At 28.3% G+C, this 57,142-nt stretch carries 60 protein-coding genes and 2 tRNA genes (2 of these 62 cut by a window edge); 35 read left to right on the top strand and 27 right to left on the bottom strand.

Features of this window, described 5'->3' with window-relative positions:
- A protein-coding gene (rdgB, locus tag ACTT9R_RS02745) for an RdgB/HAM1 family non-canonical purine NTP pyrophosphatase (protein ID WP_440926538.1) crosses the window boundary here: on the top strand, positions 1 to 287 show its 3' end. 316 nt of this gene lie to the left of the window's left edge; only the last 287 of its 603 coding nucleotides appear in the window; its start codon lies off the left edge, out of view; the stop codon is at positions 285 to 287.
- Here the strand turns inward: rdgB and ACTT9R_RS02750 are convergent.
- On the bottom strand, positions 271 to 1,425 hold the full coding sequence (locus ACTT9R_RS02750; RefSeq protein WP_440926539.1) for an ABC transporter substrate-binding protein: 1,155 nt from the start codon (positions 1,423 to 1,425) through the stop codon (positions 271 to 273). The two genes, rdgB and ACTT9R_RS02750, sit on opposite strands and share 17 nt — an antisense overlap.
- 34 nt (positions 1,426 to 1,459) lie before the next feature.
- On the opposite strand from ACTT9R_RS02750, the gene rsmI reads away from it, so the two are divergent.
- Both rsmI and ACTT9R_RS02760 read left to right on the top strand, forming a co-directional pair.
- Complete coding sequence (rsmI, locus tag ACTT9R_RS02755) at positions 1,460 to 2,323, top strand: 16S rRNA (cytidine(1402)-2'-O)-methyltransferase (RefSeq protein WP_440926540.1); 864 nt, start codon at positions 1,460 to 1,462, stop codon at positions 2,321 to 2,323.
- Positions 2,313 to 2,906, top strand: coding sequence for a BON domain-containing protein (locus tag ACTT9R_RS02760; protein ID WP_440926541.1), 594 nt, complete (start codon positions 2,313 to 2,315; stop codon positions 2,904 to 2,906). Before rsmI ends, ACTT9R_RS02760 begins: the two co-directional genes overlap by 11 nt.
- Here ACTT9R_RS02760 and ACTT9R_RS02765 read toward each other — a convergent pair whose 3' ends face one another.
- Positions 2,907 to 5,192, bottom strand: coding sequence for an NADP-dependent malic enzyme (locus ACTT9R_RS02765; protein ID WP_440926542.1), 2,286 nt, complete (start codon positions 5,190 to 5,192; stop codon positions 2,907 to 2,909).
- Between the two features lie 52 nt (positions 5,193 to 5,244).
- On the opposite strand from ACTT9R_RS02765, the gene murJ reads away from it, so the two are divergent.
- Genes murJ through ACTT9R_RS02785 form a run of 4 tightly spaced genes read left to right on the top strand, consistent with a single transcriptional unit; the run spans position 5,245 to position 9,446 of the window.
- Positions 5,245 to 6,774: a murein biosynthesis integral membrane protein MurJ gene (murJ, locus tag ACTT9R_RS02770; protein WP_440926543.1), complete on the top strand. Its 1,530-nt coding sequence runs from the start codon at positions 5,245 to 5,247 to the stop codon at positions 6,772 to 6,774.
- Positions 6,775 to 6,778: 4 nt separating this feature from the next.
- Positions 6,779 to 7,780, top strand: a complete 1,002-nt coding sequence (gene trpS, locus ACTT9R_RS02775; protein ID WP_440926544.1) for a tryptophan--tRNA ligase — start codon at positions 6,779 to 6,781, stop codon at positions 7,778 to 7,780.
- Positions 7,781 to 7,832: 52 nt separating this feature from the next.
- Positions 7,833 to 8,375 (top strand): NifU family protein, encoded by a 543-nt coding sequence (locus ACTT9R_RS02780; RefSeq protein WP_440926545.1) that lies wholly within the window; start codon positions 7,833 to 7,835, stop codon positions 8,373 to 8,375.
- Positions 8,376 to 8,381: 6 nt separating this feature from the next.
- Positions 8,382 to 9,446: a glucosaminidase domain-containing protein gene (locus ACTT9R_RS02785; RefSeq protein ID WP_440926546.1), complete on the top strand. Its 1,065-nt coding sequence runs from the start codon at positions 8,382 to 8,384 to the stop codon at positions 9,444 to 9,446.
- On the opposite strand, the gene ACTT9R_RS02790 is transcribed toward ACTT9R_RS02785, so the two are convergent.
- Positions 9,443 to 10,504: a polysaccharide deacetylase family protein gene (locus tag ACTT9R_RS02790; protein WP_440926547.1), complete on the bottom strand. Its 1,062-nt coding sequence runs from the start codon at positions 10,502 to 10,504 to the stop codon at positions 9,443 to 9,445. The two genes, ACTT9R_RS02785 and ACTT9R_RS02790, sit on opposite strands and share 4 nt — an antisense overlap.
- Between ACTT9R_RS02790 and ACTT9R_RS02795 the strand changes: the two genes are divergently transcribed.
- The 12 genes from ACTT9R_RS02795 (at position 10,497) to pnp (ending at position 23,395) form a co-directional block, all read left to right on the top strand.
- Positions 10,497 to 10,838 carry a peptidase M22 gene (locus ACTT9R_RS02795; RefSeq protein ID WP_440926548.1) on the top strand — a complete coding sequence of 114 codons (342 nt, stop codon included), beginning with the start codon at positions 10,497 to 10,499 and terminating at the stop codon, positions 10,836 to 10,838. The genes ACTT9R_RS02790 and ACTT9R_RS02795 overlap by 8 nt on opposite strands.
- A gap of 9 nt (positions 10,839 to 10,847) precedes the next feature.
- A complete protein-coding gene (locus tag ACTT9R_RS02800; RefSeq protein ID WP_440926549.1) occupies positions 10,848 to 11,261 on the top strand; it encodes a Fur family transcriptional regulator in 414 nt (137 codons plus the stop codon).
- A 2-nt stretch (positions 11,262 to 11,263) separates the two neighbouring features.
- Positions 11,264 to 12,592 (top strand): tRNA (N6-isopentenyl adenosine(37)-C2)-methylthiotransferase MiaB, encoded by a 1,329-nt coding sequence (gene miaB, locus ACTT9R_RS02805; protein ID WP_440926550.1) that lies wholly within the window; start codon positions 11,264 to 11,266, stop codon positions 12,590 to 12,592.
- Positions 12,593 to 12,595: 3 nt separating this feature from the next.
- Positions 12,596 to 13,591, top strand: a complete 996-nt coding sequence (locus ACTT9R_RS02810) for a PhoH family protein (protein WP_440926551.1) — start codon at positions 12,596 to 12,598, stop codon at positions 13,589 to 13,591.
- Positions 13,584 to 14,045, top strand: a complete 462-nt coding sequence (ybeY, locus tag ACTT9R_RS02815; protein WP_440926552.1) for an rRNA maturation RNase YbeY — start codon at positions 13,584 to 13,586, stop codon at positions 14,043 to 14,045. Before ACTT9R_RS02810 ends, ybeY begins: the two co-directional genes overlap by 8 nt.
- A 1-nt stretch (position 14,046) precedes the next feature.
- On the top strand, positions 14,047 to 15,591 hold the full coding sequence (gene lnt / locus ACTT9R_RS02820) for an apolipoprotein N-acyltransferase (protein WP_440926553.1): 1,545 nt from the start codon (positions 14,047 to 14,049) through the stop codon (positions 15,589 to 15,591).
- Positions 15,584 to 16,753: a methionine adenosyltransferase gene (metK, locus tag ACTT9R_RS02825; RefSeq protein WP_440926554.1), complete on the top strand. Its 1,170-nt coding sequence runs from the start codon at positions 15,584 to 15,586 to the stop codon at positions 16,751 to 16,753. Before lnt ends, metK begins: the two co-directional genes overlap by 8 nt.
- A 99-nt stretch (positions 16,754 to 16,852) precedes the next feature.
- On the top strand, positions 16,853 to 18,406 hold the full coding sequence (gene nusA / locus ACTT9R_RS02830; protein WP_440926555.1) for a transcription termination factor NusA: 1,554 nt from the start codon (positions 16,853 to 16,855) through the stop codon (positions 18,404 to 18,406).
- A 10-nt stretch (positions 18,407 to 18,416) separates the two neighbouring features.
- Positions 18,417 to 20,636, top strand: coding sequence for a translation initiation factor IF-2 (gene infB, locus ACTT9R_RS02835; RefSeq protein WP_440926556.1), 2,220 nt, complete (start codon positions 18,417 to 18,419; stop codon positions 20,634 to 20,636).
- The gene (gene rbfA / locus ACTT9R_RS02840; RefSeq protein ID WP_440926557.1) at positions 20,636 to 21,004 is read left to right on the top strand and encodes a 30S ribosome-binding factor RbfA; all 369 of its coding nucleotides are present in this window, start codon (positions 20,636 to 20,638) and stop codon (positions 21,002 to 21,004) included. Before infB ends, rbfA begins: the two co-directional genes overlap by 1 nt.
- 12 nt (positions 21,005 to 21,016) lie before the next feature.
- On the top strand, positions 21,017 to 21,265 hold the full coding sequence (gene rpsO / locus ACTT9R_RS02845; protein ID WP_075485648.1) for a 30S ribosomal protein S15: 249 nt from the start codon (positions 21,017 to 21,019) through the stop codon (positions 21,263 to 21,265).
- A gap of 57 nt (positions 21,266 to 21,322) precedes the next feature.
- Positions 21,323 to 23,395: a polyribonucleotide nucleotidyltransferase gene (gene pnp / locus ACTT9R_RS02850; protein WP_440926558.1), complete on the top strand. Its 2,073-nt coding sequence runs from the start codon at positions 21,323 to 21,325 to the stop codon at positions 23,393 to 23,395.
- A 54-nt stretch (positions 23,396 to 23,449) separates the two neighbouring features.
- On the opposite strand, the gene ACTT9R_RS02855 is transcribed toward pnp, so the two are convergent.
- From ACTT9R_RS02855 to fabA, 4 genes are read right to left on the bottom strand one after another with little or no spacing between them, the layout of a single operon-like run.
- Positions 23,450 to 23,656, bottom strand: a complete 207-nt coding sequence (locus tag ACTT9R_RS02855; protein WP_075485652.1) for a DUF1737 domain-containing protein — start codon at positions 23,654 to 23,656, stop codon at positions 23,450 to 23,452.
- Between the two features lie 17 nt (positions 23,657 to 23,673).
- Positions 23,674 to 24,459, bottom strand: coding sequence for an enoyl-ACP reductase FabI (locus ACTT9R_RS02860; RefSeq protein WP_440926559.1), 786 nt, complete (start codon positions 24,457 to 24,459; stop codon positions 23,674 to 23,676).
- 3 nt (positions 24,460 to 24,462) lie between these two features.
- On the bottom strand, positions 24,463 to 25,674 hold the full coding sequence (gene fabB, locus ACTT9R_RS02865; RefSeq protein WP_440926560.1) for a beta-ketoacyl-ACP synthase I: 1,212 nt from the start codon (positions 25,672 to 25,674) through the stop codon (positions 24,463 to 24,465).
- A complete protein-coding gene (gene fabA, locus ACTT9R_RS02870) occupies positions 25,671 to 26,174 on the bottom strand; it encodes a bifunctional 3-hydroxydecanoyl-ACP dehydratase/trans-2-decenoyl-ACP isomerase (RefSeq protein ID WP_440926561.1) in 504 nt (167 codons plus the stop codon). The genes fabB and fabA overlap by 4 nt, the downstream gene beginning before the upstream one ends.
- A 91-nt stretch (positions 26,175 to 26,265) precedes the next feature.
- On the opposite strand from fabA, the gene ACTT9R_RS02875 reads away from it, so the two are divergent.
- From ACTT9R_RS02875 to ACTT9R_RS02890, 4 genes are all read left to right on the top strand, one after another.
- On the top strand, positions 26,266 to 26,694 hold the full coding sequence (locus tag ACTT9R_RS02875) for a Fur family transcriptional regulator (protein WP_440926562.1): 429 nt from the start codon (positions 26,266 to 26,268) through the stop codon (positions 26,692 to 26,694).
- 105 nt (positions 26,695 to 26,799) lie between these two features.
- Entirely contained in the window at positions 26,800 to 27,216 is a 417-nt protein-coding gene (locus ACTT9R_RS02880; RefSeq protein ID WP_075485664.1) for a rubrerythrin family protein, read from the top strand.
- 65 nt (positions 27,217 to 27,281) lie between these two features.
- Positions 27,282 to 28,613 (top strand): (Fe-S)-binding protein, encoded by a 1,332-nt coding sequence (locus tag ACTT9R_RS02885; protein WP_440926563.1) that lies wholly within the window; start codon positions 27,282 to 27,284, stop codon positions 28,611 to 28,613.
- Positions 28,614 to 28,615: 2 nt separating this feature from the next.
- On the top strand, positions 28,616 to 29,209 hold the full coding sequence (locus tag ACTT9R_RS02890; protein WP_440926564.1) for a DUF3501 family protein: 594 nt from the start codon (positions 28,616 to 28,618) through the stop codon (positions 29,207 to 29,209).
- Here the strand turns inward: ACTT9R_RS02890 and ACTT9R_RS02895 are convergent.
- Genes ACTT9R_RS02895 through ubiE form a run of 6 tightly spaced genes read right to left on the bottom strand, consistent with a single transcriptional unit; the run spans position 29,206 to position 34,321 of the window.
- Entirely contained in the window at positions 29,206 to 29,655 is a 450-nt protein-coding gene (locus ACTT9R_RS02895; RefSeq protein WP_440926565.1) for an SH3 domain-containing protein, read from the bottom strand. The genes ACTT9R_RS02890 and ACTT9R_RS02895 overlap by 4 nt on opposite strands.
- Positions 29,646 to 30,401 (bottom strand): HesA/MoeB/ThiF family protein, encoded by a 756-nt coding sequence (locus ACTT9R_RS02900; protein WP_440926566.1) that lies wholly within the window; start codon positions 30,399 to 30,401, stop codon positions 29,646 to 29,648. The genes ACTT9R_RS02895 and ACTT9R_RS02900 overlap by 10 nt, the downstream gene beginning before the upstream one ends.
- Complete coding sequence (gene dut, locus ACTT9R_RS02905) at positions 30,398 to 30,835, bottom strand: dUTP diphosphatase (RefSeq protein WP_440926567.1); 438 nt, start codon at positions 30,833 to 30,835, stop codon at positions 30,398 to 30,400. Before dut ends, ACTT9R_RS02900 begins: the two co-directional genes overlap by 4 nt.
- The gene (gene coaBC / locus ACTT9R_RS02910) at positions 30,835 to 32,040 is read right to left on the bottom strand and encodes a bifunctional phosphopantothenoylcysteine decarboxylase/phosphopantothenate--cysteine ligase CoaBC (RefSeq protein ID WP_440926568.1); all 1,206 of its coding nucleotides are present in this window, start codon (positions 32,038 to 32,040) and stop codon (positions 30,835 to 30,837) included. The genes dut and coaBC overlap by 1 nt, the downstream gene beginning before the upstream one ends.
- Before the next feature lie 8 nt (positions 32,041 to 32,048).
- Positions 32,049 to 33,617, bottom strand: coding sequence for a 2-polyprenylphenol 6-hydroxylase (ubiB, locus tag ACTT9R_RS02915; RefSeq protein ID WP_440926569.1), 1,569 nt, complete (start codon positions 33,615 to 33,617; stop codon positions 32,049 to 32,051).
- Entirely contained in the window at positions 33,614 to 34,321 is a 708-nt protein-coding gene (gene ubiE / locus ACTT9R_RS02920; protein ID WP_440926570.1) for a bifunctional demethylmenaquinone methyltransferase/2-methoxy-6-polyprenyl-1,4-benzoquinol methylase UbiE, read from the bottom strand. The genes ubiB and ubiE overlap by 4 nt, the downstream gene beginning before the upstream one ends.
- A 29-nt stretch (positions 34,322 to 34,350) precedes the next feature.
- Between ubiE and mutM the strand changes: the two genes are divergently transcribed.
- The 4 genes from mutM to dnaN all read left to right on the top strand — a co-directional run bounded on the left by mutM (position 34,351) and on the right by dnaN (position 38,359).
- Positions 34,351 to 35,214: a bifunctional DNA-formamidopyrimidine glycosylase/DNA-(apurinic or apyrimidinic site) lyase gene (gene mutM / locus ACTT9R_RS02925; RefSeq protein WP_440926571.1), complete on the top strand. Its 864-nt coding sequence runs from the start codon at positions 34,351 to 34,353 to the stop codon at positions 35,212 to 35,214.
- 50 nt (positions 35,215 to 35,264) lie between these two features.
- On the top strand, positions 35,265 to 35,525 hold the full coding sequence (rpsT, locus tag ACTT9R_RS02930; protein WP_440926572.1) for a 30S ribosomal protein S20: 261 nt from the start codon (positions 35,265 to 35,267) through the stop codon (positions 35,523 to 35,525).
- Positions 35,526 to 35,838: 313 nt separating this feature from the next.
- A complete protein-coding gene (gene dnaA, locus ACTT9R_RS02935; protein ID WP_440926573.1) occupies positions 35,839 to 37,257 on the top strand; it encodes a chromosomal replication initiator protein DnaA in 1,419 nt (472 codons plus the stop codon).
- A complete protein-coding gene (dnaN, locus tag ACTT9R_RS02940) occupies positions 37,247 to 38,359 on the top strand; it encodes a DNA polymerase III subunit beta (RefSeq protein WP_440926574.1) in 1,113 nt (370 codons plus the stop codon). The genes dnaA and dnaN overlap by 11 nt, the downstream gene beginning before the upstream one ends.
- Here the strand turns inward: dnaN and ACTT9R_RS02945 are convergent.
- From ACTT9R_RS02945 to argH, 4 genes are all read right to left on the bottom strand, one after another.
- Positions 38,356 to 38,976, bottom strand: coding sequence for a lysophospholipid acyltransferase family protein (locus ACTT9R_RS02945; protein ID WP_440926575.1), 621 nt, complete (start codon positions 38,974 to 38,976; stop codon positions 38,356 to 38,358). The genes dnaN and ACTT9R_RS02945 overlap by 4 nt on opposite strands.
- A 93-nt stretch (positions 38,977 to 39,069) precedes the next feature.
- The gene (gene lysA / locus ACTT9R_RS02950; protein WP_440926576.1) at positions 39,070 to 40,284 is read right to left on the bottom strand and encodes a diaminopimelate decarboxylase; all 1,215 of its coding nucleotides are present in this window, start codon (positions 40,282 to 40,284) and stop codon (positions 39,070 to 39,072) included.
- Entirely contained in the window at positions 40,284 to 40,415 is a 132-nt protein-coding gene (locus tag ACTT9R_RS02955; protein ID WP_440908603.1) for a hypothetical protein, read from the bottom strand. The genes lysA and ACTT9R_RS02955 overlap by 1 nt, the downstream gene beginning before the upstream one ends.
- Positions 40,412 to 41,803, bottom strand: coding sequence for an argininosuccinate lyase (argH, locus tag ACTT9R_RS02960; protein WP_440926577.1), 1,392 nt, complete (start codon positions 41,801 to 41,803; stop codon positions 40,412 to 40,414). The genes ACTT9R_RS02955 and argH overlap by 4 nt, the downstream gene beginning before the upstream one ends.
- Before the next feature lie 24 nt (positions 41,804 to 41,827).
- Between argH and ACTT9R_RS02965 the strand changes: the two genes are divergently transcribed.
- Entirely contained in the window at positions 41,828 to 42,337 is a 510-nt protein-coding gene (locus ACTT9R_RS02965; protein ID WP_440926578.1) for a TlpA family protein disulfide reductase, read from the top strand.
- Here ACTT9R_RS02965 and ACTT9R_RS02970 read toward each other — a convergent pair.
- Positions 42,334 to 42,537 carry a twin transmembrane helix small protein gene (locus tag ACTT9R_RS02970; RefSeq protein ID WP_440926579.1) on the bottom strand — a complete coding sequence of 68 codons (204 nt, stop codon included), beginning with the start codon at positions 42,535 to 42,537 and terminating at the stop codon, positions 42,334 to 42,336. The genes ACTT9R_RS02965 and ACTT9R_RS02970 overlap by 4 nt on opposite strands.
- 49 nt (positions 42,538 to 42,586) lie before the next feature.
- Here ACTT9R_RS02970 and ACTT9R_RS02975 point away from each other — a divergent pair, with 49 nt between their 5' ends.
- Positions 42,587 to 43,237 (top strand): alpha/beta hydrolase, encoded by a 651-nt coding sequence (locus ACTT9R_RS02975; RefSeq protein WP_440926580.1) that lies wholly within the window; start codon positions 42,587 to 42,589, stop codon positions 43,235 to 43,237.
- A 47-nt stretch (positions 43,238 to 43,284) separates the two neighbouring features.
- Complete coding sequence (locus ACTT9R_RS02980) at positions 43,285 to 43,854, top strand: HNH endonuclease (protein ID WP_440926581.1); 570 nt, start codon at positions 43,285 to 43,287, stop codon at positions 43,852 to 43,854.
- On the opposite strand, the gene ACTT9R_RS02985 is transcribed toward ACTT9R_RS02980, so the two are convergent.
- The 3 genes from ACTT9R_RS02985 to ACTT9R_RS02995 are packed head-to-tail and all read right to left on the bottom strand — an operon-like array spanning position 43,851 to position 45,451.
- A complete protein-coding gene (locus ACTT9R_RS02985; protein ID WP_440926582.1) occupies positions 43,851 to 44,384 on the bottom strand; it encodes a demethoxyubiquinone hydroxylase family protein in 534 nt (177 codons plus the stop codon). The genes ACTT9R_RS02980 and ACTT9R_RS02985 overlap by 4 nt on opposite strands.
- Positions 44,368 to 44,853 carry a disulfide bond formation protein B gene (locus ACTT9R_RS02990; RefSeq protein ID WP_440926583.1) on the bottom strand — a complete coding sequence of 162 codons (486 nt, stop codon included), beginning with the start codon at positions 44,851 to 44,853 and terminating at the stop codon, positions 44,368 to 44,370. Before ACTT9R_RS02990 ends, ACTT9R_RS02985 begins: the two co-directional genes overlap by 17 nt.
- Complete coding sequence (locus ACTT9R_RS02995; RefSeq protein WP_440926584.1) at positions 44,846 to 45,451, bottom strand: YqaA family protein; 606 nt, start codon at positions 45,449 to 45,451, stop codon at positions 44,846 to 44,848. The genes ACTT9R_RS02990 and ACTT9R_RS02995 overlap by 8 nt, the downstream gene beginning before the upstream one ends.
- A gap of 62 nt (positions 45,452 to 45,513) precedes the next feature.
- Here ACTT9R_RS02995 and ACTT9R_RS03000 point away from each other — a divergent pair.
- Positions 45,514 to 45,598, top strand: a tRNA-Leu gene (locus ACTT9R_RS03000).
- A 7-nt stretch (positions 45,599 to 45,605) separates the two neighbouring features.
- A complete protein-coding gene (locus ACTT9R_RS03005) occupies positions 45,606 to 47,336 on the top strand; it encodes an AMP-dependent synthetase/ligase (protein ID WP_440926585.1) in 1,731 nt (576 codons plus the stop codon).
- Positions 47,337 to 47,691: 355 nt separating this feature from the next.
- Here the strand turns inward: ACTT9R_RS03005 and ACTT9R_RS03010 are convergent, their stop codons facing one another.
- From ACTT9R_RS03010 to ACTT9R_RS03025, 4 genes are read right to left on the bottom strand one after another with little or no spacing between them, the layout of a single operon-like run.
- Positions 47,692 to 48,585 carry a CarD family transcriptional regulator gene (locus ACTT9R_RS03010; RefSeq protein WP_440926586.1) on the bottom strand — a complete coding sequence of 298 codons (894 nt, stop codon included), beginning with the start codon at positions 48,583 to 48,585 and terminating at the stop codon, positions 47,692 to 47,694.
- Entirely contained in the window at positions 48,542 to 48,868 is a 327-nt protein-coding gene (gene fdxA, locus ACTT9R_RS03015; protein ID WP_075484280.1) for a ferredoxin FdxA, read from the bottom strand. Before fdxA ends, ACTT9R_RS03010 begins: the two co-directional genes overlap by 44 nt.
- Positions 48,865 to 49,275, bottom strand: coding sequence for a TerB family tellurite resistance protein (locus ACTT9R_RS03020; RefSeq protein ID WP_440926587.1), 411 nt, complete (start codon positions 49,273 to 49,275; stop codon positions 48,865 to 48,867). The genes fdxA and ACTT9R_RS03020 overlap by 4 nt, the downstream gene beginning before the upstream one ends.
- 1 nt (position 49,276) lies before the next feature.
- A complete protein-coding gene (locus ACTT9R_RS03025) occupies positions 49,277 to 51,757 on the bottom strand; it encodes a helicase-related protein (RefSeq protein ID WP_440926588.1) in 2,481 nt (826 codons plus the stop codon).
- A gap of 173 nt (positions 51,758 to 51,930) precedes the next feature.
- Here ACTT9R_RS03025 and ACTT9R_RS03030 point away from each other — a divergent pair, with 173 nt between their 5' ends.
- Positions 51,931 to 53,892, top strand: coding sequence for an acetoacetate--CoA ligase (locus tag ACTT9R_RS03030; RefSeq protein ID WP_440926589.1), 1,962 nt, complete (start codon positions 51,931 to 51,933; stop codon positions 53,890 to 53,892).
- A 10-nt stretch (positions 53,893 to 53,902) separates the two neighbouring features.
- Here the strand turns inward: ACTT9R_RS03030 and ACTT9R_RS03035 are convergent, their stop codons facing one another.
- Entirely contained in the window at positions 53,903 to 54,328 is a 426-nt protein-coding gene (locus ACTT9R_RS03035) for a PaaI family thioesterase (protein ID WP_440926590.1), read from the bottom strand.
- A gap of 119 nt (positions 54,329 to 54,447) precedes the next feature.
- Positions 54,448 to 54,524: transfer RNA gene (locus ACTT9R_RS03040), tRNA-Arg, on the bottom strand.
- A gap of 73 nt (positions 54,525 to 54,597) precedes the next feature.
- Between ACTT9R_RS03040 and ACTT9R_RS03045 the strand changes: the two genes are divergently transcribed.
- Positions 54,598 to 55,785 carry an acetyl-CoA C-acetyltransferase gene (locus ACTT9R_RS03045; protein ID WP_440926591.1) on the top strand — a complete coding sequence of 396 codons (1,188 nt, stop codon included), beginning with the start codon at positions 54,598 to 54,600 and terminating at the stop codon, positions 55,783 to 55,785.
- Positions 55,786 to 55,913: 128 nt separating this feature from the next.
- Positions 55,914 to 57,142: the beginning of a pyruvate dehydrogenase (acetyl-transferring), homodimeric type gene (aceE, locus tag ACTT9R_RS03050; protein ID WP_440926592.1), read on the top strand. Its footprint extends 1,810 nt past the window's final position; the window shows 1,229 of its 3,039 coding nt (coding positions 1-1,229); the start codon lies at positions 55,914 to 55,916; its stop codon lies beyond the right edge, outside the window.

Consider the following 57,142-nt stretch of genomic DNA (forward strand, 5'->3'; position numbering starts at 1 on the left):
TTTATAGAGAATTAAATAAAAAAGACAAAAATTGGAAAAATAAAAAAATAAAAGCAAGATTTATTTGTGCACTTTCTATTTCATATTTAAACAAAAAAATTGCTTGCGTCATAGGTAAAGTTCAAGGTCATATTTCACATGAAGCAAAAGGAAAAAATGGATTTGGTTATGATCCAATTTTTATTCCTTTAAAAAAAAAGAAAACTTTTGGAGAAATGAAGCCATCTCAAAAATATAAGATGGATCACAGATACCAAGCTTTTAAAAAAATTAAAAAATTTCTATAAGTTTTTGATCTTCAATTTTATAAAAATTAAGTCTATGATTTATTTTATTATTTTTGATATCGAAAATTCCTATTTTTCCTTTGAATGAGTTTTTTCTCTTAAAAATTTTATTTAGGTTTGCTGCTTTTGAATTTATTGACAAATAATATACCAAGCCAACAAGGTCATAACTCAATAGAGATAAGTGTGTAGGGTCTTCATTAAATGCATTAAAGTATTTTATTTTATAATTATCAAAATTTTCTTTATTTATTGAGGGATAATATAAAGGCTGGATATCGGTTTCGTTCAATAAACTTTCGTCAAACCATTGATTTAAAGTTATAAAATATTTATTTTTTGGAAGTACGTCAGTGTATAGAAGTGATGTAGATACGCTTTTTAGGCTTTCATCAAAATCTGAAATTACTACAGCATCAAAATTTAAACCACCTAAAGTGTATCTTTTTTCCAGTCTTTTTATTTTTTTTTCTTTATTTGGGTCATTTGAATTTTTTATCCTTTTTATTTCATCTTCTAAATTTTGTCTCCTTATTCTGTAGTTTGTAATTTCTTCTATTTGTTTTGTTAATTTTGTAGGATCTGTATCATATTCAAAATCCTTATAAATTTTGATTTTTGAATTTTTCATACCTCTTTTAACTTCAAATTCATAATCTTGGATTGGTGTTAAAAAGATAGTTCTTTGTATTTGATTGGTTTCTAAAAATTTTTTTATTGTATTAAATTGTGATGTAGAATTAATTCCAGCGGAGATTACATTTTTTGGAAGATCTAAAGTTTTGTTTGTTAATGATAAAAATGTTAAATTTTTCATTTCATCTAAATAGGTTAAACTTTCGTAGAACACAGGACCAATAACAATTTTTATTCCCATTTGACTTAATTCAAAAGCCGATTTTAAAGTTTGGTTAGCTTTGGTTGCGGTATCTTTAGGAAAAATCTCAATTAAATCATTATCAATTTCTTTGACAGCTAATCCAACTGCTTTAATAATTGACTCTCCAATTTCCTTATTTTCTCCGGTCATGGGTACCAATAATCCTATTTTGATTTTTTCTTGAGCATTAACATTTGAAAAAAAAAGAAAGTGAATACTTAAAAAAATAAAATAAATAATTTTAATTAATTTAATCATTTTGATGTTAGTATAATATTTTTCAAGCTAAATTATGATCATAAAAACACAATTTAAATTAAAAGAATACGAAAATGGTCTATATTTGGTATCAACTCCTTTAGGAAATCTAAAAGATATAACATTAAGAGCAATTGAAGTTTTGCAGCAATCTAACTATATTTTATGTGAAGACACCCGAGTTTCAAAAAATCTTTTAGATAAATTTCAAATAAAATCAAAATTAATTTCAAATCATAAATTTAACGAAAAGAAAAATTTATTGAAAATTATTGAATATTTAAAATCTGGAAAAATAATTTCTTTGATATCTGATGCAGGTACACCAAGCATTTCTGATCCAGGTTCAATACTAGTTAATGAGTGTATTAATAATGATATAAGAATTTTCCCTATTCCTGGCCCTTCGGCTGTTGCTGCAGCTATTTCAATCAGTGGGTTTTCAGATAAATTTTTATTTTGTGGTTTTTTTCCAGACAAAAAACAGGAATTATCTAATGAATTAAAAAAGTTTTCTGAATTTGAAAATTCTTTAGTTTTTTTTATTTCTCCTAAGAAAATAAACAAAATCATACCTGAAATAAAAAAAAACTTTAGTGGAAGAAAGATAGTTTTTTGTAGGGAAATATCAAAATTGTACGAAGAATTTATTAGAAAAAATGTAGATGAATTAGAATTATTTGAAAAAGAACCAAAAGGTGAACTTACTGTTGTTATTTCCGAGAGAAAAATAAATAAAAATATCTCTAAAAAATTAACTGAATCAGATATGAATATAATTAAAAAAATGATTAATAAATTGTCTACTAAAGAAATTACAGATATTTTAAGTCAAATTAGTGATGTGTCTAAAAAAGAAATATACAATTATTGTTTAGAATTAAAAAATGAAAAATAAATTAATAATTTTTATCTTAATTGGTCTTATTTTAACTGGATGTGTTGGTGTTGGTTCGAAAGGTCTTTTTGGTACAGGTGTTTCTGTTGCTTTAGATCCTAGAACAGTAGGCACTCAAATAGATGATTCAATAATGCAGAAAATAATAAGTGCAAAAATTTTAACTAGGGATAAAAAGCATATTATTTCGGTAAAAACAAAAGTTTTAGATGGTAGAATTTTTATAACTGGAAAAGTAGATAATCCAGAAGAAAAATTGATCATTACAAAATTAGCTTGGGAAACAAAAGGCGCTCGTTCAGTTAGGAACGATATAAAAATTAAAGAGGAATTTAAATTTAAACAATCTGCTAAAGATATATTAATAACATCACAGCTCAGAACAGCTTTGATTTTAAATAAAAATATCAAGTCTACTAATTATCAAATCGATACATATAAAAAAAAGATTTATGTTTATGGTATTGCGATTACACTTGAGGAAAAAGATTTAGTAATTAGTGAAGCTAAAGAAATTCTCGATGTAGAGGATGTAATTGCAAGTATAATTCTTGTTGAGGATTTGAGAATTCAACGAGAATAATTATTTTTTGTAATTTATAACCTGAGAAGAATAAGCAGCAATTGATGCTAAGTTAAGTATTTCAGAAGTTGATGATCTTAAAGGTGCAATTTCTATTGGAAGTCCAAGTCCAATTAATAATGGTCCAATAACCTTTGTTTCACCAATTGTCTTTATTAACTTATATGAAATCGCAGCACTATGTTGTCCAGGCATTATTAAAATATTTGCTTTACCAACTATCTTTGAAAAAGGATAAAGTTCCTCATACTCTGGATTAAGAGCAACATCTGGTTGCATATCCCCATCAAATTCAAAATTTACTTTTCTTTCTTTTAATATTTCAACTGCGCTTCGAATATGTTTTGTTCTGCTGGTAATAGGTTGTCCAAATGTAGAGTGGGATACAAAAGCAACTTTAGGATCAAATCCAAAAAGTCTAACAACCCTTGCTGTGGATATTGCTATTTCAGCCATTTGTTCAGATGTAGGATATTCATGAACACTTGTATCACCAACAAAAATAGTTCTTCCTTTATGAACTATCATGTTTAAGCCAAACATAATTTCACCTTCACGAACATCTACAACTTGTTTAATTTTTTCTAAAGAAGCTCCAAAACGTCTAGTATTTCCTGTAACAGCACCATCTGCGTCACCACAAGCAACCATACTTGTAGCCCAGACAACCCTATCATTTCTAATCATTCTGTCACAATCTCGTTCTAATAATCCTTGTTCTCTTTGCAATTTTTCAAATAAATGTTTTACGTATCTTTTTCTTTTTTCCTCATCTTTTGAATTAACAATTTCAATGTCAAAATTTTCACTATAACCGATATTTTTAATCTGTTCTTTAATTTTACTTTCTTTACCAACCAGGATTGGAATTCCTAATTTTGAATTTTTAAATGCTATAGCGGCTTTTAAAGTATTTTCATCCTCACCATCTGCAAAAACAATTCTTTTTTGATTTTTTTTAATAAATGAATTTATACCTTGCATGATGGTTACTGTTGGGTCTAGTCTTTGTTTTAGTTGATCTTTATAGAATTCAAAATCATCTATATTTTTCCTAGCCACTCCACTCTCTATTGCTGCTTTTGCTACAGCAGCTGGTATCACACTAATTAATCTTGGATCAAACGTAGATGGAATAATATAATTTTTACCGTAATGAGGTCTTTCTCCACCCATGGCTGCAACTACTTCATCAGGAACATCTTCTCTTGCAAGCTTAGCTATTGCATTAGCTGCAGCAACTTTCATTTCTTCATTTATCGTTTTGGATCTAACATCTAAAGCTCCCCTAAATATATAAGGAAATCCAATTAAATTATTCACTTGATTGGGGTAATCAGATCTCCCTGTTGCAACAATTGCATCATTTCTAACTTCTTCGATTTCCTCTGGGGTAATTTCTGGATCAGGATTAGCACAAGCAAATATTACTGGATTTTTTGCCATAGATTTAACCATCTCTTTTTTTAGAACACCTTTTGCAGACAATCCTAAAAAAACGTCTGCGCCTTTTATAGCATCCTTTAAAGTTCTATGTTTAGTTTTAACTGCGTATCTGGATTTCCATTGATCAATTCCATCTGTTCTTCCTTCGTAAATAACACCCTTTCTATCTAACATTATTATATTTTCAGATTTTACTCCTGAGTTTTTAAACAATTCAGTACAAGCTTGTGCTGAAGCTCCAGCACCATTAACTACAACTTTAATTTTTTTTATTGATTTACCACAAATATCTAAAGCATTAATTAATGCTGCGGTTGTTATAATTGCTGTTCCATGTTGGTCATCATGAAAAACTGGGATATCCAAAATTTCTTTTAATTTCTGTTCAATTATAAAACAATCTGGGGCCGCTATATCCTCTAAATTTATTCCACCGAAGCTAGGTGCAAAATTTTTAATTGATTTTATTATTTCGTCTGCATCTTTACAATCAATCTCTAAATCAATCGAGTCAATATCTGCAAATCTTTTAAATAATACGGCTTTTCCTTCCATTACAGGCTTTGATGCAAGAGCACCTAAATTTCCCATCCCTAATATTGCCGAACCATTACTTATTACAGCAACAAGGTTTCCTTTGCTTGTGTAATCATAAGCTGCTTCTGGGTTTTCACTAATTTTTTTTACAGGAGCAGCAACACCTGGAGAATATGCTAAAGCCAGATCACGCTTAGTTATCATATTTTTTGAAGAAATAATCTCAATCTTGCCAGGTTTTTTGTCTTTATGAAAATCTAAAGCTTCTTTATCTGTGTAATGATCTATTTTTGTTTTTTTCATTTCTGATAACAATAAGTGTACAATTGGGGTAAAATTAAGACTAATATGATTTATGAACTTACTTAAGTCAACAGGCACATTTGGTTTTTATACTATCATTAGTAGATTGCTGGGTTATTTAAGAGATATTTTAATAGCAATTTTTCTTGGAACAGGGATGTTGGCGGATGCTTTTTTTGTAGCATTTAGAATTCCAAATACCTTTAGAAGATTATTTGCTGAAGGCACCTTTAATGCAGCCTTCGTTCCAAGTTATTCATCAGAAATTTTTAAGGGAAAAAAACAATCAAACAAATTTGCTAATGATATTTTTAATCTACTTTTTTTAGGGTTGTTATTTTTAATAATAATAATTGAAATTTTCATGCCTGCATTTGTTTCAATTATTGCTCCTGGATTTGTGGGTGATTTAGAAAAAATGGAGGTAGCTATAAATTTAACAAGAATTACTTTTCCTTTTCTATTTTTTATTTGCTTAGCTTCTTTTTTTTCTGCGATTCTAAATTCACATAATAAATTTGCAGCTGCAGCAGCAGCCCCAATAATTTTAAATATTGTTTTAATTTTAGTATTGATTTTTTCTAAATCTTTAGGTGATCAATTAGTTTATTATTTGTCTTATGGTGTTTCTTTTGCTGGTTTTTTACAGTTTTTATTTTTATATAAATATGTATCAAAATATTATTCGCTTAAATTTAGTTTTGAATTAAAAGTAAGTAACAAAGTTAAATTCTTTTTTAAAAAACTTTTACCAAGTATTTTTTCTTCAGGTGTCACTCAAATTAATATTTTAGTAGGTACAATAATTGCATCATTTCAAGCAAGTGCAGTTTCCTATCTATATTATGCTGATAGAATTTATCAAATTAACTTAGCTATAGCTGGTATTGCGATTGGCATTGTCATACTTCCACAGCTTTCAAAACATATTCAATCTAGAAAAAATAATAAAATTTTGCTTATACAAAATAAAGCTCTAGAATTGAGTTTGTTTTTAAGTCTACCAGCAACTATTGCTTTAATAATTGGATCAGAACAAATAATTTCAGCTTTATTTGGTTATGGGTCTTTCAATGAAAATTCTGTGAAAAACTCAAGCTTAGCTTTATATTATTTTGCATTAGGTTTACCTGCTTTTGCTATGATAAAAGTTTTTTCAAGTTTTTTCTTTGCAAATCAAGACACTAAAACTCCATTTTACATTTCTTTGATTTCTGTAATTCTTAATATATTCATTAGTGTATATTATTTTAGTGAAATTGGTTTTATAATTATCCCAATAGCTACATCTATTTCATCTTGGTTTAATTCAATATTGTTACTTGTATTCTTAAAAAATCGACAATTATTTTATTTTAACCAAATATTTTTTATTAAATTAATTAAAATAATTTTTGCATCAATTATGATGGGTTTATTTTTTAACTTTATGTTAAATTTTTTTCAAAACGAATTGGCATTTAGTCAATCAATTAAATCTTTTTATTTAGTTTTATCTGTTATATTAGGATTATTGTTTTATTTAATTGTGTGTTATTTCATCAAAGCTTTTCAAATGAATGATATTAAATTAAAGTATTAATTTTATGGGTAAAAAAATATTCTCTGGTGTTCAGCCTACAGGCAATCTTCATCTTGGAAATTATTTAGGTGCCATAAAAAACTTTGTAGATTTAAATAATGATAAAGATAACAAATGTATTTTTTGTGTAGTTGATCTACATGCTATTACAGTAAAGCAAGATCCCAAAGAATTAAAAAATAATATTCGGGAAACTGTTGCAACTTTTATAGCAAGTGGAATAGATCCAAAAAAAAGTATAATTTTTAATCAATCTAGAGTGGCTGCTCATGCAGAAGGAGCATGGATTTTAAGCTGTATTGCTAGAATGGGTTGGTTAAATAGAATGACCCAGTTCAAAGAGAAAGCTGGCAAAGATAAAGAGAAAGCCAGTATTGGTTTATATTCTTATCCAGTTCTTATGGCAGCTGATATTTTATTATACGATGCCACTCATGTTCCCGTAGGTGATGATCAAAAGCAACATTTGGAGTTATGTAGAGATATAGCTCAAAAATTTAATAACGATTTTGAAGTAGAAAATTTTCTTCAAGTTCCTGAACCCTTAATTCAAAAAGAATTTTCAAGAATAATGAGTTTAAAAGATGGATCAAAAAAAATGAGTAAATCAGAATTATCAGATTTAAGTCGAATAAATTTAACAGATGATAAAGATCAAATAATAAACAAAATAAAAAAAGCAAAAACTGATCCTTTGCCTATGCCACAAGATATAAAGGAACTTGATGAAAGATTAGAGGCAAGGAATCTTTTGGGAATTTATTCAAGCCTGACTAATTCAACATTAGAAAATTCAGTGAAAAATTTTGCAGGTAAGAATTTTTCAGAATTTAAAGATAAATTAGCAGATGAGCTTGTGAATAAAATTGAACCTATTTCTAATGAGATAAAAAAGCTTTTAGGAGATAAAAGTTATTTAGATGAAATTCTTCTAGATGGAGTTGAAAAAGCTAATTTAATTGCATCCAAAAAGATTGAAAGAATTAAAGAAATAGTAGGTTTTTAATAAAAATTTATTATCAAGTTTTAATTTTTAAAATATTCACTATATATAATTTATGTTTGTGCAAACAGAATCAACACCGAATCCAAATTCTTTGAAATTTCTTCCTGGGAAGAAAGTTTCAAATAGCGGTCCTTATGAAATTACAAATAAAGAAGATATGCAAAATGAATTAGTGAGAAATATCTTGTCAATAAATGGTGTTGAGGGCATTTTTTTAGGTGAAGATTTTATTTCAGTAAATAAAAAAGAAAACATTAAGTGGGACGAAATAAAACATATCGTAATTTCTCTAATAAATGATTTTTATGCAGATGGTAAAGAGTTTGTAATTGATGAAAATATAAAAGGAGAAGATTTGGATTTAAGTGAAATTGAATCAAAAATTGTAAAAATTTTAGAAGAAAAAATAAGACCTGCTGTTGCTAGAGATGGTGGAGATATAAAATTTAAAGAATTTAAGGACGGAATTGTTAAGGTGCAATTACAAGGGAGTTGTTCAGGCTGTCCTAGTTCAACTATGACCTTAAAACAAGGTGTTCAAAATCTTTTATGTCATTATTTACCAGAAGTAAAAGAGGTTGTTGCAATACAGTAAAAATTTATGAAAAAAGTTATAAAAGCAGGTTTTGTAAAAAATAAAAGTCTAAATATCGTTTCAAGGTTTTTTTTAAGTTCTTTTATTGTAATTTCATTTTTTTATGTAGCTCCAATATTTATTAATTTTACAGATAAAAATTTTAATAACAAAGAATTTACCAATAATTCAAAAAACATTTTAAATAATACTTTAAATAAAGATAAGCTAATTGAGGAAGACTCGACTGCAGATGCTGATGAAAGAGATTTATTATATGATATTCTAGAAGAAAATAATTCTGAAATTAATCTAGTTAGATATACAACATCTGAGATTGACTCATTGTTTAAAGAGGTAAATTATAATTTAAAAGATGTAAGAGATACAAAATTAGTAAAACCAATAGATATTGGTCTTCTTCCAAACGAAATTAAAAACATAGCTAAAACTAAAGAAAGAAAAGATATGTTTATAAAAATTGTTCTCCCTTTAATAGTTAAGGAAAATAATAAAATTAGAGTTGATAGAAAAAGGTTATTCACAATTTTAAATAAAAATAGCAATACTGATATTGAAAAAAAATGGTTAGAAAAAAAATATAAACAATATGGTGTAAGAAAAAATGATTTGTCTACATTAAAAATAAGAATGGACGAAATACCAGTTTCTTTGGCAATAGCCCAAGCCGCTAAAGAGACTGGCTGGGGTACCTCAAGATTTGCTCTAAAAGGAAATGCTTTATTCGGACAATGGACTTGGTCTGGAGAAGGATTAAAACCTAAAAATGCCGATGAGGGAAAAGATCATAAAGTTATGAAGTTTCATAGCTTACAGCTCTCTGTAAGAGCATATCTTAGAAATTTAAATACTCACTCTACATACAAAAATTTGAGAAAAGCAAGAACAGAACTTAGAAATCAAAATAAACCTTTAGACAGTTTAATTTTATCTAAACATCTAGATAAATATGCAGAAACAGGAAACCAATATATAGAGGTTTTACAAAAAATTATTGAACAGAATAATTTAAAAGATTTTGATGAGGCTAGATTGTTACCTTCAAGCAAAGATTTAGAAAGTTTGATTTAATTTTCTTTTATAGGGAATTGAACACCAAACCATCTCCATTTCCCATTATCATTAAGAGAACAATTAATTCTGCCTCTTCTTGGTTTGAATGGTTCTCTAAATTCAATCGTTAAAGAGTTGTTGGCAAATATCGTTTTTGATTTTTCCCAAACGTCTCCCTCATTAGAATAACAGTTAATTTTTGATAAATTTTTTTGCTCTTCGAAAAATTCAACTTTGAAATTTGGAGGGTTTGTGTTTTCGAATAGTTGTTTTTCCTCAGGAAGTATTTTTTTATATTCAAGTGGAAAATAATTTATTATTGATTTAAATCTTTTTAATTCTCCATATTTTTCATTAATTGGAAATCTAGGTAACTCAAATTTATCTTTATTTAAATCAATAACACCAGAATGCTGTCCAAAAGCATATTTGAAATTTTTAGATATATAGCCTTTCATAAATTTTGAGTATTCACCAAAGGGATATGAGAATAGATTAGGAATATAACCAAGTTCTCTTAGAAAAATTTTATTTGCTGTTTCAATATCTAAAATAAACTCCTCATTGCTTACATCGATAAGATATTCATGTGTGTGGGAATGATGTCCAATTTTTGCAAAATTATTACTTTCAACTTCTTTAATTTGTTCCCAAGTCATATAACCTCTCTTACCCACTGGTTCAGTTGAAACAAATAAAATAAATGGAATTCTATTTTCTTTTAGATAAGGCCATGCCTCAGTATAAAAAGATTCAAAAGCATCATCGATAGTTATAAGAATTTCTTTTTTTGACTTTGTTTTATTAAACTGTTCATCAAAATTATTTGGATTTTGAAAATTAAAATTTGAGCTTTTAATAATATCCATATGTTCTTTAAAAATATCCATTTTAATGTTGGTTGAAGGGTACTTATTTTCATTAAAACGATGATACATTATTGATAGAATTCCTTCATCATTGGAATAGTATTTGATATTATTTTCATCTGATTTAGAACTGATATTAAAAAATAAAATAATTATGAATAAGCTGATAATTGATGTAGCTAGTGAAAAAATTTTTTTAATGATCATTACTAATAATGATATTTATAATATTACTAAAGAGAATACTAAATTTAATTATGAAAAATTAACTTTGATTATTAATGATTTTTTGAATTCTCATCAATTAAGCTTAAAAAACATTAATACAATTTATTTAAATAGAGGTCCTGGAAGCTTTGCAGGAATACGAAATTCACTTTCTATAGTTAAAGCATTTAATTTAACTAATAATATTGATTACTATTGTTATAGCATTCAAGATTTTAAAGGTGAAAAAGACATAAAATACGAAAATATCCCTGATTTGTGCGATAAATTTAATATTAAAAAAAATTTGATTAACCCTCTTTATTTAAGTTAAAATTATTTTATGCCAGAAACAATAGAGCAAAAATGTTTAGCAAAAGGGGTTAAATTAACTGATCAAAGAAGAGTTATTGCACAAGTAATGTCCGAGTCTTCTGACCACCCGGATGTAGATGAGCTTTACAATAGAGTATCTAAAATTGATCCAAAAATAAGTATTGCAACTGTTTATAGAACAGTAAAATTATTTGAGGAGACAGGAATTTTAACAAAGCACGAGTTTAAAGGTGGAAAAGCTAGATATGAAGAATTGAATGAAGGTCATCACGATCATTTAATTGATGTTAAAACTGGTGAAATTATCGAATTTGTGGATGAAGAAATTGAAAAGCTTCAAAAAAAAGTTGCAGAGAAATATGGATATACACTAGTTGACCATAAATTAGAATTATATGGGGTTAAGAAAAAATCCCAATAATTATGAATCAAAAAATATTTATCAAAACTTTCGGTTGTCAAATGAATGAGTATGATTCAAATAGAATTTATGATTCGGTTAAAAAAATTGGTTATGAAAAAACAGAAAAATATGAAGAAGCAAATTGTTATCTCTTAAATACATGTCATATTAGAGACAAAGCAAAAGAAAAAGTTTACTCTGAAATAGGTAGAGTAAAAAAAATTTTTAGATCTAAAAAGAAACCATTAGTAATTATTGTTGGCTGTGTCGCTCAAGCGGAAAATCAGGAAATGCTTAAAAGAGAACCTTACATTGATTTAGTAATTGGTCCCCAAGCTTATCATAAAATTAATGATACAATTTTAAATTATATTAAAAAAAATAAAAAGATTGAAGAAACTGAATTTGATGCAGTTTCTAAATTTAAATATTTGAGTAAAATAAAAAATGAAGCTGGAAAAGTATCATCTTTCTTAACCATTCAAGAAGGATGTGATAAATTTTGTCATTTTTGTGTAGTCCCATATACAAGAGGACCAGAATATTCTCGACCATTTAGTCAAATTTTAGATGAAGCAAAATATTTGGCTGATAATGGCGCAAGAGAAATAGTTTTACTTGGTCAAAATGTTAATGCTTATGAGAATGAAGGATACAGACTGTCAGATCTGATTTTAAATATTGAAAAAATATCTGAAATTAAAAGAGTTAGATACACAACATCTCACCCAAAAGATATGACAGAGGATTTGATTGAAATTTATAAAAATTCTAAAAAGTTAATGCCACTTGTACATTTACCTGTCCAAAGCGGATCTAATAAAATTTTAAATTTAATGAATAGAAAACATACTATTGAGGAATATCTAAACATTTTTGATAAATTAAAAGAAATTAATCCAAAGATAGAATTTTCAAGTGATTTTATTATAGGTTATCCAGGTGAAGAAGACCAGGACTTTAAAGATACTTTTAATTTAATTGAAAGGATTAAATTTATTAACTCTTATTCTTTTATTTTTAGCCCTAGACCTGGAACAGTGGCTGAAAATTTAGAATTAATTGAAAAAAAAATTTCTATTGAAAGATTAGAAAAAATTCAGTCTATTTTATTTGAAAATCAAATCCGAATGAACAAATCGTTGGAGGGTAAAGTTATTGATGTTTTGGTTGAAAATTTAACTGAAGATAAAAGCAAAGCTTTTGCCAGATCTGAGTATATGACATCTGTAATTTTTAATGGTAAAAAGAGTGATATTGGAAAAATAGTGCAAGTAAGAATTAAAGATAGTAATAGAAATACTTTATTTGGTGAAATTTTAACCAATTCGGATCAGAAGGTTGCTTAGAACTTGAGTGAAATAAAAAAAAAAAATATCGATCAGTCTTTAAAATTTGTTTATTCAGATAACAATTCTTTAAGTGTTATATTTCATGACAACAACTTGTTAATGGGTGTTGTTGGAGAATTTAATAAAAATTTACAAGAATTAGAAAAAATTACAAATTGCAGGTTATATTCAAGGGGAAATTCAATTTTGATTAAATCAACACCTGAAAAGAATGAAAAAATTAAAAACGCTATTCAATTTTTGGCTAATCAGTTTATTAATAATGGAAGTATAGAGAATAAAGATATACTTTCATCAGTTGATAAATTTATGATTAATGAAAAAGTAAAAAATAATAATGTTACGGATATTATAAAAACTCCAAAAAAATCTATAATTCCTAGATCTGAAAAGCAGAAAAGCTATGTGAGAGCTTTGAGGGAGAGTGATATTGTAATTTCAGCTGGACCAGCAGGAACTGGAAAAACTTTTTTGGCAGTAGCTGTAGGTTTAACTATGCTTTTGGAAAAAAAGATTGAGAGAATTATTCTTTCAAGACCTGCTGTAGAAGCTGGTGAGCGTTTAGGATTTTTACCTGGTGATATGAAAGAAAAAGTAGATCCTTATCTTAGACCTTTATATGACTCTTTATATGATCTCTTCGACTTTGAAAAAATACAGAGAATGATTGAGATTGGAGATATAGAGATTGCCCCTTTAGCTTTTATGAGAGGTAGAACCCTTAAAAATTCTTTTGCTATTTTAGACGAAGCGCAAAATGCTACAGATACCCAGATTAAAATGTTCTTAACACGTATTGGAGAAAATTCAAAAATAGTGGTTAATGGAGATCCTTCTCAAATTGATTTACCAAATAAAAGCATGTCAGGATTAGTTCGATCAAAAGAGTTGCTTGGACATCTAAAGGAAATATCCATAGTTGATTTTGATCATTCAGATGTAGTCAGACATCCACTAGTTTCTAAAATAGTTAAAGCATACACAAATAATGATTAGTATTAATGTCTTCTCTGAGGAGAAGGCTTGGTCAAGACGGCTTAAAAATAAGGATATTTTTTTTAAAAAAATCTGTAAAGCTTTTCCAAAAAAATATAAATTTTTAAATAAAAAAGTAAGTTTCACTCTATTGCTTTCAAACAATAAGAATATTAAAAAATTAAATAAAATTTTCAGAAATAAAAATAAATCTACTGATATTTTATCTTTTCCCTTAGATAAAAAAATAAAAATTTCAAAAAATACTTATCTTGGAGACATTATCATCAGCTATAATTATTTAGACAAGCCAAGATCACAAGATTTAAAATCTTTTAAAGAAAAAGTTACTAAGATATTTATACATGGGTTTCTTCATCTTTTAGGTTTTGATCATAAAAAAAACAAAGATTATTCCAAAATGTTAAAAGAGGAAAATCAATTATTCAAATCTGTACAATCAAAAATAAATTAAATTGAAAAAAAAATTTTATATTGAATTAATTTATTTAATTTTATTAGGAGCATTTACTTCCTTAAGTTTACCTCCAATTAATTATGTTGTAATAAATTTTATTACTTTTAGTTTATTCTATATATTTTTAATAAAAAAAATTGAGTTTTATAAAAATAAAAAAATATTTTTTCTTTATGGTTGGTTATTTGGGTTTGGTTATTTTATAAGTAATTTATATTGGATCTCAATATCATTAACGTTTGATCAAAATTTTAAGTTTTTAATACCTTTTACAATAATATTAATACCTAGCTTCTTAGCCTTGTTTTATGCTTTAGTTGCTTATTTATTTGCAGTTTTAAAATCAAATAAAAATTTGAGTTCATTTTTTCTTTTTTCTTTAATATTTGGAATAGTAGAATTTCTAAGAGGATCAATACTAACCGGTTTTCCTTGGAATTTAATTGCTTATAGTTTCTCTAATCAAATCGAAATTTTAAATATTACGTCAATTATAGGTACTTACAGCTTTAATCTTTTCTGTATTTCATTATTTACAAGTCCATCAATATTTATTTTAAGAGAAAATAAAAAAGATATTAGTGTTTGTATTGCATTTCTCATTATAACAATGTCATTTTATGTACTTGGTTCACAAAATTTAGAAAAATTTAACAAACAAGAAGTAAGTAATCTTAACTATAAAGTAAGGATTTTGGGTTCAAATATAAGCATAGATAGATTTTATAATAATATTGATCCAATAACTGCAATAGAAGAGCTAATTGAAATAAGCGCTCCAAAAAAAAATGAAAAAATAATTTTTATTTGGCCAGAAGGTATTATTCCAGGTATCTCACAAGACCAACTAAAAGAATACAAATGGTTATTTGAAAATAAATTCAACGAAAATCATTTATTGGCAATTGGAATTAATAGCAAAGAAGATAAAAACAAGACTGTAGAATATTTTAATTCATTATCTATTTTTGACTATGACTTTAATGTAATAAATTCATATAAAAAAATTAATCTTGTTCCTTTTGGTGAATTTTTACCTTTTGAAAAATTATTAAAAAGTATTGGTTTAAAAACAATTACTAATGATTATCAATCATATTCAAAAGGTGAAGAAAGAAACATAATTGAACTGAAATATAATAATTTGTCATTTAAAATATTACCTCTTATTTGTTATGAGATAATTTATTCAGGTAAAATTTTTAAAAACAGCAACTTTGATTATATTGTAAATATTTCTGAAGATGGTTGGTTTGGTAAATCAATCGGACCAGAGCAACATTTTACTCATAGCATTTTTAGAGCGATAGAGAGTGGAAAATATGTTTTAAGATCAGCAAATAATGGGACAACAGCAATTATTAATCCATTAGGAGTTATTGAGCAGAAAGTTGGAATAAATAATTCAGGTTATATAGATTTAACTGAGTCAAGAAAAATAGATATAACTCCATTTGCAAAATTTGGAAATAAAATTTTTGGATTAATAATTTTATTGTATATTTTTTTAATATTTTCATTTAATAAGCTTAGAAATGAGTAATTTAAAAAATTTTCTTTTCACCAGTGAGTCTGTTTCAGAAGGCCATCCAGATAAAGTATCTGATAGGATTTCAGATATGGTTGTTGATAGTTTTATTTTGGGAGATCCATATTCTAGAGTTGCATGCGAAACACTAACTACAACAAATAAAGTTGTTTTAGCTGGTGAAGTTAGAGGACCAGAAATTAAAAAAGATGAATTAATTGAAAAAGTAAGAAATTGTATAAAAGATATTGGCTACGACCAAGAAGGTTTTACTTGGAAAGAAGCTACAAAAATTGAAAGTCATTTACATTCTCAATCAGCCGATATTGCTATGGGTGTAGATTCCTCTGGGAACAAAGATGAAGGAGCTGGAGATCAAGGTATTATGTTTGGATATGCGTGTAATGAAACAGATGTTTTAATGCCAGCACCTATACATTATTCACACAAAATTTTAAGATTAATGGCTGAAGATAGAAAATCTGGAAAATTAAAAAATATTGAACCTGATTCAAAAAGTCAGGTAACATTCGAATATGTTAATGGAAAACCTTCAAAAGTAAAATCTGTAGTTATTTCTTCACAGCATTCTCCGGATGTTAATCAATCGCAAGTCAGAGATTTACTTAGACCCTATATGTTAAAATCTATTCCTGAGAATTTTCTTGATGGTTTTAATGAGGATGAGTTTTATGTAAATCCGACAGGAAATTTTGTAATTGGTGGTCCGGATGGCGATTGTGGTTTAACAGGTAGAAAAATTATTGTTGATACTTATGGTGGAGCCGCACCTCATGGTGGTGGTGCTTTTTCAGGAAAAGATCCAACAAAAGTTGATAGATCAGCAGCTTACGCCGCAAGGTATATTGCTAAAAATATTGTTGGTTCTAAAATTGCTGAAAAATGTTTAATTCAGTTAGCTTATGCAATTGGTGTATCAAAACCATTATCTATTTATGTTGATTTATTTGATAATGATCCGGATAAGAATAAATTTGTTGTAGAAAAAATTAACGAAAATTTTGATTTAAGCCCTAGAGGTATCAGAGAAATGTTAAATTTAAATAAACCAATATATGAAAAAACAGCCGCCTATGGTCATTTTGGTAGAGCACCTGAAGAAAATGGTTCATTTTCATGGGAAAAAACAGATAAAACTAACGTTTTTTCTAAATAGTTTCTGTTGAATTAAAAAAAAACTTTACTATATTGCTCATACATCATTGAATTTTACAAAATGGGCTTAAGCCCATTTTTTTTTGGAGCAAACAAAATTATGTTGAATAAAAGAGCAGATAAACTTGAATTACTAAGAATTGCTGAAGCTGTAGCTTTAGAGAAATCAATTGATAAAGAACTAATTATAAGTTCTATGGAAACAGGTATCGCCAAAGCTGCAAAATCAAAATTTGGACAGGAAAATGAAATTAAAGTTTCTATAAATAGAGACAATGGAGACATTGAGCTTTTTAGAAAATTAATAATTGCTGAAAATCCTGAAAATGCAAATACCGAGATAAAATTGGAGGATGCAATTAATTTAAATGAATTAAACAAGGATAAATCTATTGGTGACGAAGTATTACAGCCACTTCCTTCATTTGATTTTGGAAGAATAGCTGCGCAAACTGCAAAGCAGGTGATTAGTTTTAATGTAAGAGAAGCTGAAAGAGAAAGACAATTTAATGATTTTATTGATAAGAAAGACTCAATTTTAAGTGGAATTGTAAAGAGATTAGAATTTGGAAATGTAATTGTTGACTTAGGAAGAACTGAAGCAATAATTCAAAAAAATGAATTAATCCCTCGTGAAAACATTAAAGCAGGTGATCGTATAAAAGCTTATTGCTATGATGTTAGAAGAGAACCTAGAGGGCAACAAATATTTCTATCCAGAGCCCATCCTAAATTTATGGAAAAACTTTTTGTTCAAGAAGTTCCCGAAATCTATGATGGTTTAATTGAAATAAAATCTTCTTCTAGAGATCCTGGCAGTAGAGCCAAAATATGTGTGAAAGCTGTAGATACTTCGTTAGATCCAGTTGGAGCATGTGTGGGAATGAGAGGTTCAAGAGTTCAAGCTGTAGTAAATGAACTTCAAGGAGAAAAAATTGATATAGTTAATTGGTCAGAAGATCCTGCAATTTTGGTTTCAAATGCATTATCACCTGCTGAAGTACAAAGAGTTAACGTAGATAGTGAGAGAAAGAAATTAGATGTAATTCTTACTGAGGAAAATTTAAGTAAAGCAATTGGAAGAAGAGGTCAAAATGTAAGGCTTGCTACCAAATTATTAAATTTTGAAATCAACATAATGACAGATGCAGAGGACTCTGAGAGAAGACAATTAGAATTTAAAGAAAAAACAGAAAACTTTGTAAAAAATTTGGAGTTAGACGAAACACTAGGTCAGTTGCTCGTCGCCGAAGGTTTTTCAACTATTGATGATATCAAAGATAGTTCAGCTGAAAATTTAATGAAGATTGAAGGAATAGAAGAAGATACTGCTAAAGCATTGATAGAAAGAGCTAAAGAGTTTTATGAAAAGGATCAGGAGGACATTTCTCAGAGAATTAAAGAATTGGGTCTCGAAGATGCTTTGATAAATTTAAAGGGATTAACTCCAGGAATGTTAGTTACGCTTGGCGAGCAAAAAATTCTAAGTTTAGAGGATTTTGCAGACTTAGCTTCTGATGAATTAACAGGCGGTTATGATGTAGTCAAAGGTGAGAGAGTTAAAATTCAAGGTTATCTTGAAGATTTTGCTTTATCTAAAGAAGAAGCAGATGAGTTAATTATGTCAGCAAGAAACATTGTTTATAAAGATTGAGTGATGAGGTATGGAGAAAAAAACAAAATTAACAATTTCAGGCTCAGCCAAAAAATCAATCAAGAATATTGAGATTGCTAAAACTAAAGTAAAAAATTCTGTAGTAATTGAAAAACAAACTGGAAAATTCTCTGGTAGAGGTGGATCATTTAGATCTAATGTGAATAAGCCAAGAACAACCTCAACGTTTAACAGAGGAACTCTATTAAAATCTTCATTTAATCCAAAATCAACACCTATAACAAATGATTTTGAAAAGAGAAAATTAGCAGAGCAAAGAGCCACTAAAAGACTTAAAGGAGTTAGTGAAAATAAAGACAAAAAGACTTTAAAGGTAGGTACCAAGAAAAGAGAATTAAAATTAACTGTATCAAGAGCATTAAGTGATGAGATTGATGCAAAACAGAGAAGTTTAGCATCAGTGAAGAGAGCAAGACAAAAAGAAATTAAAAATGCTACAAAAGATGACTCTCAAGAAAATTTAAAACTAATTAAAAGGGATGTTAATATTCCTGAAGCAATTACGGTAAGAGAACTGGCGAATAGGATGGCCGAACAATCTAGCAATGTAATTAAACATTTATTTGGAATGGGTGTTACAGTAACTATCAATCAAACCTTAGCTGCAGATACTGCAGAATATTTAGTAAAAGAATTTGGTCATAATCCAATAAGAGAAGAAAAAGCCGAAGAAATAATAAAAAAAATAAAAGCTTCAAGAACTGAAAACTTAAAAAATCGACCACCAATAGTTACTGTTATGGGTCATGTTGATCATGGCAAAACATCAGTACTAGATGTACTCAGAAGTGCAAATGTGGTTTCAGGGGAATTTGGAGGGATAACTCAACATATCGGAGCCTATCAAATCGAAAGCCATGATAATAAATTAACATTTATTGATACACCAGGCCACGCTGCTTTTACAGAGATGAGAGCAAGAGGATCAAAATTAACCGATGTTGTTGTATTAGTGGTTGCTGCAGATGATGGGGTTAAACCTCAAACCGTTGAATCAATCAAGCATGCTAAAGCTGCAAATGTTCCAATAGTTGTAGCTATAAATAAATGTGATTTACCAGAGGCAGATCCTCAAAAAATAAAAAATCAGTTATTAGAGCATGAATTAATTTCTGAAGATTTATCTGGTGATACTTTAATGGTAGAAATCTCAACTAAAACAAAACAAAATTTGGATAAATTAGTAGAGGCCATAATTCTTCAAGCAGAGATTTTAGATCTTAAAACAGATTATGAATCTAAATCTACAGGTATAGTCTTAGAGTCTAAAATTGATGTTGGTAGAGGTCCTGTTGCAAATATAATTGTAACAACAGGAACACTTAAGAGAGGTGATTTTTTTGTAAGTGGTTTAAAGTGGGGAAAAGTAAGAGCTATTATTAATGACAAAGGTCAAAATATTAACGAAGCGTTACCTTCTACTCCTGTTGAAATTTTAGGAATAAATGGTGCAGCAAAAGCTGGAGATGATTTTATTGTTCTTGATACAGAAAAAGAAGCTAAGACACTGAGTGAAAATAGAGCTCAAGAAAGTAAAGATGGAAAAAATCCACTAACATTTGCAACTCAAGATTCTGCTTTTTCAGACAAATCTACAGAAGAATTAAATTTAATAATTAAATCTGATGTTCATGGATCATCTGAAGCAATTAAAAATGCAATTAGTCAAATTAAGCACGATGAAGTCAAACCTAAAATAATTTTAGCAGATATTGGAATGGTGACTGAGACAGACGTTACATTAGCGAAAGCATCAAATGCAGTATTAATTGCTTTTAATGTTAAACCAAGTAAAGAAGCAAAAAAACTTGCTGAAAATGAGAAGATAAAAATATCTTCATATAATATTATTTACGAAGTTCTAGATTATATAAAGCAGAGAATGTCAGGATTATTGGCGCCAGATGTCCAAGAAAAAATTATTGGTACTGCACAAATTTTAGAAATATTTAAAGTTTCAGGTGCAGGAAAAGTTGCTGGTTCAAAAGTAACGGAGGGGGAAATTAATAGTACTTCAGATGTAAGAATTATTAGAGATGGTGCTATTATATATACTGGAAAAGTTTCAACGATATTTAGAGAAAAAAACCAAGTTAAACAGGTAAGTGATGGTCAAGAATGTGGAATAGCTGTTAAAGATTATATGGATTTTCAAAAAAATGACACAATAGAGGCATTTAGTGTAACATCTACAGAGAGGTCAATTTAATGGCAGATAGAATAGGAAAACCAGTATCTCAAAGACAACTTAGAGTAGGAGAAATGATTAAGCAGTCTTTAAGCATGATTTTTATAAGAAATGAGGCTAAGGTGCCTAACTTAGAAACTAATACTATAACAGTTACTGAGGTTAGAATGAGTCCTGATTTAAAAATTGCTAAAGCATATGTTCTCCCGTTGGGTGGAAAAGATGCGGAGGAAACAATTTATGTTTTAAAGGAATACTCATTTTTAATTAGAAAAATTTTATCACAAAAGGTGGATATGAAATTTTTACCAAAATTACTTTTTAGAAAAGACGAGTCTTTTGAGTATGCGGAAAAAATCGAAAACTTAATAAAACAAACAAATAAATAGGAAGAAAGAGGAATGAACAAAAAGGCACAAGAATTAGCAATGCACGATAAAGACACTGGATCTTCAGAGATACAGATCGCTTTGCTAACAGAGAAAATTGAAACTCTCTCTAAACATATTAAGCAATTCAAAAAAGATAAACATTCATCTGTTGGATTGTTGAGAGCGGTAAATAGAAGAAAGAAATTGTTAGAATATCTAAAGAAAAATAAAATGGATTCTTACAAAAATGTACTGTCGAAATTGAATTTAAGAAAATAGAAGTCAAGATAGATAGAACGGAATGGAACGAAACGAACGAAACGAAATGGAAATGAAATGTTTAAAGTATACAAGAAGGAAATTGAAGTAGCGGGAAAGAAGATAAGTTTAGAAACAGGTAAAGTAGCAAGACAGGCAGACGGTGCAATAATCGCAACATGTGGAGAGACAGTCGTACTAGCAACAGTAGTAGGATCAAAAAAAGTAAATCCTGACATGGATTACTTTCCATTATCTGTAAATTACCAAGAAAAATATTATGCAGCTGGAAAAATTCCAGGTGGATATTTTAAAAGAGAAGCAAGACCAACTGAGAGCGAAACATTAATCTCTAGATTAATTGACAGACCAATCAGACCTTTGTTTCCTGATGAATTTAAAAATGAAGTACAGTTATTGCCAACAGTAATTTCATACGATAAAGAAAATGAACCAGATATTTTATCAATCACTGCATCTTCAGCAGCTTTAGCTATATCAGGAATGCCATTTATGGGCCCTGTTGGAGCTTCAAGAGTTGGTTTTATAGATGGAAAGTATGTTTTAAACCCATCTAAAATAGAACTAGAAAAATCAAAATTAGATTTAGTTGTAGCAGGTACAAAAGATGCTGTGCTTATGGTTGAGTCTGAAGCAAGTGGTCTGACAGAAGAAGAAATGTTAAACGCAGTTAAATTTGGTCATGAAGGCTTTGTTCCAGTGATTAAAATGATTGAGGAACTTGCAAAAGAATGTAGAAAACCTGAATGGACAGTTGAGAAAAAAGATTTATCTGAAGTTAAGAAAAAACTTGAGGAAACTTTTACGGAAGATCTTAAGAAAGCTTTTGCAACAAGAGATAAACAAGATAGATCAAATCAGATTTCAGAGATTACTGATAAAGCTAAAAAGCTTTATGAGGAAGATGAAAGCTACACAGATCTTGATGTTAACAGTCAGTTAAAAAATCTTGAAAAATCAATTGTTAGAACTGATATACTTAAAAACAAAAATAGAATTGATGGTAGAGGCTTATCAGATGTAAGACCTATAGAATGTGAAGTTGGAGTTTTACCACGTGCGCATGGTTCTGCTTTGTTTACTAGAGGTGAAACTCAAGCAATAGTAGTTGCAACTTTAGGAACATCTGATGATGAACAGAGAATTGAAAGCTTAGATGGGCTTCAAAGAGAACGATTTATGCTTCACTATAATTTTCCTCCTTTTTCAGTTGGAGAAACTGGAAGAATTGGAACAGGCAGAAGAGAAATTGGTCATGGAAAATTAGCTTGGAGAGCAATCAATTCTTCATTACCAACAAAAGAAGCATTTCCATATACTTTTAGAGTAGTTTCAGAGATTACTGAGTCTAATGGCTCTTCTTCAATGGCTACCGTTTGTGGAACATCATTAGCATTAATGGATGCTGGAGTACCAATAAAAGAGCCAGTTGCAGGTATTGCAATGGGATTAATTAAAGAAGGTGATGATTTTAGTGTTCTATCAGATATTTTAGGTGATGAAGATCACCTTGGTGACATGGACTTTAAAGTTGCTGGAACTAAAGATGGAATTACCTCTCTTCAAATGGATATCAAAATTACAGGAATTACATTTGAAATTATGGAGCAGGCATTAAGCCAAGCTAAAGATGGAAGAGTTCACATCTTAGGTGAAATGAATAAAGCATTATCAGCTTCAAGATCTGATGTTGGAAAACACACTCCAAAAATGGAACAAGTCAATGTAGATAAAAAAGACATTGCTGCCGTAATTGGAAAAGGTGGTGCAACAATCAGAGAGATAGTTGAAAAATCAGGTGCGAAAGTAGATGTAAATGACGAAGGTGTGGTAACAGTTGCTGCTCCAGATGAAGAGTCTAGAAACATCGCAATGCAAATGATTAAAGACATCACTGCAAAAGCTGAATTAAACAAAATTTATTCAGGTAAAGTAATGAAGATTATGGAGTTTGGTGCATTTGTTAATTTCTTAGGAAAACAAGATGGACTAGTTCATATCTCAGAACTAGCAGATAAAAGAGTAGCTAAAGTTACTGATGTTGTTAAAGAAGGTGACGAAGTTAAAGTTAAAGTGATTGGTTTCGATAGAGGTAAAGTTAAACTTTCTATGAAACAAGCTGCTGAATAATCTATAACTTAAATTAAAATTTTAAACCCCTGGAATGAGAGTTTTAGGGGTTTTTTATATTGAAGATAAATTTATTTTTTTTAGGTATTTTTTATTTGGAACATTTTTTATAACTGCTTGGCCACAACGCATTATTCCTCGTTTTTTATCAAATGTCATTTTGGGTTCACCATATAATTTCCATCCATTCGATAATGCCTCAGTTACTCGATTACAAAATCTTGCTGTATCATCATCAGTAATAAATCTGTATCCCTTCATATATTTTTAACTAAATTTTAGGTTATATTTTTAGGATCTGGCATTCCTACCTTGTTATATCCAGCATCTACGTAGTGAATTTCACCAGTAACTCCGTTTGCAAGGTCACTTAGTAGATATAATGCTGAATTTCCAACATCATGGATATCTACATTTCTCTTAAGAAAAGAATGGTCTTCATTCCATTTATATAGGAATTTTGCGTCTCCAATTGCAGAGGCAGCCAATGTCTTGATAGGTCCTGCACTTATAGCATTTACTCTCATGCCTTTAGTACCCAAATCTCTAGCTAAATATTTAACACTGGCCTCTAAAGCTGATTTACAAACACCCATTACGTTATAATTTGGAATTGCTTTCGTAGACTCATAAGTTAAAGTTAATAAGCTTCCACCTTGTTTCATTACCTTTGAAGCTTCTTTTGCTACTTCAGTAAATGAAAAGCATGAGATTAACATACTTCTTAAAAAGTTTTCTCTAGTCGTATTTAAATATTCACCTGATAACTCTGATTTATCAGAGAAAGCAACTGCATGTACTACAAAATCAATTTCACCCCATTGGGATTTGATATCCTCAAATAATTTTACAATTTCTTCTTTTTTTTCAACATCACAACTAAATGTAACATTTGAATTTAATTTTTCTGCTAAAGGAACTACTCTTTTTTTTAAAGCATCACCTAAATAAGTAAATGCTAACTCAGCTCCAGCTTCAGCAAGTTTTTGAGAAATACCCCAAGCAATAGATCTTTCATTAGCAACACCCATGATTAATCCTTTTTTACCTTTCATCAAACTCATAAACTAAACCTTTTCAAAAATTAAAGCTGCATTAGTTCCGCCAAAGCCAAAGCTATTTGACATTACTGTATTTAAGGTTACTCCTGTTTCAGTTTTCGCAACAATTGGAAATTTTTTAGCATCATCATCCATATCTGTAATATTTGCTGATCCTGTTATGAAATTATTTTTCATCATGATCAAACAATAGATTGCCTCATGCACTGAAGCAGCCCCTAAAGGATGACCAGATAAAGATTTTGTTGAACTTATTTTTGGAATATCTTCTCCAAAAGTTTCCTTAATAGCATTAAGCTCAGTTATATCTCCAACTGGAGTAGATGTTCCATGAGTATTAATATAATTAATTTTATTTTTAGCAGTTGCCATTGCCATTTTCATACATCTAACAGCGCCTTCACCCGATGGCGCTACCATGTCGTATCCATCCGAAGTTGCTCCATAACCAGTTAATTCTGCATATATTTTAGCTCCTCTTGCTTTAGCATGTTCGAGTTCTTCAAGTACTAATACGCCTGCACCACCTGCAATTACAAATCCATCTCTAGTTTTGTCATAAGCTCTAGACGCAGATTGTGGAGTGTCATTATATTTTGATGATAAAGCTGTCATAGCGTCAAACATTGCTGTCATTGCCCAATGAATTTCTTCACTACCACCTGCAAAAACTACATCCTGTTTACCCATTTGAATTAATTCCATAGAATTTCCTATGCAATGTCCACTAGTTGCACATGCAGAACTCATTGTGTAGTTAGTTCCTTTAATTTTAAATGGTACGGCAAGTGTTGCAGAAGCAGTACTGGCCATAGTTCTTGGAACAATAAAAGGTCCCATTAATTTTGGTGTCTTCGCTCTAGTTTTATCTGCAGCTAAAATTACATTTTCTATAGAAGGTCCACCTGAGCCCATCACAATTCCAGTTTTAAAATTACTTACTTCACTTTCTTCTAATCCAGAGTCTTCAATAGCTTCTTTCATTGCAATATAATTGTAAGCTGAGCCTGATCCCATAAATCTAATTGTTTTTCTATCTATATGATCCTCAAGTTTAATATTTGGTTTACCATGAACATGGCTTTTCAGGTTATGCTCTTTATAATCTTCAGCATAAGAAATTCCTGATTTTGAATTTAATAAAGATTGATGAACTTCTTCTTGATTATTTCCTAAACAAGAAACAACTCCTAAACCTGTAATAACTACTCTTCTCATTGTTTAAATAACCCCACTTTTAAACTTTCTGCTGAATATATTTTTTTATTATCTGCAAGAACAATTCCATTTGCAAGTCCAACAGTTGCTCCTCCAGGAGACATAATTTTTTTCATATCTATTTCATATCTTACATTTTTTACACTCTGTAATACTTCACCTGTAAATTTAACAGTACCCACTCCTAGAGCTCTTCCTTTTCCAGGATTTCCTAGCCAACCTAGAAAAAAACCTACCAGTTGCCACATAGCATCTAAACCTAGGCACCCTGGCATAACTGGATCTTTTTTAAAATGACAATCAAAAAACCAAAGATCATCTTTAATATCTAATTCAGCTTTTAGAGAGCCTTTATTAAACGCTCCATTATTTTCATTGATTTCAGTTATTCTGTCAAACATAAGCATTGGCGGGAGTGGTAATTTTGCATTACCAGGACCAAAAAGATCACCATTCCCACAAGTTATTAGATCATCATAGGAGTATGAGTTTTTTTTCATATTAGAGCACCCTTAATACTTGATTTAATCCTAATATAATATAATAAAACACTAAATTTTTATTCATACTTTAGAATAATTATAAAAAACAATGCCAAAAAACTGTAATTTTATTGAAAAATTAAGAGAAGTTGGGCTTAGACCGACCAAGCAAAGAATAAAAATGTGTGAAGTTTTGTATAATAGAGAAAAAACTTTCCATTTCACAATTAACGATCTTGTTAAAATGATATCTGAAAAAATGAATGAAAAGATATCTCTAGCCACAGTTTATAACACAGTTCATGCATTTGAAAAAAAAGGATATTTAAAAGAAATTTCAATCGATAGTCACAAAAGTTATTTTGATACAAACACATCAGCACATCATCATTTTTTTGATGAAGACACGCATGAGCTAATTGATTGTGATGAGAGCGATATAGACAAAATAAATATTAAAAAAAATATAACAGGAAAAAAAATAAATTCCGTTGAAGTGTTGGTTAGAGTTGCGAGTGATAATCAAACTCAAAAATAATTTAATTAAATCATACACTTAAAATCTACATTATAATAATTCTAAACTATTGACATACTGTCAATATGCATTATATGGTTTGTTAATCATTAAAAAGGAGAAAAAATGTCTTTAAAAGGAAGTAAAACAGAAGAAAATTTAAAAGAAGCATTTGCTGGTGAAAGTCAAGCAAACAGAAGATATCTTTATTTCGCACAAAAAGCTGACATAGAAGGTTACAATGATGTAGCTGCAGTTTTTAGATCAACAGCCGAAGGTGAAACTGGTCATGCACATGGTCATTTGGAGTATCTAGAGGAAGTTGGTGATCCAGGAACTGGTATGCCAATTGGTGAAACAAAAGCAAATTTAGCTTCGGCAGTACAAGGCGAAACTCATGAGTATACTGATATGTACCCTGGTATGGCCAAAACAGCTAGAGAAGAAGGTTTTGAAGAAATTGCTGACTGGTTTGAAACTTTAGCTAAAGCTGAAAAATCACACGCTGGTAAATTTCAAAAAACTTTAGAGTCTATTAGCTAATCAAATTTCTTAGTGGGCGTAAGTCGCCCACTAAAAACAATTCGAATTTCAAAAAACTTTATTATATGAGCAAAGAAGGAAGTTTAGGTGCGCCTGTACGACATCCTATAGATTTTGAGCATCCTGATTTTTTAAATCCTGAAAAATTAGATGCTGAAATGAGAAGAGTGTTTGATATTTGTCATGGATGTAGAAGATGTTTTAATCTTTGCGATTCATTTCCAAAGCTATTTGACATGATTGATGAATCTAAAAATGAGGATGTTGAAAGCTTATCTAGTGATCAATTTGCCCCTGTTGTTAATGCATGCACTTTGTGTGATATGTGTTTTATGACTAAATGCCCATATGTTCCACCTCATGATTTTGATCTAGATTTTCCACATTTAATGTTGCGATATAGAACAGCTCAAAAAAAATTAGGTAAATTACCAAGCGTACCAACACAATTAGCCCAAATAGACCGAAACGCCAAAATTGGTGTAATGTTCTCAAAAATAATTAACTGGGCATCTAATATTAAGAATAAATTAATTAGAAAAATCTTAGAACTTATTGCAGGAATAGATAAAAGAGTTCAGTTACCAAAATATAACTCAGAAACGTTTTCAAATTTTTTCAAAAAAAATAAAGATAAGATAAATTATCAAACACCTTCTAAAGATAGAAAAGTTGTTATCTATTCAACTTGTTTTGTTAATTTTAATAAAAAAAATACAGGTGTTGCAGCTTTAAAAGTTTTAAAAAAAAATGGTGTAGAGGTCCAGGAAGCTTATCCTGGTTGTTGTGGGATGCCATTTTTAGAGCAAGCAGATCTGCCAAAAGTTGTCGAGCAAGCGAAAAAAGTTTCTAAGGATTTAATCGAATGGATTGATAAAGGATATAAAGTAGTAACATTAACAGCGAGTTGTGGGTTGATGTTAAAATTTGAATGGCCTTTGTTATTACCAAACGATGAAAAAATAAAAAAATTATCTGCAAATGTTATGGATATTGATGAGTATGTCGTGGATATTGCAAACAATGAGGGATTAGCAGAAGGATTAAATGAGATTGATGGAGGTGTAACTGTGCATCATGCTTGTCACGCTAGAGCACAGAATATGGGAATCAAAGCAAGAGATATGTTAAAATTGATACCAAACGTTAAAATTGATGTAGTTGAAAGATGCGCGGGTCATGGAGGAACTTTTGGAGTAATGAGAGAAACTCATGATTTAGCAAATAAAGTTGGAAGACCTACAGTGAGACAAATAAAAACTAAAAATAATAAGTATATGGCTTCGGATTGTCCTTTAGCTGGTAAACATTTAAAACAGTTAGAAGTTGATACAAACATATCTAATGATGAGGCACTACACCCTATCGAATTGGTGGCAAAAAGTTATAACTTATGATCATGCCTAGAGAAAAAAGAGAAATTCAAAAAGAAGACATTATGCCTTTAGATGTTTATATAGAAAAGAGACGTGAATTAAGAAAAAGTATTGTTGATTATAAAAAAAATAGAAGAGTCGCTTTAGGGCCTTATGCTACTTTTTATTTTGAAAGTTATGAAACAATGTTAGCTCAAGTACAAGAAATGCTATACATCGAAAAAGGTGGTGATGAGCAACTTCAGGATGAGTTAACTGCGTACAATCCTTTAATACCTAACGGCAAAGAACTAACTGCAACTTTAATGTTTGAAATAGATAATCCTATTTCAAGGGCTGCGTTTCTCGGAAAAGTTGGTGGAATAGAAGAAACAGTATTTATGAAAATAAATGGTGAGAAAATTAAAGCAGTTCCAGAAGAAGATGTTGATAGAACTTCTTCTGAGGGAAAAGCTTCATCAGTACAGTTTATTCATTTTAATTTTACTGATGATCAAATAGAAAAATTTCAATCTAATAGCTCAGAAATTGAGCTTGGAATTGACCATAAAGAGTATTCTCATAGCACAAAATTATCTAAAGAAAATATAGCCTCTTTATCTACTGATTTTAATTAATTTAGTCCCCAAATATTATCTGTTTTAATCCAACCTTCAAATTTTTTTGATGTAATTTTACACCAATTTTGTTCACATTTTTCTACAATTAATAATCTTCCCTCTTTTATTTGAGCAATTGGTTTAGCAAAAGATGTAGGTTTTTTAAATAAAACTTTATCTTTCGTAGCTATTACAGAATTACTTTTTTTTAATTGAGAGATATGAATCCACCCACTGTTATTTTTTAAATCTATAATTCGTCTAAAATTCTCTTTTTTATCGATTTGTTTTAATGGAAGATTTATTTTTTTATAAACGTATTTAATATCAGATTCAAAACTTGGTCCGTAACGAACATTTACTTTATTTTTTTTAAGAGAGACAAAAATTTCATTAGCAAGCGAAATGTGAGAAAAAAATAACAAAAAAAATACTATATAAATTTTTTTTATTATTAGTTGCATAAGCATTTTATTCTTTTATTAATTTTTGCTTTTCTGAAATTTAAATTTAATAGATCTAGAATTAGAATGTATTCATTTAAATTTTGTCCAATATTTAATATTTTTTTTAAAACTTCATTAGCTTGTAACGTACCTATTATTCCTGCAACGGTTCCTAAAATTCCTTCGTATTCACAATTTAAAATTTCATCAGATATTGTTTCTTCTTGATAAAAACATCTCAAGCAAGGATCTTTTTTGTTGATAAAATTAAAAGTAAAAATGTGTCCATCAAACTTACTTATAGCACCAGTTACTAGAAATTTTTTATATTTTAGACTTAAATCATTTATTAAAAATTTACTTTCAAAGTTATCAGTTCCATCAACAATATAGTCATAATTTTTAATAATTTTTTCAAGTGTAGTTTTATTTAATTTTAAATTAAAAATATTTATTTTTGTCTTTGGATTAATTTTATTTAATTTTTTTTTTGCAATCTTTACTTTTGATTGATTTATATCTTTTTCATTATACAGGCTTTGTCTGTGGATATTAGAGAGACTTACAGTATCATGATCTGCAATCCCAAGTGTACCAATACCCGATCTAGTTAAAAATTCTGCTACTGGGCAACCTAGACCACCCATACCAACTATCAAGACTTTTGAAGATAAAATTTTTTTTTGACCTGTTGAACCAATATTTTTAAGAATTATTTGCCTCGAGAATTTCTCTATTTCTTTTTTGTTTAAATTTTTGCTCATTTTCCTGTTGAGCCAAACCCACCTTCTCCTCTAATTGTTTCTGGTAGATCATCAGTTTCCTCAAGATCCATTTTAATTACAGGAGTTAAAATCATTTGTGCTATTCTATCCTTATTATTTATTAAAAAATCACTTTTTCCGTGATTAAAAAGGATTACTTTTATTTCTCCCCTGTAATCACTATCAATAGTTCCAGGTGTATTTAAAACACTAATATTGTTTTTTGCAGCTAAACCAGATCTTGGTCTTATTTGGATTTCAAAATCACTTGAAAATGCAACAGCAAGACCTGTTGGTACTAAGCATGATGAGTTTGGTTTAAGATTAATAGGTTCTTTTACTAATGCCATCAAATCCATACCTGATGCACCTTCTGTTTTGTAAGCAGGTAATTCAACCGCAGGGTCTAACTTTTTGATAAGAATTTTAGCCATTAATTTAATTGATCAATTATTCTATCAACTATTTCATCAGAAATTCCAGATTTTTTTTTATATGAAAGTTTTTCTTTTTTAACGTCTTTGTTTTTATAATGAATTGTTACCTCATTATAATCAGAATTAAATCCTATATCTTTATTTGATACATCATTAGAAATTATCCAGTCACAACTTTTCTTATTTAATTTTTCCTCTGCATTTTTATCAATCTCGTTAGTTTCTGCTGCAAATCCAATGACAAGTTCAGGTCTCATAGAGTTATGGTTAGAAACATAATGAAGTATGTCTACATTCTTTTCTAAATTTAAGTTTAAGTTCTCTTGTTTTTTAATTTTATTTTCATACTTTTTGTTAATTTTATAATCAGCTACCGCAGCAGAAAAAATTGCTACATCAACAGGTAAATTTTCTTGAGTAGCAACTAACATTTCATCTGCTGTTTCAACTTTTATAAGATTGATATCTTTAGTTATTTCAAGATTAGTTGGACCTGATATTAATGTTGTATCAAAACCTTTTTTAGATAATGATTTTGCTAATTCATATCCTTGTTTGCCACTTGATTTATTTGTAATAAAACGAACTGGATCTATATACTCATTAGTTGGACCTGCTGTAACTAATGCTTTAAATTTTTTGTTATTTTTTTGAGTTAAGAAATATTTATCAACTTCTTCAGCAATTACTGATGGGTCTGACATTTTACCCTCTCCATATTCACCACATGCCATATCACCAGCCTCAGGACCAATTAGTTTATATCCAAACCCTTTTAATTTTTTTATATTTGTTTTAGTAGTTGGATGCTCCCACATTCTTACATTCATTGCTGGTGCTAAAATAATATCTTTATCTGAAGCCAAAACAACAGTGGATGCTAAATCATCAGTTGTTCCTTGAGCCAGTTTTGAAATTGTATTTGCCGTTGCAGGTGCAATTACAATTATATCTGCCCATCTTGAAAGTGAAATATGATCCATTTCAGCCTCATTTTCTATACTAAATAAATCGCTGTAAACTTTACCTTGAGAAAGTGATGTGACTGAAAGTGGAGTTACAAACTCTTTTGCACTTGCTGTAAGAATTGTTTTTATATCTGCACCATTTTTTTTAAAGAGCCTAATTGTTTCAAGACTTTTATAAGCAGATATTCCTCCACAGATAATAAATAGTATTTTTTTATTTAACAAATTTTTCATCTGCAGAATTAAAATACTATAAGGCCAAAAATTACAAGAAGTAATAAACCAATAATAGATTGATTTCTAAATGCTATCATTTCTGATTTCTTATCATTCAGAGCTGTGTAAGAATTTGAATTTTGTGGAATTTGACCACTAGCTAAAAACGTTAATGCTTGATTTGCTTTATCCATAATCTCAGGAAACTCTGGTAAACGTTTAATAACTTCAGATGTATTTTTTAAAGTTTCATTTAAATTATTAATTGGGTCTTTTGTTTCTTTAAGCCAATTTTCTAGTACAGGCTTTGAAGTTGTCCAAATATTTGTGTTTGGATTTAATTTTCTTGCCACACCTTCAACAACAACCATTGTTTTTTGCAACATTAATAATTGAGGTTGAGTTTGCATATTAAATTTTTCTGTTACATCAAACAATTGTTTGAGTAATTTACCTCCTGAAATATCTTTCACTTCTTGACCAAATATAGGCTCACCAATTGATCTCAAAGCTTGAGCCAGATCATCAATTGGTACTTCTTTAGGAACTAATCCAGCCACTAAGTGAACTTCAGCTACTTTTCGATAATCTCTTTGAATAAATCCAAATAAAATTTCTGCTAAAAACCTTTTACTAAGTTTATCTAATCTACCCATAATCCCAAAATCTATAGGTACAATCTGGCCACTATTATCAACAAAAATATTTCCTTGATGCATGTCTGCATGAAAAAAACCATCTCTTACAGCATGTCTCAAAAAATGCTGGATAATATCTTCAGCTATTTTATTAGTATCTAAATTTCTTTTCTTTAACTCCTCAGCTTCCCTTATTGAAATTCCATCTATCCAATCTAAAGTCATTACATTTTCACTAGTAAAATTCCAATAAATCTCAGGAACTTTAAACCCAGCATCATTTTTAGTATTTTCTGCATATTCATTTGCTGCAGCAGCTTCAAATCTCAAATCCATTTCAAGATTAGTTATTTCTTTAAGTAAAAAAACAACTTCAACAAGTTTTAATCTTTTTGTTTTTTTTACAAATGACTCAATAATAAATGCAAATAACATCATTGCATCTATTTCTTCATTGAATATTTTTTTTATATTTGGTCTTAAAATTTTTATTGCCACATCTTTAATAGTTCCATTATCATTTATTTTTGCTTTATGAACTTGTGCAATTGATGCAGCAGCAACTGGTTCACTTAAATCAATTATTGAATTAAATGCATCAGCTCCAAGATCTTCTTTAATAATTTCTTTTGCTTCATGAATTGAAAAAGGGGGTAATCGATCTTGAAGTTTTTCTAGCTTTAAAGATAATTCTTCTCCGATTATATCTGGTCTAGTAGCAAGAAATTGTCCAAGTTTGATGAAAGTTGTACCCATAGATTCTAATGACCTAGATAGTCTTTCTCCATCATCTTCAATTAAATTATTTTGTTCCTTTTTTTCAAATGAAATGGATAAAATTTGAAACAATACTGTTACAACTAAAGGAGGTTTTTTAAATTTTGATGCAATTTTTAAAATATCTGATTTTGCAATTTTTCTTCCTAATTTAAATAAAGTAATAAGCATTTTAATCATTTAATTTTCCAACCACTATGAATTGAAACAATACCACCAGAAAGATTTCTATAAGAACATTTATGAAAATTATTTTTTTCCATCAACTCTATCAATTCATCTTGATTAATAAATTGTTCAATACTTTTGATTAAATATTCGTAAGGTTCTTTTTCTCCAACTACAAACTGACCAATAATAGGAATAAGTTTTGAATAATTCTTATATACAAAATCAAGATTTGAATTTTGAATCTTAGAAAATTCCAGACATAGATAGCGTCCACCAGGTTTTAAAACTCTATAAGCTTCTGAAAGTGCTTTATTTAAATTTTTTGTATTTCTTAGCCCAAAGCTAATAGTGTAATAATCAAATGAATTGTCTGTTATTGGTAATTTTTCTGCTGGAGAAATAACCCATTTTACATTTTTGTAATTAGATAATTTTTGCTTTCCTTGACTAACCATTCCTTTATTAGGATCTACACAAGTAATTTCAGTCTCTTTACTCGTAGTATCTAAAAATAATTTTCCAATATCCCCTGTCCCACACGCAACATCTATTAATTTTCTATTAACTCTCGGATTCATCATATTAATTAAACTTTTTTTCCAATATCTATGTACACCCATAGACATAAAGTCATTCATCAAGTCATATTTGTTGTAGACCTGATTAAACACATTTTCTACAAGGCCTTTTTTATTTTGAAGATTTTGTTGCATAAAAAAATATATATTGAATATAGTATCAAATGCCAGAATTACCAGAAGTAGAAATTGTTAGACAATCCCTTCATAAAAAGATCAAAAAAAAAAGCATAAAAAAAGTAATAATCAGAAACAGAAATTTAAGGTTTAAAATACCAAGTGATTTTGAAAGTTTTCTTAAAAATAAAAAAATAATTGAAGTTAGTAGATTTTCTAAATATTTGATTATTCATTTTCAAAATGAAAATTATTTTTTAATCCATTTAGGAATGTCAGGAACAATTCATATTCTTGATAAGAAAAAGCCTCTAAAATTTACGAATACTAGTTTTTATCATTCACCTTTTTTACCTAAAAAACACAATCATGCAGAGTTTGTATTTGATAGCTTGAAAGTAATTTATAATGATCCAAGACGTTTTGGATTTTTTGAAATAATTAAAAATTATGAAGATCTAGAGAGAAGATTTAAATCAATGGGACCTGAACCATTTAGTGACAAATTTAACTTAAATTATGTAGTTAATTATTTTAAGAAAAAAAATAAGGATATAAAAAGTTTCTTACTTGACCAGAGATTTGTTTCTGGAATAGGTAATATTTATGCAAGTGAAATTCTTTTTGCTAGTAAAATAAATCCATTTAAAAAGGCAAAAAGACTTAAAAAAAATGAATGTTTAAATATTATTTTAAATTGTAAGAAAATACTTCAACAGGCAATTAATAAGGGAGGTTCAAGTATAAGAGATTTTAAAGATATTTCAGGTAACAAAGGTAACTTTCAAAAAGAGTTTAAAGTTTATCAGCAAGACGGTACTGGTTGTAAGCGTATGCAGTGCAAGGGTATTATAAAAAAAAAAATAACATCAAATAGATCAACTTTTTTTTGTATTTCTTGTCAAAAATAGTTAAATATTTAGTTGACCACTTTAAATTCCCAAGTTATACACCTGCGCAGATGGCAAACACAAAATCAGCAATTAAGAGAATTAGAAGAATTTCTAAACAAACAGCGGTAAATAAGGCTAGAAAGAGTAGGTTTAGAAACGCTCTTAAGAAAATGAATCTTCTAATTGATGATAAAAAGAAAGATGAAGCTCTTAAATTTCTACCAAAGTTAAACTCTGAGTTGATGAAAATTGCAAAAACAGGAATAATAAAAAAACAAAATGCTTCTAGAAATGTTTCTAGAATAACAAAAAAAATTGCTGCAATTTAAACGTTAGTTTAAATTTTCAAACAACTCCTGATATCCACATTATATATTTAAGTTTTGTTTTAAGTTACTATATTTAGATTTAGTAAATATTTGGATTATCGTCATTCAATCTATATTTGATTTAATTTTAATTCAATCAATTAATTGATTCAATCTATATTCGATTCAATTTATAATTTTAAATTTAAGTTTAATTTAGAATTTATTTTTTAAAATATAAATCACAATCATAGATTTTATTTTTTTTTAAATTTCTTTATTAACTTGTTGCAAATTTTTTTAAATAGTTCTAACTGAGATTTCCCCTTAAGTTATGAATAAATTAACAAATACAAAAAATATTAATAATTTTTCTTCTGAAAGTTTCGAATGGAAGCAAGTACAGAACGAAATGAAAAATAAACTAGGCTTAGAAGTTTACGAGAGCTGGTTAAAAAAGATTTCTTTTGTTGAGGAATTCAATAATTACTTATTATTATCAGTTCCAACAAGATTTATTAGAGATTGGATTACATCAAGGTATTTAGACCAAATATTAAAAATAATTAAAGTTTATAAAAAAGACATTATTAGAATTGAGTTCAAAATAGTTGAAAAAGCTCAAGATATCGCTTTAAAAGAAAATAGTATTAAAGAGAATAATACTAATGAAAATGTTTCATTTATAAAAGACTCTTATCTTCAGTATAATCGAATTGATCCAAATAAAAGATTTGATAATTTTATTACAGGTTCAAGTAACAAATTAGCTTACGAAGCTTCTTTAAAAGTTTCAGAAAATATATCTCACTATAATCCACTTTATATTTATGGTGGTGTTGGAATGGGAAAAACTCACTTATTAAACTCAATAGGGTTAGAGCTTAAAAAAAATAATAAAGTAATGTTTATTTCTGCTGAGCGTTTCATGTATCAGTTTGTAAAATCAATTAAATTAAACGACATGGTTAAGTTTAAAGAATATTTTAGAAATACAGATATTTTATTAATCGATGATATTCAGTTTATAAGTGGAAAAGAGGCTATGCAGGAGGAGTTCTTTCATACATTTAATGCATTACTTGATAAGGGGTCTCAAATAATTGTATCAGCTGATCGATCACCAAATAAATTATCAAGGATTCAAGAAAGAATTAAATCAAGATTTTCTGGTGGATTAGTTGTTGATATTCAAAAGCCAGATCTGGAGCTAAGAAAAAAAATAGTTGAAAAAAAAACTGAAGAATTGAATGCCTTATATTCCGAACAATTACATGTTTCTAGAGAAATTCAAGATTTTGTAAGTAATGAAATTACTGGAAGTGTAAGAGAATTAGTTGGTGCAATAAACAGAGTTGTTTCATTTTCAAGAATTTACAACAAAGTCCCAAATCTTGCTGAAACTAAAGTAGTTTTAAAGGATTTATTAAATTTAGCAGAAAATAAAGTTACAATAGATCTTATTCAGACAATTGTATGTAAGTTTTTCAAAATCAGCAAAAATGAAATGTTATCATCTAGAAGATCAAGATATTTAGTAAGACCAAGGCAAACAGCAATTTATTTAACTAAAATTTTGACTTCTAAATCATTACCTGAGATTGGAAGAGAATTTTCTAACCGAGACCATACAACAATAATTCATTCAGTAAAAACTATTGAAAAGATAAAAGAAAAAGATCCTGAGATGGTTGATAATATAAATAAATTAAAAAACCAGATTTTATATAATAATAAAGAAAATGAAATTTAACGTTAATCAACAAGACCTTCAGCAAGCATTAAATTATTGCCAAGGAGTTATTGAAAAAAGAAGTACATTACCAATACTTTCTAATATTTTGTTAGATGCAAGCAATTCAAAACTTACTATCACTGCGACTGATCTAGATTTAATATTTATACATCAATTAAATAATGTAGAAATTCTAGAGGAGGGCAAAACAACTACAACTTCCTCAATCATGTATGATATTATAAGAAAGTTTAACTCAGGAAAAAAAATAAATCTTTCTCTAACAGATATAAGTAAATTACAAGTAGAGTCTGAAAAATCTATTTTTAATTTGAATTGTATAAGTGCAACAGAGTTTCCACTGACAGATGAAAATTTTAATCAAAATGAATTTATAATTAAATCAAAACAATTATTGAAATTATTAAATAAGTGTAAATTTTCAGTTTCTAATGACGAAACAAGACATTATCTAAGTGGAATTTATTTTCATCAAACAGAAGTTGAAGATAAAAATTATTTAACAGCAGTTGCAACTGATAGTCATAGAATGTCTATTTCAAAAATTAGATTAGAGGAAAAAATTGATTTTGATCCAATAATTTTACCTAAAAAAACAATTTTTCAACTTTGCTCTTTGTTAGATAGCTACGATGGAGATGTAAAAGTTTCAAATGTTAAATCAAAAATAAAATTTGAATTAAATAATAGTATTTTAATTTCAAAACTTATTGATGGAAAATTTCCTAATTATATTCAAGTTATACCTAAAAATAATCAAAAAAAATTAGAAATAGACTTAAAATTATTTTTGAATTCTGTTGATAGAGTAGCATCTGTTTCATTAGATAAAAAAGATGGTGTGAAATTTAATTTATCTAAAGATACTCTAGATCTTTCAGTAAATAATACTAACAGTGGCGATGGTAAAGAAACTTTAAGTGTTAAGTTTGATCATGATCTAGAGATAAGTTTTAACTCTAGATATTTAATAGATGTTGCTTCACAACTAGATGGAGACAGAGTTGAAATTTTCTTTAATGATACTGGTTCACCGGCGCTAATAAAAGATCCAGGTGATTTTGATAGTATTTTTGTTGTTATGCCTATGAAGGGCTAATTAATTAAATCTAACTCTGAATAAATATTTTTTTCAAGAATTTGTATAAAATTTTTCTTTGTTAACCCAGAAGGAATTGGTTTTAGAATAGAGATTGTAATTGTTTTATTAGATTTCTTTTTACCTTTTTTAGGCCAAACATATCCAGAGTTAATTGCAACTGGCTGACAAGCAACATTTAGCTGTTCATAAATTCTCGAAGCACCTTTTTTAAAAGGTGGTCTTTCATCTGGAAGAACTCTAGTTCCTTGAGGAAAAATAATTAAAGGTCTATTAGAAGTAGCCATCATTTTTGAAATATCATCAAAAAAACCCAAGTTATCTTTTGTAACTTTATTTCTTTTTATTGTAATTGATCCAATTTTTTTTAAGTACCAACCAAAAATTGGAATTAACAATAATTCTTTTTTTAGAATAAATACAGGTGAGTTAAAGATTGTTTGTAAATAAAAAGTTTCAAACATTGATTGATGAGATGCTGCTATAAAAAATTTTTCATTATTAATAATATTTTCTCTTCCTTTGATTGAAATTTTTACTGAAAGAAAAAACCTTAAACAAAAACTGGCCCAATAGCCCATTAATTTACCCCCAATTAAAACAACCTGTTTAGGCAAAAAAAACGATGGTAAAAAAATTATCGAAATAAAGATGATTCCAGTGAAAAACAATATTGAAAATAAAAAGTTTCTTATCATTTTTGTCAAAAGCTAAATTATATCTTTATGCTTTTGTCTTTTTCTTATTACTTTAATTTTTGATCCCTTTATTAATAATTCCACTGGTTTAGGTCTTAAATTATAATTTGAGCTAAGCGACATTCCATAAGCTCCCACATCGCATATTGCTATTAAATCTTTTTCATTTAACACTTGAAACTTTTTTAATGTAATAAATTTATCTGTACTTTCACAAATAGGACCTACAAATTCATATGGTTTTTTAGATGTTTTATTAGATTTTGTAACAGGTAAGGTTTTATGAAACGCACCATATAAAGCGGGTCTCATTAAATCATTCATTGCAGCATCTAAAATGATAAACTTTTTACTTCCGCTGTCTTTTATATAGATTATTTTTGATACTAATGTACCGGTATCGCCAATAATTGATCTACCTGGCTCAAATATAATTTTAACTCTATGTCTTCTTAAAAATTTAAGAATAGCTGTATTATATTTTTTATAATTAAGTTTTTTATTTTTATCAGTATAAGTAATGCCCATACCTCCACCTAAATCTATAAATTCAAATTTATGATTTGATTTATTGAGAATTTGACTAACCGCTTTAAGCATTTTTTCATATGGTCTATGGTCTAAAATTTGACTACCTATATGAACACTTAGACATTTTAAATCAATATTTTTTGAATTTTTGCAATAATTTATAATTTCATAGAATGTATTTTTATTTACACCAAATTTATTTTCTTTTTTCCCAGTGGATATTTGACTTAATGTTTTTGCATCTGTGTTGGGGTTAAGTCTTACACCAATTTTTATTCTTTTATTTTTTGATTTTGCTATTCGATTTATTTCTTTTATTTCACTTAAAGACTCAGCGTTAATAAGCAAAATTTTTTTATCAATAGCAAAGCTGATTTCACCTGTTGTTTTACCAACACCAGAAAATACTATTTTGCTTGGATTAATTCCTGCTTTTAGTGCCATCATTAGTTCTCCTACTGAAACAACATCAGCACCTAATCCAAATTTTTTAATTTCTCTAATTATATTAACATTTGTATTAGATTTAACCGCAAAGCAGATAAGTGGTGAAAAAGATCTGAAGTTTTTTTTAAAATTATTAATATTTTCCTTTAATTTAGAATAAGAATAAGAATAAAATGGAGTTCCAAATTTATTTGCAATTTTTTGGAGATTAATTTTTTCTATTGTTAGTGTTTTATTTATGTATTTCATTAAGCTAGGTTAACTGAAACTTTTTTTATTTCTGCTTTTTTATCTGGATCTACGTATTTAGGATCACCTTTTTTTCCACAAGAAATAACGGCACAAAATAATAATATAATTATGGTAAATTTTTTAATCATTTTTCTCTTTTATATTTCATTATCATTTTTTTAATATTATCAAAAGAAGTTCCACCATAAGATTTTTTTGAATTAATTGAATTTTTTAAATTAAATACTTTTAATACATCATCTTTAAGTTTAGGTTCGATTTTTCTTAATTCTTCTAAAGTCAGTTCATTTAATTTCTTTTTTCTCTTTTCAGCCAAATTAACTACAGCAGCAGTTTTTTGATATGCTTTTCTAAAAGACATTGAGTGATTTTTCACAAGATAGTCAGCTAAATCAGTGGCTGTAATATATCCAGAATTAGCAAGTTCTAACATTTTACTCTTATTTGGATTACAATTTTTTAGTATTTCATCGCAAATTTTTAAACAATTATTTAGATTGTCGTTAGATTTGAAAACAATCTCCTTATCGTCTTGCAGATCTTTAAAATAAGACAGTGGTAAGCCTTTTAAAATTGTAAGCATCGAAAATAAATTTCCATAAGCGCTTCCTGATTTACCACGCAAGTACTCTAAAAGATCAGGATTCTTCTTTTGTGGCATTATAGAAGATCCGGTAACAACTTTATCAGATAAATTGATCAAGTTAAAAGCATCCGAATTCCAAATAATCAACTCTTCAGCAATTCTAGAAATATGCATAGCACACACAGATGAAGCGTATAAAAAATCTAAAACAAAATCTCTATCTGAAACTGTATCAATAGAATTATTTGTAGGTATTTTAAAACCAAGTTTTTTGGTTGTATAATTTCTATCTATATTAAATGATGTTCCTGCTAAAGCCGCAACACCTAAAGGATTTTCATTTAAACTATCTAAATTATTAGAAAATCTCTTTTTGTCTCTATTAAACATTTCTACATAAGACATTAAATAATGTGCAAAAGAGATAGCTTGAGCATTTTTAAGGTGTGTAAATCCAGGCATAATAGTCTCAACATTTTTTTCGGCTAACTTGATTGTACTCTTAATAACTTTATTAATGTTATTATTTATTTCTTTGGTTGAATTTTTCATCCAAATTTTAAAATCAGTAATTACTTGATCATTTCTTGATCTTGCAGTGTGAACGTAGCCAGCTTCTTCACCTATAATTTGAAAAAGTCTCATTTCGATATTCATATGAATATCTTCATATTTTTTATTAAACTCAAATTTATTGTTTGTTATTTCCTTGTCAATTTTTGTTAGTCCATAAATAATTTTATTTTTTATTTTGAATGAAATTATTTTTTGTTTAAAAAGCATCTCAACATGAGCAATTGATCCTTGAATATCTTCTTTATAAAGTCTTTTATCAATATCTATTGAATTACCGACTTTTTGAAACAAACTTGATGCATTTTTTTTTATACGTGTGTTCCAGATTGCTTGGTTGTTTTTATTTTTTGCCATGATATTTAATTATACCTATTTAACATGAGATTTTTAATAATATTTATTTTTTTGATAACAAATGTTTTAGCTGAAGAACTACCTGGTATTAAAAATATTGTAATCCATAAAATACCAAAAACACATGATAATGTTATTTTTTTAGACAAAAATGATCAAAAAATTAATATCAATGAATATACTGGGAACTTATTGATATTAAATTTTTGGGCGACCTGGTGTGAACCTTGTAAAGAAGAAATGCCATCTTTAGATAAACTCCAAGCTAACCCAGAATTGGATAATATAAAAATTTTCACAATTAATATTGGTAAAGAAACTTTAGATAAAGTTAATAAATTTTTTATAGATCTTAACATTAAAAATTTTGAACCTTATTTTGATCCACCTACAACATTAGCAAAAATGTTTTCTTTAAGAGGTGTACCTACAACAATTCTAATTAATAAAGAGGGCCAAGAATTTGCTAGAGTAATAGGTTCAATTGATTTTGAAGATAAAAATTTTATTAAATGGATAAAAAAATATAACTAATTTTTAAAAAAATAAGCAAAGCCAACTAAAGCAATAATAGCAATAAACTGTAAAATAACTCTTAACTGCATTAATTTATTTGAATATTTTTTACTTGTCTCTCCTCCCTTAAAAAGAGTCCCGATACCTAAGATTAAAACTATCCCTACAGCTATCAAAAGGGCTATTGATAAAACTTTTACTATTATTCCTGAAATCATTTTTTTATTTTAGATTGTTTTTTGACATAAAAAACATAATTTATCTACTATGACATTTTGCCTAGATTCCATAATTATTAAACCAGAAAATGGTGTTGAAATTAAAAATGCAATTATTTTGCTTCATGGTTATGGAGGTGATGGAAAGGATATTAGCATGTTGTCTTTAAACTGGAAAAGACATATGCCCAATACAGTCTTTATCTGTCCTAATGGTCATGAGCCATGCTCTATAAATCCTTCTGGTTATCAGTGGTTTGATTTAACAAAAGATGATTCTGATTACATATTAGAGCAATCAATTAAGGCTGAAGAAGTTTTAAAAAAATTTATTAATGAAATAAAACAAGAGTTCAAATTATCAAACAATCAAATCTGTTTATCAGGTTTCAGCCAGGGGTGTATGATGTCTTTAAATGTTGGTCTTACAGCTGAAGAAAAATTTTTATGTATAGTTGGTTTTTCTGGAAAGATAATTAATCAAAAGGATTTAAAAAACAGAATCAAAAATAATACTGAAACATTACTTATACATGGTGATGCTGATCAAATTGTCTCATCAACACATTTACTAGAAGCTAAAGATTTTTTAATAAGAAATAGTATTAAAGTTGAAACACTATTAATAAAAAATTGTGATCATCATATTCCTATTGAGGCATCAAGTACAGCTTTAAATTTTATTTTAAAAAAAATTTAACATCTCTTATTATTGATAAAATTGTTTAACTAAGTTAAAATTAGTTAATGGATAATTTTATTGAACAAAATGTTTCATTAGAAAAATGCCCTGCGCTAGTACTCAATGCAGACTATAGACCTTTGAGTTACTACCCTTTGTCCTTATGGTCATGGCAGGATACTGTTAAATCAGTTTTTCTTGATAGAGTTATTATTGTTAGTAATTACGATAGAACTATAAGAAGTCCATCATTTAATATGAAATTACCAAGTGTCATCGCATTAAAGGATTATATCGTTCCTCAAAGCAAGCCGAGTTTTACTAGATTTAATGTGTTTTTAAGAGATAAATTTTCTTGTCAATATTGTGGAAGTAACGAAGAGTTAACTTTTGATCATCTATTACCTAGATCAAAAGGAGGTGAAACTAATTGGGATAATGTTGTAACAGCTTGTTCTGCATGCAATGTGAAAAAGGGTGGAAAACTATTAAAACATTCAGGCATGAAGCTGCATCAGCACCCTTATCGACCATCAACAGAGGATCTACATAAGAATGGTAAAAATTTTCCACCAAATTTTTTACATAAAAGCTGGATGGATTACTTATATTGGGATGTAGAGCTAGAGTCTTAAATTTTCTCAGAAATATTTATTGCAATTTTTGATCCAGTTTTAATAATTTTATCTAATATAGAGTATGGGCCTTCTTTTGTTGCACCCTTTTCGTAAGCAATATCTTTATGACTTAATTCATCTTCTCTAAATTTAATTATTTTTTTTTTAAGTTTTGGTTCACTTTTATCAAGTTGTTTTATTTGGTTTAAATAATGTTCATCTATCACCTCTTCAACAGAAGCAGTGCAAAGCATAGCTGCTTTCTTTCCAAGCAAAGTTGAACCAAACCCCAATCCTACACCTAATAAATCCCATAAGGGTAAAAATTTTGTTGGTTTTATATTTCTTTTTTTAATTTCTTCTTCAAAATAATCAGAATGTTCTTTTTCATGAACTTTCATTTCTTCAATTGTTTTTTTTAAAGCTTCATCTTTAACTAATGTGTTTAGAGCTAGCAACTGTCCTTCATAAATTTTAACAGCACCACGTTCTCCAGCATGATCAACTCTAATGAATTCTTCTATTTTCTTTTTATCTATTATTGTCATAACTTAAATAAGTTTTTGTTGTAAAATATACTATTAGTATTGATATTATAATATTGTAACTTGTAAGCGATAATCCCAAAATTTTAAATGTAACATCTTTGCAGCTTACTTTCTTTTCTTGCAACTGTCTTAATATGTCTTCTTTTGATAGTAAATTGGAGCCATTTTTTAAATCGCAAACCAATGATTCTTCAATAAAACCTTGCTCAATACCTAAATGATATAATGATAAAATAGTAGCTGCTAAAAAAATTAAAATAAGAGAAAGAATGAAATATTTTTCAAGATTAATAAATTTATAATTTAGTACAATAATTATTAATGCTAATAGGTATGGAATTCTTTCCAGTACACATAAGTTGCAAGGTTGATGACCTAAAACATATTCAATAAAAAATGTAGAAGATAAAGCGATAATGCTAATTAAAAAAATTAACTTTAATATAATTGTTTTGTTAATATCAACCATTAAATTTTAAAAATAAATAAATAATAATAAATAGTATAACTATAATAATTCCAATTATGGTGAACCATTTTGATCCATGTTTTTCCATGTAGTCTGTAAATAATTCTCCAAATTTATAAGACAAATAGGCAACTATAAAGAATCTCAGGCTTCTTGAAATTAAGCTAACAATTATAAAAACAGGAAGATTAAAACCAATTAAACCACTTGAAATCGTAAAAGCTTTATAGGGCAATGGAGTAAAGCCCGCTAAAAAAAGAATACTCAGCCATGCGAAGAATCCACTCCCTTGAGACATACTTAATTTTAAGTTTTCAACTTTATCTTGATAACCATAAAATTCGATTACATACATCGCTAAATCAAAAAATAAAAAACCTATCAAATATCCGAATATTCCTCCAAGAACTGAAAATATTGATGCAATTAAAAATATTTTTAAATATTCCTTTTTTTTAGCAATAACCATTGGAACTATCATTGCATCTGGAGGTATAGGAAAAAAAGAACTTTCTATAAAAGATATAAACCCTAAATAAAAATTTGAACTTTTATGTGCAGCTAATTCTAAACATTTTTTATAGAGTGTTTTAAACATTTTTTGGTTTTAATATAAATTTAGTTCTTATACTATTTAAATATAATTTAATTGAATACTTAGGGCGAATGGCGGAACTGGTAGACGCGCACGACTCAAAATCGTGTTTCGCAAGAAGTGAGAGTTCGATTCTCTCTTCGCCCACCAAGTAACTATGAATTTAAATAATTTAAATAATTTGATCGAATTATTTGTTAATCAAGCAAATAAACAAAATAAAAAAGATATTTTTTTAGAATGGCTAAACCCAAGTAATAAAAAAACATACACATGGGAACAAACTGAAAAGAATATTTTACAATTATCAAAAGTTATAAAAGAAAATATAAAAGAAGGAGATAGATGTCTTTTAGTTTCGGAGAATAGACCAGAGTGGTTTGTTTCTGATTTAGCTATTATGGTAGCTGGTGGAATTACAGTTCCAGCGTACACAACTTATACAGAAGATGACTATAAGTATTTGATAGAAGACTGTGAGCCTAGCTTAGTTGTTGTTTCAAATAATGAAATGTTAAAAAAATTAAATAATTCAATTAATGAAAAAGATTTTATAAAAAAAGTCATTACTTTGGATGAAAAAGCCGAGGTAACAAATAGTTTAAATATAACTAACAAAGAAAAATATTTAGATTTTAATTCAATTCTAAATAATAATTTATTAGCAGAAGATAAAATTGAAAATAATAAATTAAAAAGAAATTCTCCTGCATGCATTATTTATACTTCAGGGACAGGAGGTAATCCTAAAGGAGTAATTTTAAGTCATGGTGGAATTTTAAATAATCTCGTAGGAGCATGCGAAATTATGAAACCATTATTTAACTCAAGACCAGTATTTTTAACTTGGCTTCCTCTTTCACACTCCTATGAGCATTGTGTTCAATTTGCGCAGATAGCAGTAGGAGCAAAAGTATTCTATGCAGAGAAAATTGAAAAACTTTTAGAAAATATATCTGAGGCAAAACCAACAATTATGACAGCAGTTCCTAGATTCTACCAAAACCTCTACAACAAAATAAACATGAATTTAAAAAAACAAACAGGCTTTAAAGCAAAATTAATTGAAGCAACTCTTCGTTTGGGAAGAAAAAAACTATTAAATCAAAAAATGACATTTTCTGAAAAATTACTCAATTTTATAGTTGATAAATTAGTTAGAAAAAAAATAAAAAAACAGTTCGGTGGAAATTTGAGAGCTTTCGTTTCAGGTGGTGGGGCTCTAGATAAAGAAATAGGAGAATTTTTGAATTCTGTGGGGCTGCCTACTCTTCAGGGTTATGGTTTAACAGAAACATCACCAGTAGTAAGTTGTAATCCAATACACAAAATTAAAGTGGAGACTGTAGGACCTCCATTTAAAGGAAACGAAGTTAAAATTGCTGAAGATGGAGAAATTTTAGTTAAAGGCGAAAATGTAATGCTAGGATATTGGAACAAAAAAGAAGAAACTGAAAAAGTAATTATAAATGGATGGCTTCATACAGGTGATATTGGAGAGATAGATCCAAATGATGGTTATTTAAAAATTACTGATAGAAAAAAAGATATCATAGTAAGTGCTGGCGGAGATAACATTTCACCTGCTAAAATTGAAAATATGATTACGAATGAACCAGAGATAGATCAATGTATGGTTTATGGTGATAAAAAAAATTACTTAGTAGCTTTAATTGTTCCTAATAAAGATTTTTTAAATGAAAAAGAAAAAATAAATAAAGTAATTGAAAAAATAAATAAAAAATTAACTTTATTAGAAAAGATTAAAAAAATTCAATTAATAGATGAAAATTTTTCTATTGAAAATGGTTTAATGACACCAACAATGAAAGTAAAAAGAAAAAAAGTTATAGAAAAATATAAAAATCAGCTAGAAAATCTTTATTAAAATATTTAATTTAAGTTGTTTATTAACCGCATAAACATTAACTAAATTAATAAAAAAAAGTTTTATAAAAATAAAAAGTTAAAAAAAATTTTTATAAAATTTAACTTTTAATTAAAGAATTGACATAACTTATAGAAAAAAATAAAAATATGGTAACAGCGAATCAATTTGATTCGTTTAACTAAAAAAGGGAGCTAAAGATGCCTAAGAAAAGAAAAAAAGCGGCAAAGAAAACTAAGAAAAAAGCTAAGAAAAAAGCTAAGAAAAAAGCAAAAAAAAGAAGAAGAAAATAGTAACTTAGTATTCTTTACAAAAAACGCTTCTCATTACAGTAGTGTGTGAGAGGCGTTTTTTTTTACTCGTCAATTGGTTCGTCGTTATCAGAAATTGGCTCGTCTACAGGTAGTTCACTAGTTGGAGTTTTCGCAGGTGTTGCTGGTTGAGGCTGCCCACCTAAATTTCTTTTTAGTGCTTTATCCAATTTTTTTTGAGTGTCTTCTAACGATACATTCAAAACAATCTGAAATTCAGACAGAATTCTTTCATAAGCTTTTTCAAATAGTTGTCTTTCACTATAAGACTGATCAACCATAAGATCATCACCTTTATTTAAATCTCTGACTACCTCAGCTAATTCATATATCTTTCCAGAAGATATTTTAGCTTCATATTCTTGTGCTCTTCGACTCCACATTGATCTTTTAATTTTTGGTTTACTTTTTAATATTGAAATACATTTATTAACCTGATTGATAGTTGCTAAAGGCCTCAAGTGAGATTGCTTGTTTACAGGTACCATTCCATTGGCTTTGTCTTTTTCAAATTTAATAACATATGTTTCAACATCAATTCCACCAATGTTTATCTTTTTAAATTCAGTAATTTGCCCTACGCCATGCTTTGGATAAACAACATGATCTTTAATTTTGTATTCCCTTTTTTCAGTTTCTTGTTTTTTAACTTTTTTTATTTCAGGCTTAATTTCATTTGTTTTTGAAATTCTTAAATTGTCTACTTTTGACTCAGCTGTTGATTCTGCAATTTTAACGGCTTTTTTTGATTTAGTTAGTTTAGGTGAAACTTTTTTAGGGCCTTTTTTGATTTTCTTTGAGATTATTTTTTTAGTTTTTTTAGTTTTTTTAACTTTAGTTTTTACAACCTTCTTTTTAGAAACTTTTTTTTTCACTTTTTTGTCTGTTTTGCCTTTAAAGATTTTCTTTAAAATATTTTTCGTACTTATTTTGCTCATTTTTAAATTTCTCGTGATCCGCTGGTGGATCTTTTTTTTCACTTATGTTTGGCCAGATTTCAGAATATTTTTTATTAATCTCTAACCATTTTTCACTTCCAGGTTCGGTATCTGCTTTTATGGCATCGACAGGACATTCTGGCTCGCAAACGCCACAATCTATACACTCATCAGGTTTAATTACAAGCATATTTTTACCTTCGTAAAAGCAATCAACTGGGCAGACATCAACACAGTCGGTTAGCTTGCACTTAATACAATTGTCATTAACAATATATGTCATTTTAAATTTTGTTTAATTTTTTCTTTAATATCCCCCATAGTTTTATTGTCAATGTAAAGTAAACCCGCAAGTCGTCTCATTAAATTAGTTTCATATATATCAGCATCTTTATTTGAATAGATTATGGACCACAAAGCCTCAATAATTTTAATTTTATCCTGCTCGGGCAACCCCTTTACTTCTCGAGTAAAATCTAAAATTTGATTTGAACTTTCTTCAATTATTTTTGCTTCTTTGATTGTTTTAGAAATATTTTCATTTTCTACACCTAGCTCATTAAGTGTTTTTTTAATAATTTCTTCCTCTCTATCTGTATAGTTCTCATCTATTTTTGCAGCATGAATCAATAAAGCACAAACCTTTGTTAGAAAATTATAATTTTTAATTTCTTCTTTTTTAAAAAACATTTTAACTTAAATTTAAATTCTTTAATATTTTAAATGGATTCTCATTTGAGATCTTCTTTGTGCTAATTTTTTTAAATTTCTTAGTAGGACTATATTTAAAAAATGTTTCATTTTCTTTTTCAAATATTTTATAATTCATTTTTTGAAGTAATTTTTTAAAACTATCTTTACTACATCCTAAAAGATTTAACATTTCTGGAACTAATTTAATTTCAGAATTTTCTTTTGAACTAGAATTTATTATTAATACAAATAATCTTTCCAAAATATCAATTCTTACAAAAAAATTATCAAATTTTTCAAATCCACACAGAAGCATAAAGTTTTTATTTTTTATTTCTTTATCGTCTAAAAAATTCAAACCAAAGGTAGGTGGTTTTAAATTATGAAATTTTTGATAAAAATTTTTCCATAATAATGTTCGCAAAGATACGGCCTCTGGTTTAATTAATTGATAAAGGAAAACATGATATCTCCCAAACTTTACTCCTAAGTCTCTAAGAATTTTTCTTTCATTTTGTTCTAAGTTTTTTAAATATTCAGAAACTTGATCTCTTTTTAATACCCCATTATTTTCATAGAGTTGATATGCCAGTGCTTTAATTGATGAATTATTTTCTTTTATATTTTTTAAATCAATTAAACTTTTAAGAACATTATTTATTTTCGCATGTATCCATTTGTTAATATAATTGTTTAATTTTTGTTTAGTGTTTTGTTCAATAATATCATCAACGATTAATTCAAAATTAGGATTTAGATAATCACTACCTGTTGTTAATTTGGCAATTGGGAAATCATTCCAGTAAATTTTAAAATTTTCTTTCAGACTGATTAATCCTGTATCAATTATAGATTGCACACGTGTTTCTAATTCTGGACCAATAGTTTGTCTTGCAGCTTTTTTTAAAGATTTAATATCAGTTTCTAAAGCACCTTTTTTTAAATCCAGTTCTAATTTTAGTCCTTTAATTTTTCCAATAAATTGACCGTCAATTTTAACATCATTGTTTTGTAAAATTTCAGTTTTAAATTCCATATCTTGTTTTAAACCTCTAGCGAGCACACTTGCTCTTTTGTCAATAAAAGTTTTAGTAAGTTCTTCATGTAATCTCTCTGAAAGTCTGTCTTCTAAGTGTTTAGTTTTTTCAATCCAATAACTTTGATTTTCTACCCAATTATTTTTATTCGAAACATATGACCAAGTTCTGACATTTGCAATTCTATTTGATAAAGAATCTACATTTCCATCTAATTTATCAAGTTTCATGAGCTGTAATCTCATATAATCTTCAGAAATTAGTCCTTTTTTGCTAGTTAAAAATTTAAATACATTTCCAATGACTTCAAAATGATTTCCATAAGTTTTTTTAACAAAATCAGGTATTTGGCAACATTCCCACAAGAGCATTAAAATTTTCTTATCAAATTCTCTATTTAAAATTTTTTGATCTTTTAAAAAATATTTAAGTGCTTTTTCATCCTCACATTCATGAATTTTTCTTAGCCATTCCACCTGAGGTTTTTCCTCTAAACTTTTAATTAAACTAATTGGGTTATTAAAATTAAGATTTGAATTTCTCCAAAACAAAGTTCTTATTTCTTCAAATTTATGATTTTCTAATAATTCTACCTCTTCGGGAGATATTTCTTTACAATCACCAGTAATACCGAAACTTCCATCGTTAAGGTATCGACCAGCTCTACCGGCTATTTGACCTATTTCAGATAAATTTAATCTTCTTAATTTTTTTCCATCAAATTTCTTTACATTTGAAAAATAAACAAAATCTAAATCCATGTTTATTCCCATCCCAATTGCATCTGTTGCAACTAGGAAATCAACATCACCAGATTGGTATAATTCAACTTGAGCATTTCTTGTTTTTGGACTTAGTGATCCCATTACAATAGCGGCACCACCCTTTTGTCTTCTTATTAACTCAGCAATGGCGTAAACCTCCTCTGCTGAAAACGCAATAATTGCTGTTTTTCTGTCAATTCTTGATATTTTTTTATGACCAGCGTAAGTAAGTTTAGATAGTCTTTCTCTATTTATAAATTCAATATCTCCATCTAATTTTGAAATAATATTTTTAATGGTACTTGAGCCCATTAGCATTGTAAGTTTTTCCCCCCTCATATTTAAAAGTCTATCAGTAAAAATATGACCTCTTTCATGATCAGAGCACATTTGAATTTCGTCTACGCCAACAAACTCAAGATGTTTGTCAATTGGCATAGACTCCACTGTGCATAAAAAATATTTTGCATTAGATGGGATTATTTTTTCTTCTCCAGTTATAAGTGCAACTTTATCTAAACTTTTTTTCTTGATTACTTTGTCATATACTTCTCTTGCAAGTAATCTAAGTGGAAATCCAATCATGCCACTCTCAAAAGAAAGCATGGTTTCGATAGCAAGATGGGTTTTGCCTGTATTTGTAGGACCCAGAACAGCTGTAATTTTATTTTTAGTCATTGCTATCTTTTGTGCTTCTTTTTTTTTACCTACCAGATATTGTTACTGTTAAAGAACAAAAATAGACTAAAACATGACCGAATCGGAGGGTAAAAAGTTCTCATTTTCTTTAAAATATTGACGAGATTATCATAAATAAGATTAATTCTATAACAGTAATTTAATTTAATAAAATGAGTAAAAAACTTTGGCAACCTTCTCTAATTGTAAAAAAAAATTCAAATTTATTTGGTTTTGAAAATTACATTTCAAAAAAATTAAAAATAAAATTTAATAAAAATTATAAAAAATTATTAAATTGGAGTATTAAAAATTCACCTGAGTTTTGGAGTAGATTTTGGGATTTTAGCAAAATAAAGGGAATTAAAAGTAATAAAAATTTTAGAAAATCAAAGACTTTTTATAAAAATTTATTTTTACCAGGTAGCAGACTAAATTTTGGTGAAAATTTATTATCTAAAAATAACAATGAAAAAGCAGTAACCTTTATTAGTGAAAATGGATTTAGAGAAGAAAGATCATGGAGACAATTAAATTTAAATACTAATAAAATTTCAAAGTTTTTAAAAAAAATAAATATTAAAAAAGGAGATAGAGTAGCTGCATATATGCCAAATACTATTGAAACTGTTGAAGCATTCATTGCCACAACTTCTTTGGGAGGTATTTGGTCTTCTTGTAGTCCTGATTTTGGATCCAAAGGTGTTATAGAAAGATTTTCTCAAATTAATCCAAAAGTTTTATTCATTACTGATCAGTATTTTTATAATGGAAAAAAAATAGATATTTTAAATAGACTCCCAGAGATTTTAAAATTAATCCCATCAATTAAAAGTGTTGTAATTAGTAACTATCCTGGAAAAAAGTTTATTAAAAATAAATATAAATTTAAAAAAATTAATTTATTTAAATGGAATGAATTAATGCAAACTAATGCTGAAAAAATTGATTTCATAAGATTTGATTTTGAAACAGAGTTAGCAATACTATATTCAAGTGGAACTACTGGAAAACCGAAATGCATTTGTCATCGATCTGGTGGTGTTTTAATCCAGCATATGAAGGAACATCAATTACACTGTAATATTAAAGAAAATGACAACGTTTTTTATTTTACCACATGTGGATGGATGATGTGGAATTGGTTAGTTAGTTCATTAGCCTCGAAGGCATCTATTGTTCTTTTTGATGGATCTCCAATGTTTAAATCACCCGATTTGCTTTTGAAAATAGCACAAAGAGAAAAAATAACTTTATTTGGAATAAGTGCGAAGTATGTAGATGCTTTAAGAAAATTTAAACCAAAATTAAAATATAAATTTAAACTAAATAAATTAAGAACAATTTGTTCAACTGGCTCACCTCTTTCAAAAGAAAGTTTTAAATATGTTTATAAGCATATTAAAAAAAATGTGCATTTGTCATCTATTTCTGGTGGTACCGATATTGTTTCGTGCTTCGTATTAGGAAATTTATATCAGCCAGTGAATATAGGAGAAATACAAAACAGTGGTTTGGCTTTAGATGTAGATGTTTTAAGTGATAAAGGGAAGTCTTTAAAAAATAGTAAAGGAGAACTCGTCTGTAAAAATCCTTTTCCATCAATGCCTTTAAAGTTTTGGAATGATAAAAATGATATTAAATTTAAGAGTGCTTATTTTAATAGATTTAAAAATATATGGCACCATGGAGATTACGCAGAGATAAAAAATAGTGGTGGATATATAATTCATGGAAGATCAGATACCACCTTAAATCCAGGAGGTGTTCGACTTGGAACAGCAGAAATATATTCAGAGGTTGAGAAGTTTAGAGAAATAAAAGAATCTATTGTTGTAGGACAATCTTGGGATAATGATGTTAGAATAGTTTTATTTATTGTTATGAGCAAAAATAATTTATTAACAGCAGAATTAATTAAGAAAATAAAATTACAAATAAAAAAAAATACATCTCCTAGACATGTTCCAAGTAAAATTATTGTTGTAAAAGATATTCCTCGAACAAAAAGTGGTAAAATAGTTGAACTAGCAGTTAAAAGTAAGATAGAGGGAAGTCAAATTAAAAACATTGAAGCTTTAGCAAATCCCGAAGTCCTTGAACAATATAGTAATATAAAAGAACTCAGTATATAAATAAAAAAAATTAACCACCAGGTCCTAAATTAGATGGTTTAATTTTTATAATTTTCCATACACCTGATGCAGAAGTAATAATTTTATTATTACATTTTAATTCGCAAAATAAAAAGACAAGAGTATTTGTTTTTTTTAAAATTCTTGTATGACCAATAATTTCATCTCCAACTTCTGAAGCACCAATAAATTTTATATCTAAAGAAATGGTTACACATGGAGCATTTCCAGCTGCTCTGTGTGCAGCTGTCCCTGCCCCTGCATCTATTAAAGCAGATAAATAACCTCCATGAGTTATTCCTGCAGCATTTAAGTGATTTTCATTAATTATAGACTTAAATTCGTATTCATTTTCTGAAATAGACCTAAATAAAACACCCCCATTGTGTTTCATAAATCCTGGTTTAATACTTATTTGCTCAAATTTATTGCTCATAGTTTTTTATAATACAAAAGTTAAGATTAATAAAATAATTAAAATAATTATAAAAAAATAAATTACTGATTTTTGTAAAGATGCTTTTAAAAGCCGATCAAACATTTCCATTTCCTTTTTGGTGGACCGCCCAGAATTCGAATCTGGAATCTCCCGGTTCGTAGCCGAGCGCCTTATCCAATTTGGCCAGCGGTCCTTTATAATAATATATTCCATATATCAAAGTTTTTGATGTAATTTAACTTATAAAATATTATGTTACTTAGTTTATGAGCAAAAATTCTAACGATGTTGTTATTACTTCTGCACTAAGAACTCCAATTGGAAGATACAAAGGGTCGTTAAAAAATCTTAGCGCATCAAAATTAGGATCAATAGCGATTAAAGAGGTAATTTATAAATCAAAATTAGATTTAGAGGAGATTGATGAAGTAATTATGGGGCACGTTTTAACTTCTGGACTTGGCCAAAACCCTGCTAGACAAGCTTCAATCGGTGCTGGAGTACCAGTTTCTAAACCTGCACATATTGTTAATCAGGTTTGTGGATCTGGATTAAGATCTGTTGTTTCAGGATATCAATCAATAAGTTTAGGGGAAAATAAAATAGTCATTGCAGGTGGTCAAGAAAATATGTCTCGAGCAACTCATGCAATTTATTATAGAGAAGATAAAAAATTTTCTGAAAACAAATTAGTAGACACAATGATAAAAGATGGTCTGCTTGATTCATTTAATGATTATCATATGGGCGTAACAGCTGAGAATGTTGCCGAAAAATATAAAATTTCTAGAGATGAACAAGATAATTTTTCTTTAAATTCTCAGAAAAAAACAGAAAAAGCTTATATTGAAAATAAATTTAAAGATGAGTTGATTAAGTTACAAATTGAAGATGGTGACAAAAAATTTGTTTTTGAAAAAGATGAACATCCAAGAGAAAATTTAAGCATAGATGATCTAAAAAAATTAAAAACAGTATTTAAAGAAAATGGGACTGTAACACCTGGAAATTCCTCAGGTATAAATGATGGTGCTGCGGCCTTAGTTTTAATGTCTAGAGAGCAAGCAGAAAAAAAATCATTAGAGTCATTGGTTAAAATTGTATCTTGGGCAACTTGTGGGGTTGATCCCTCATTAATGGGACTAGGACCCATACCTTCAATTCAAGAAGCATTATCTAAAGCAAATTGGAAAATAGATGAAGTGGATTTATTTGAAATTAATGAGGCTTTTGCAGCACAAAGTGTTGCGGTAATTAAAGAATTAAAAATCCCTGAACAAAAAGTTAATGTTAATGGAGGAGCAATCGCTCTAGGTCATCCGATTGGAGCTTCTGGGGCAAGAATTTTGGTTACACTTATCCATGAAATGATCAAGCAAGATAAAAAAAAAGGTTGTGCGGCACTCTGTATTGGTGGAGGTATGGGGATAGCTATGTGTATTGAGAGAAGCTAAAAAGCGTAAAATTCATTTATTTTTTTATTTTTTGTACAATAAAAACACAAGATTAACGAAAAAACCTTATTAATGTGTTAAAATAAAATCCAATAATGTTTTTTTGGGTATATAAAACATTTTAAAAAATGAGAGAAAAATTGCTTGTTCCTGACATTGGTGACTTTGAAAATGTTGAGGTTATAGAGATACTTGTAAAACCTGGTGATCAAATTAAAGAAAATGATCCAATAGTTACAATTGAAAGTGACAAATCAAGTGTTGAAATCCCTTCTACAATTGCTGGAAAAGTAGATAGTTTAGCAGTTAAAGTTGGTGATAAAGTTTCTAAAGGTGATTTATTGCTTAATCTTACATCATCATCAAAAACATCATCAGAAAGCACTCTTCCAAAAGATACAGAAAATATAATTAAACAAGCTGAAGAAGCAATGGCTGAAAAAAAAGAGGAAGAAAAAATTATATCTGAACCAATAATTGAGAAAAAACAATCTACAATACAAGTAGTTAATGGGACTGATATTGATCCGCTTGAAACTCAAGATTGGTTGGAGTCTTTATCAGCAGTTATTTCAAAAGATGGAAATCAAAGAGCTCATTTTTTGATTAAAGAACTAATTAACAAAGCTTATCGAGAAGGAGCGAATATTCCTTATACTCAAAATACACCTTACATTAATACAATACCCCCAGAGGCTGAAGTAAAGTCTAGTGGTGATCAAAATATTGAAAGAAGAATTAGATCGTTAATTAGATGGAATGCAGCAGCAATGGTAGTTCGAGCAAATAAAAAACACCCTGAACTTGGTGGACACATTGGTACATTTGCATCTGCTGCAACATTATACGATGTTGGCATGAACCATTTTTGGAGAGCAAAAAATAATAAATTTGGTGGAGATTTAATTTATTTCCAAGGGCATAGTGCTCCAGGAATGTATGCAAGAGCCTTCTTAGAAGGTAGATTAAATGAGAAACAATTAGATAGTTTTAGACAAGAGGTAGAGCCTGGAGGTCTATCGTCATATCCACACCCATGGTTAATGCCAAAATTTTGGCAGTTCCCCACAGTATCGATGGGGTTAGGCCCCATGCTTGCTATATATCAAGCCAGATACATGAAATATTTAATCAATAGAGGTTTGATTAAAGATGAAGGAAGAAAAGTGTGGGCCTTTTTAGGTGATGGAGAAATGGATGAGCCAGAGTCGATGGGAGCAATTGGGCTGGCTGCAAGAGAGAATTTAGATAATTTAATTTTTGTAGTTAATTGCAATCTTCAAAGATTGGACGGTCCAGTTAGAGGTAATGGAAAAATTATTCAAGAACTTGAAGGAAGTTTTAGAGGATCTGGCTG

This window comes from Candidatus Pelagibacter sp. (assembly GCF_052049835.1).
GTDB lineage: Bacteria > Pseudomonadota > Alphaproteobacteria > Pelagibacterales > Pelagibacteraceae > Pelagibacter.

Excerpts from the sequence above, each read along its gene's own strand:
- ACTT9R_RS02750 (WP_440926539.1), bottom strand. The coding sequence starts at position 1,425 with ATGATTAAATTAATTAAAATTATTTATTTTATTTTTTTAAGTATTCAC.
- rsmI (WP_440926540.1), top strand. The coding sequence starts at position 1,460 with ATGATCATAAAAACACAATTTAAATTAAAAGAATACGAAAATGGTCTA.
- ACTT9R_RS02760 (WP_440926541.1), top strand. The coding sequence starts at position 2,313 with ATGAAAAATAAATTAATAATTTTTATCTTAATTGGTCTTATTTTAACT.
- ACTT9R_RS02765 (WP_440926542.1), bottom strand. The coding sequence starts at position 5,192 with ATGAAAAAAACAAAAATAGATCATTACACAGATAAAGAAGCTTTAGAT.
- murJ (WP_440926543.1), top strand. The coding sequence starts at position 5,245 with ATGAACTTACTTAAGTCAACAGGCACATTTGGTTTTTATACTATCATT.
- trpS (WP_440926544.1), top strand. The coding sequence starts at position 6,779 with ATGGGTAAAAAAATATTCTCTGGTGTTCAGCCTACAGGCAATCTTCAT.
- ACTT9R_RS02780 (WP_440926545.1), top strand. The coding sequence starts at position 7,833 with ATGTTTGTGCAAACAGAATCAACACCGAATCCAAATTCTTTGAAATTT.
- ACTT9R_RS02785 (WP_440926546.1), top strand. The coding sequence starts at position 8,382 with ATGAAAAAAGTTATAAAAGCAGGTTTTGTAAAAAATAAAAGTCTAAAT.
- ACTT9R_RS02795 (WP_440926548.1), top strand. The coding sequence starts at position 10,497 with ATGATCATTACTAATAATGATATTTATAATATTACTAAAGAGAATACT.
- ACTT9R_RS02790 (WP_440926547.1), bottom strand. The coding sequence starts at position 10,504 with ATGATCATTAAAAAAATTTTTTCACTAGCTACATCAATTATCAGCTTA.
- ACTT9R_RS02800 (WP_440926549.1), top strand. The coding sequence starts at position 10,848 with ATGCCAGAAACAATAGAGCAAAAATGTTTAGCAAAAGGGGTTAAATTA.
- miaB (WP_440926550.1), top strand. The coding sequence starts at position 11,264 with ATGAATCAAAAAATATTTATCAAAACTTTCGGTTGTCAAATGAATGAG.
- ybeY (WP_440926552.1), top strand. The coding sequence starts at position 13,584 with ATGATTAGTATTAATGTCTTCTCTGAGGAGAAGGCTTGGTCAAGACGG.
- metK (WP_440926554.1), top strand. The coding sequence starts at position 15,584 with ATGAGTAATTTAAAAAATTTTCTTTTCACCAGTGAGTCTGTTTCAGAA.
- nusA (WP_440926555.1), top strand. The coding sequence starts at position 16,853 with ATGTTGAATAAAAGAGCAGATAAACTTGAATTACTAAGAATTGCTGAA.
- infB (WP_440926556.1), top strand. The coding sequence starts at position 18,417 with ATGGAGAAAAAAACAAAATTAACAATTTCAGGCTCAGCCAAAAAATCA.
- rbfA (WP_440926557.1), top strand. The coding sequence starts at position 20,636 with ATGGCAGATAGAATAGGAAAACCAGTATCTCAAAGACAACTTAGAGTA.
- rpsO (WP_075485648.1), top strand. The coding sequence starts at position 21,017 with ATGAACAAAAAGGCACAAGAATTAGCAATGCACGATAAAGACACTGGA.
- pnp (WP_440926558.1), top strand. The coding sequence starts at position 21,323 with ATGTTTAAAGTATACAAGAAGGAAATTGAAGTAGCGGGAAAGAAGATA.
- ACTT9R_RS02855 (WP_075485652.1), bottom strand. The coding sequence starts at position 23,656 with ATGAAGGGATACAGATTTATTACTGATGATGATACAGCAAGATTTTGT.
- ACTT9R_RS02860 (WP_440926559.1), bottom strand. The coding sequence starts at position 24,459 with ATGAGTTTGATGAAAGGTAAAAAAGGATTAATCATGGGTGTTGCTAAT.
- fabB (WP_440926560.1), bottom strand. The coding sequence starts at position 25,674 with ATGAGAAGAGTAGTTATTACAGGTTTAGGAGTTGTTTCTTGTTTAGGA.
- fabA (WP_440926561.1), bottom strand. The coding sequence starts at position 26,174 with ATGAAAAAAAACTCATACTCCTATGATGATCTAATAACTTGTGGGAAT.
- ACTT9R_RS02875 (WP_440926562.1), top strand. The coding sequence starts at position 26,266 with ATGCCAAAAAACTGTAATTTTATTGAAAAATTAAGAGAAGTTGGGCTT.
- ACTT9R_RS02880 (WP_075485664.1), top strand. The coding sequence starts at position 26,800 with ATGTCTTTAAAAGGAAGTAAAACAGAAGAAAATTTAAAAGAAGCATTT.
- ACTT9R_RS02885 (WP_440926563.1), top strand. The coding sequence starts at position 27,282 with ATGAGCAAAGAAGGAAGTTTAGGTGCGCCTGTACGACATCCTATAGAT.
- ACTT9R_RS02890 (WP_440926564.1), top strand. The coding sequence starts at position 28,616 with ATGCCTAGAGAAAAAAGAGAAATTCAAAAAGAAGACATTATGCCTTTA.
- ACTT9R_RS02895 (WP_440926565.1), bottom strand. The coding sequence starts at position 29,655 with ATGCAACTAATAATAAAAAAAATTTATATAGTATTTTTTTTGTTATTT.
- ACTT9R_RS02900 (WP_440926566.1), bottom strand. The coding sequence starts at position 30,401 with ATGAGCAAAAATTTAAACAAAAAAGAAATAGAGAAATTCTCGAGGCAA.
- dut (WP_440926567.1), bottom strand. The coding sequence starts at position 30,835 with ATGGCTAAAATTCTTATCAAAAAGTTAGACCCTGCGGTTGAATTACCT.
- coaBC (WP_440926568.1), bottom strand. The coding sequence starts at position 32,040 with ATGAAAAATTTGTTAAATAAAAAAATACTATTTATTATCTGTGGAGGA.
- ubiB (WP_440926569.1), bottom strand. The coding sequence starts at position 33,617 with ATGATTAAAATGCTTATTACTTTATTTAAATTAGGAAGAAAAATTGCA.
- ubiE (WP_440926570.1), bottom strand. The coding sequence starts at position 34,321 with ATGCAACAAAATCTTCAAAATAAAAAAGGCCTTGTAGAAAATGTGTTT.
- mutM (WP_440926571.1), top strand. The coding sequence starts at position 34,351 with ATGCCAGAATTACCAGAAGTAGAAATTGTTAGACAATCCCTTCATAAA.
- rpsT (WP_440926572.1), top strand. The coding sequence starts at position 35,265 with ATGGCAAACACAAAATCAGCAATTAAGAGAATTAGAAGAATTTCTAAA.
- dnaA (WP_440926573.1), top strand. The coding sequence starts at position 35,839 with ATGAATAAATTAACAAATACAAAAAATATTAATAATTTTTCTTCTGAA.
- dnaN (WP_440926574.1), top strand. The coding sequence starts at position 37,247 with ATGAAATTTAACGTTAATCAACAAGACCTTCAGCAAGCATTAAATTAT.
- lysA (WP_440926576.1), bottom strand. The coding sequence starts at position 40,284 with ATGAAATACATAAATAAAACACTAACAATAGAAAAAATTAATCTCCAA.
- ACTT9R_RS02955 (WP_440908603.1), bottom strand. The coding sequence starts at position 40,415 with ATGATTAAAAAATTTACCATAATTATATTATTATTTTGTGCCGTTATT.
- argH (WP_440926577.1), bottom strand. The coding sequence starts at position 41,803 with ATGGCAAAAAATAAAAACAACCAAGCAATCTGGAACACACGTATAAAA.
- ACTT9R_RS02965 (WP_440926578.1), top strand. The coding sequence starts at position 41,828 with ATGAGATTTTTAATAATATTTATTTTTTTGATAACAAATGTTTTAGCT.
- ACTT9R_RS02970 (WP_440926579.1), bottom strand. The coding sequence starts at position 42,537 with ATGATTTCAGGAATAATAGTAAAAGTTTTATCAATAGCCCTTTTGATA.
- ACTT9R_RS02975 (WP_440926580.1), top strand. The coding sequence starts at position 42,587 with ATGACATTTTGCCTAGATTCCATAATTATTAAACCAGAAAATGGTGTT.
- ACTT9R_RS02980 (WP_440926581.1), top strand. The coding sequence starts at position 43,285 with ATGGATAATTTTATTGAACAAAATGTTTCATTAGAAAAATGCCCTGCG.
- ACTT9R_RS02985 (WP_440926582.1), bottom strand. The coding sequence starts at position 44,384 with ATGACAATAATAGATAAAAAGAAAATAGAAGAATTCATTAGAGTTGAT.
- ACTT9R_RS02990 (WP_440926583.1), bottom strand. The coding sequence starts at position 44,853 with ATGGTTGATATTAACAAAACAATTATATTAAAGTTAATTTTTTTAATT.
- ACTT9R_RS02995 (WP_440926584.1), bottom strand. The coding sequence starts at position 45,451 with ATGTTTAAAACACTCTATAAAAAATGTTTAGAATTAGCTGCACATAAA.
- ACTT9R_RS03005 (WP_440926585.1), top strand. The coding sequence starts at position 45,606 with ATGAATTTAAATAATTTAAATAATTTGATCGAATTATTTGTTAATCAA.
- ACTT9R_RS03010 (WP_440926586.1), bottom strand. The coding sequence starts at position 48,585 with ATGAGCAAAATAAGTACGAAAAATATTTTAAAGAAAATCTTTAAAGGC.
- fdxA (WP_075484280.1), bottom strand. The coding sequence starts at position 48,868 with ATGACATATATTGTTAATGACAATTGTATTAAGTGCAAGCTAACCGAC.
- ACTT9R_RS03020 (WP_440926587.1), bottom strand. The coding sequence starts at position 49,275 with ATGTTTTTTAAAAAAGAAGAAATTAAAAATTATAATTTTCTAACAAAG.
- ACTT9R_RS03025 (WP_440926588.1), bottom strand. The coding sequence starts at position 51,757 with ATGACTAAAAATAAAATTACAGCTGTTCTGGGTCCTACAAATACAGGC.
- ACTT9R_RS03030 (WP_440926589.1), top strand. The coding sequence starts at position 51,931 with ATGAGTAAAAAACTTTGGCAACCTTCTCTAATTGTAAAAAAAAATTCA.
- ACTT9R_RS03035 (WP_440926590.1), bottom strand. The coding sequence starts at position 54,328 with ATGAGCAATAAATTTGAGCAAATAAGTATTAAACCAGGATTTATGAAA.
- ACTT9R_RS03045 (WP_440926591.1), top strand. The coding sequence starts at position 54,598 with ATGAGCAAAAATTCTAACGATGTTGTTATTACTTCTGCACTAAGAACT.